Raw genomic sequence first — 57,671 nt, 5'->3', positions numbered from 1 at the left:
GGCGGCGAAGGCGCCGACATCGTGGTGGACAAATCGCCGAGATACTACTATCTGCTCGAGTTCCTCGACGCGCTGTTCCCGCGCTCCAAACGGATTTGGCTGCTGCGCAATCCGCTGGACGTGCTCGCCTCGTACAAGAAGCTCGGCGCGTCGCGCGGCGGCGCCGCGGACCTCGCGGGCCTGCTGACGGGCGCCGCGTTCGATATCAAGGCCGTGGATCTCACGATCGGTCTCCTGCGCTACATGCGGTACTTCGCAGCGCCCGATCCGTACGCCTATCGGCTGCGCTACGAGGAGCTGGTCGCGGATCCCCGCGGAGAGCTGGCGGGCGTGAGCGAGTTCCTCGGCATCGCGTACGAGGAAGGCATGGAGCGGTACGGCGAGCGCATGGGCACGGCGAAGTCCGAGCTGTACTTCAGCATGGGGGTCGGCGATCCGAACGTCGCGGACCACGCAGCGCCGCATACGAACGCCGTCGGCTCTTGGAAGGACGCGCTAACCAAGAAGGAGGCGGAGCTGTACATTACCCTGCTCGGCGCGCGGACCTTCGAGGCGCTCGGCTACGGCGAGGCGCTGGCCGAAGCGGAGCGCTGGACCGGCGCCCGCTTCGAACGCGAGCCGGACGAAGCGCTGCTGACCCAGCGGGAGCGGCAGCTGCTTGATGCGACCGGGTGCCGCTGGGAGCCCGAGTATGCGATGCGGAGCGCGGCAGTCGGCGGCAGCTTGAAGGCGGGCGGCTCGGCGAGCGGCTCCGCGGCGGAGATGCAGGCGGGGCGCGCTGAGTGGATGACGGCGGCACCGGCGACGGTAACATCGGCGACGGCAGCATCTGAGACGACAGCAAACGATGCAAGGCTTGCGAATGGCGTCAACGAAGCGACGTCGGCGATGGCAGGCGAGGCGAAGTTGGCAAGGGCGTCGGACGCTCGCGTGCATCAGCTGCAGATGACCGTCCGCGCGCTGGAAATGCGGCTCGAAGCCGGCATCCGGGAACAGCGGCATCTCCGCGCGCAGCTCGGCGCGATGAAGAGGAAGGCGGATTGGCTGAAGTCGGCGATCCCGTTCGGCAGGCGCCTGTCCCGGTTCGCATCGGCCTACATGGCCGGCGGAGGGAAGAAGTGAGCGCGCTGGCGGGGATCGTCCGGTTCGACGGGCGGGAAGCGGAGGTATCGGACGGCGAAGCGATGATGAACGCCATGTCCCGATACGTCGCGGACGATGTGCGCACCTGGCGCGACGGGCCGGCGTTCCTCGGCTGCCGCATCCGTTGGATCACGCCGGAATCGGTCGGCGAACGGATGCCGGACGGCGATGCCGGCAGCGCGGCGGGCGGGCGGCTGCGAATCGTCGCGGACGCGATCCTCGACAACCGCGCCGACCTGTTCGATCGGCTCGAGATGCCTTCCGGCCGCCGTGCGACGGTGACGGACGGCGAGCTGATCCTGCTCGCTTACCGCAGATGGGGACGGCTCGCGCCGTCGCATCTGATCGGCGACTTCGCGTTCATGATCTGGGACGAGACGCGCAAAGAGCTGTTCGGCGCCCGCGATCTGTTCGGCAGCCGCTCGCTCTATTACCACATCGGCGCCGGGCGACTCGCCTTCGCCACGACGATGGCTCCGCTGCTGGCGCTGCCGGACATCGGCAGCAGGCTGGACGAGGCATGGCTTGCCGAGTTCATGGCGATTCCCGAGATGTTCGAGTCCACCGACGCCGGCGCGACGCCGTATATCGGCATCCGGCAGGTGCCGCCGGGGCACGCGGTCGTCTTCGCGGACGGCCGGGCCCGCATCGAAGCCTACGGCTCGATCGAGCCGGCCGAGCCGCTGCGGCTCCGGTCGGACGGGGAGTACGAGGAAGCGATGCGCGACATCTTCGGCGAAGCCGTCCGCGCCAGGCTTCGCACGCATCGCGAGGTCGCGGCGACGCTGAGCGGCGGACTCGACTCCGGCGCGGTCGCGGGGTTCGCGGCGAGGGCGCTGCAGCGGGAGGGCAAGACGCTCCAGGCTTACAGCAGCGTGCCGCCCAGCGGCTTCGCCGATTGGACGCCGGGCCATGCGGCGGCGGACGAGCGGCCGTATATCGCGGCGACGGTCCGGCATGTCGGCAACATCGAGGCGTCGTACATGGACTTCGAAGGGATCAGCCCGTTGACCGAAGTGGACGAATGGATCGATTTGCTAGAATCGCCCTACAAGTTTTTTGAAAACTCGTATTGGCTGAAAGGCATCCACGAGCGCGCGGGCAGCCGGGGAGCGGGAATCCTGCTCACCGGCGCCCGAGGGAACTTCACCGTCTCGTGGGGCCCGGCACTCGACTATTATGCGCAACTGCTGAAGCGCATGAAGTGGATGCGGCTGTCGCGCGAGCTGCGGATGTTCGGCGCGAACAAAGGTATCGGGCGGCGCAGGCTGCTGTCGACCCTGGGGAAGCTGGCCTTTCCGGCGCTCTCGGGCGGGCGGCGCGGCGGCGACGAGCCGGACCTGCCGGCGATGCTTATCCATCCGGACTTCGCGCAGCGCACGGGCGTATTCGCCAAGCTGCGAGGCGGCGGAAGCGGCGGCGGATTCGGCAGCTCAGGCGGCAGTAGGGGCCGCGGAGGCCCTGGTTCGGCGGATCCGTTCGCGGTACGCAGGGACAAGCTCGCCAGCCTCGCCGCCGCGAACAAGAACGGCGCGACCGCCACCAAGCTGTCGCTGCGGTACGGCGTCTGGGAGCGGGATCCGACCTGCGACCTGCGGGTCGTGCGCTTCTGCCTCTCGGTGCCGGTCGAGCAGTACGTGCGGGACGGTATGGACCGCGCGCTGATCCGCCGGGCGACGAAGTCCGTGCTGCCCGACGAGGTCCGGCTCAATCAGCGGGTCCGGGGCGTCCAGGGCGCGGATTGGATCCACCGGGCGGCGCCCATGTGGCCGCGCCTGCTCGACGAGCTGCGGCGGCTCTGCGACGATTCGGCCGTCGCCGGCTACCTGAACGTCGAGCGGATCCGCGCGGCGGCGGCCGGGATCGGGCGGGAGCCCCGATCGGAGCTCGCTTTTCACCCGGAGATGAGGCTGCTCTTGCGCAGCGTGATCTTGTATAGATTCATCAAACGGCACGCCTGAAGATGGGATACGCGCGCCGCGCCTGCGGGCGCCGGCCCGCCGCTTGAAAGGAGGTGAACGCACAATGGCAAAGCAACAATGGCAAACGCCCGAGCTCGAAACGCTGAACGTCAGCGAGACGATGTACGGCAAAGGCATGACGAACATCGACTTCGTCACGACCGAAGACATGGACATCTACACCCCGAGCTGACTTTGATTTTCGCCCAAAAGCGTCCTTATACAGTCCGTAGCGGACTGTATAGGGACTTCTTTATCCATGCGTCACGGCTTGGCCGCGACGAGAGTCGTACCGCAAGCGCGCACGTCGTTTTACAAATCGAGGATACATCCGCCGTTAGCGGCTCAGGCATGAACTTAAGAGCGATCGTTTCAGGATACATCCGCAGTTAGCGGTCCGAATATGTACGCAATTCCTTTCCCTTTGGCCATATCCGCTTTAGCGGTAGAAATAGACATCCCATTCGAAAAAAAGGAGCGATTACGATGATCGATGCGGCTTTGGCCGAACGAACGGCGACGACGACGGTTTACAGGGCGTTCGGCCTCGACATGGCGAGCGCGATTCCGCTGCCCGAATTGCCGCCGGCAGGCGCCGGTCGCACGGCAGGCGGCGCGGACGTCACGATCGTCACGGCCGATCCGGTTCCGCTCAGGGAGGAGCTCGAAGCGAGCGGCAGCAACTTTTCGCTGACGCGCGAAGGCAGCCGTTTTCTTTTCCTCATTCCCGAGACGGCCGTCTACTGCATCGACGAAGGCCGGCATATCACGGTCGCGCCGCTGCCCGGCGCTGATCCGGAGAAGGTGCGCGTCTACCTGCTCGGCACTTGCTTCGGCGCGCTGCTCTTGCTCCGCGGACTGCTGCCGCTGCATGGCAGCGCGGTCGTCATCGGCGGCAAAGCGTACGCCTTCGTCGGCGATTCGGGCGCGGGCAAGTCGACGCTCGCCGCCGCGCTCGTCGGCAAGGGGCATCGTCTTCTGAGCGACGATGTCGTAGCGGTCACGGCCGGCGCAGACGGCAAGCCGTTGGTCATGCCGGCTTATCCGCAGCAGAAGCTGTGGCGGGAAAGCCTGGACGGACTCGGGATGCATGCCTCTCCGTATCGCACCATCTATAGGGAGACCGAGAAGTTCGCCGTACCGGTCTCTAAGGACTTCGGTTCGGACCCCGTGCCGCTGGCGGGCGTGTTCGAACTCGGGCGGTCGGACGGCGAACGGGTCGGCGTATGCGCGCTGCCGGTGCTCGAGCGGCTTCGCGTCATGCTGCAGCATACGTACCGGCAGGCTTTGGTTCCCCGGCTCGGTCTCGTAGATTGGCATTTCCGGGTTGCATCCGGCATCGCGTCCGGCATCGCGGTCGGCCGGCTGTCTAGGCCGTCCGAAGGATTTACGGCGCGCGAGCTCGCCGAGATCATGATCCAATTCGACAAGGGAGGCATAACGATATGATCGAAGCAGGTTTGAAGGAAGGTCACGATACCGAACAGATCGTCGTAAGGGCAGAGGGCAACATGGCAAGCGACATGAACGGCGAGAAGGTGATGTTCAGCACCCGCTCGGGCAAGTACTACAACCTTGGCGCCGTCGGGGGCCGCATCTGGGATCTTATCGCCGAGCCCATCGACATCGGCCGGTTGGTCGATACGCTTGCCTCGGAATACGAGGTCGAACGGGCGACGTGCGAGCGGGAGGCGCTGGCTTTTCTTCGGCAAATGTACCGGGAGTCGCTGATCGAGGTGCGTCCGTCCTGATGCGCGGCCTCGTAAAGTTCATGGCATGGCCCGCCGCGCGCCGGCGGCTCATGCTGGAGGCCTTCTTGTACCTGGCTTGGGCGCGAATCCTGAAGGCGCTGCCTTTCAACCGGCTCGCGCCGAAGCTCGGCCGGCCGATGACGGAGTCGCCGCATGTGCACGATCTGAACGCCGAGCGCGTGGTTCGCAGCATCTCGGAGGCGGTTCGAGTCATGAGCCGCCATACGTTCTGGGAGAGCCAATGTCTCGTTCAGGCGCTCGCGGCCAAAAAAAATGCTGGAACGGCGGAGCATGGACAGCACGCTGTATCTCGGCACGGCCAAGGACAAGCAAGGCAATCTTATCGCGCATGCCTGGCTCCGCAGCGGCCCGGTCTATCTGACGGGCGCCGGGGAGATGCGTTTGTTCACGACGGTGGCTGTATTCGGCACGGACTATTCGACTGAAAAGATAGAAGGTGCGAGGCATGAATCAAACTTACGAGCTTAATACGACCGCTTTTCCCCAGGAGCTGACCGCGATGCTCGCGGCGATGCGTAGCGATGCCGCGCAGGAGGAGATGGCGCAGCAGGAGAAGGCGCATCAGGAGAAGGCGCAGCAATCGCCTCCGTTGCCGAACATCGATTGGAATCAATTCGTGAAGCTGGTCCGCCATCATCGGGTCTATCCGCAGATCCGCGGGGACCGGGACGGCACCGGCTTGATTCCGTCCGATGTCCTGCAAGCCCTGGGCGGCGATTGCCGGCAAAATACTTGGCGCATGCTTCGGCTGAGCGGCGAATTGGACCGGGTGTGCAGGTCGCTGGGAGAGCGGGGCGTGCGTTCGCTGTCGCTCAAAGGTCCAGCGCTCGCCCGGCAGCTGTACGGGGACATCTCGCTGCGGACGTCCAAGGACCTGGATATCCTGATTCCCGTCGGCGACCTGGAGCAGGCGGAGCGTCTGCTGCTCGAGCTGGGCTACCGGGCCGACGAAGAGATACCGCGCGGACTCGGCGACTGGAGATGGAAAATCCATCATGTCTCCTTTACGAATCCGAATACGGGCATCCAGGTTGAGGTGCATTGGCGTCTGAACGGCGAAAACGGCAAGGAGCCGTCGTTCGAGGCGCTTTGGCGGGACCGGCAAGCGTGCGCGCTGTCGGACGCGATCTTCATGCCGGGCGACGCGCATCTGTTCATGTATCTCGTCACGCACGGCGCGCGTCACGGCTGGTTCCGGCTGCGTTGGCTTGCCGATATCGACCGCATGGTCGGGCGCGGCCTGGACTGGAGCGCGATTATGCCGCTGCTGCGGCGGTATCGCGCGCTCGATCAGGCGGGCCAGGCGCTCGTGCTCGCCTCGGGCCTGCTGCGTACGCCGATTCCGAACGAGATCGGCCGCATGCTCGCCAGAGGACGCGGTCCCGCGCTGGCGGATCGCGCGCTCGGGTTCATCCGCGATACCGTCGTGCTGACGACCGACCCCAGCGCCGGCGAAGTGTCGCGAACGTACAAGCGGTATTTGTTCGAGCTCAAGACGACGCGGCAAAAATGGGGCTACGCGGTCAGCCGGCTGTACCCCAGCTTCAGGGACACCAAAGCGCTGCCGCTGCCGCGCTCTTTGTATTTTCTTTATTTTCCGCTGCGGCCGTTCGTCTGGCTGTGGAGGCAGGTACGTCAGGAGACTTGAGGGCGGGGTGAGGCGATGAACGAACTGCGGTTTTACTTGAATCGGCTGCGAAGCTACGGCGGCATGCGGCTGTACGCCCAGCTCGCCGCGATGGTCGCGCTCGGCCTGTTCGACGGCATCGGCATCTACATGCTCGCGCCGATGCTCGGACTCCTCGGCCTGATCGGAGACGGCGCGGGAGGCACCGGCAGTCTCCCGTTTGCCGGCGAAACGCTGGCCGCGCTGCGCGAGCTGCCTGCGAACCTTGCGCTGCCCGTCCTGCTGGCCGCCTATGTGCTCATCATGACGCTGCAGTCTCTGCTCCAGCGGGCCCAGAGCATCCGCGGCACCCGGCTGCAGCAGGGCTTTATCCGGCATTTGCGCCTCACGCTTTATGCGTCGCTGATGCGGTCCGACTGGATCTTTTTCCTGCGGCGCCGGCGATCCGACTTTCATCACCTGCTCACCTCCGAACTGGCGCGGGTCAGCCAGGCGACGTACCTGTTCCTGCAGCTCGCTTCGTCGGTCGCGTTTACCGTCATCCAGATCGGGATCGCTTTCTGGCTGTCGGCGAAGCTGACGGCGGTTGTGCTCGTTAGCGGCGCCGCGATCGCGGTCGTCATGCGCCGCAAGATTCGGCGCGCCAAGGAGGTCGGCAACCGGACGAGCGAGCTGTCGCAGCAATATTATGCCGGTTTGACCGATCATTTCAACGGCATCAAAGACATAAAGAGCAACCGCTTGGAAGATTCGTATCTAGGCTGGTTCCGCGGACTGACCGGACGGATGGAGGCCAACTTCATCGCCTTCGCGCGGCTGCAGGCGACGACGTCGAGCTTGTACAAGATTTCCTCCGCGGCGCTGATCGCCTTGTTCGTCTACCTGGCCGTCGAGGCGCTGCACGTCGGCGCGGGCGAGCTCCTGCTCATCGTCGTGCTGTTCGCCCGGCTGTGGCCCCGCTTCGCCCAGATCCAATCGAACGCGGAGCAGATTGGCTCCGCGATTCCGGCGTTTCGCAGCCTGCGCGAGCTTGAGCGCGAATGCGCCGATGCCCGCGAATCGGGCGCCGACGAAACCGGCGCACGCGCGGAGGGTCTGGACGTCAAGGCGGGGATCGAGTGCCGGCACGTCTACTTCAAGTACGGGGGCGACGCGGATGCCGAATACGCGCTGCGGGACGTGTGCCTTCGAATTCCGGCGGGCAAGACGACGGCCATCGTCGGCAAGTCGGGCGCAGGCAAGAGCACGCTCGTCGACCTGCTGATGGGCCTGCTCGAGCCCGAGCGCGGATCGGTGCTTATCGACGGCTTGCCGGTAACGGGAGAGCGGCGGCTTGCGTTACGCCATGCGGTAAGCTACGTTGCGCAGGAGCCGTTTTTGTTCCACGAGAGCATCCGGGACAATCTGCTGGCCGTGCGGCCGGACGCAAGGGAGGCGGAGCTGTGGGAGGCGCTGCGTTTCTCGGCCTCGGAGGAATTCGTCAGGCGCTTGCCCGAAGGGCTGGACACGGTCGTCGGCGACCGCGGCGTCCGGTTGTCGGGCGGCGAACGTCAGCGGCTCGTGCTGGCGCGGGCGATCCTCAGGAAGCCGTCGATCCTCGTGCTGGACGAAGCGACAAGCGCGCTCGATACCGACAATGAGGCTCGCATCCAAGAAGCGATCGACCGACTCAAAGGAAAGATGACGATCATCGTGATCGCGCACCGGCTGTCGACGATCCGGGGAGCGGATCAAGTCGTCGTCATAGAGCAGGGAGAGGCTATCGTGCGGGAAGACGGTCGAGTAAGCGCACTGGACGGTACGTCGGCCGAAGGCGTCGTCGAATGGCCGGCAGGCGCAAGATAATCGCTCGCAAAAGGAATTGCGGGCAACTATGGGAGGGATAAGAATGCGAGTGAACGAGACGATCGCGGAAGACGGCGCGGCTGGCACGGCAGAAGGGCGGGGAGATGCGCCGGTCGGCCAGGTAACCTGGCAGCGCTACGGCATCTCGCGCGCTGACCGGGAGCGCAAAAAGGGGCATCCCGGCCGCGTGCTCTGGCTCACGGGGCTGCCGGGATCGGGCAAGTCGACGCTCGCTTTCGCCTTGGAGCGGGAGCTGCATGCCCGCGGCATAGGCTGCTTCGTCTTGGACGGCGACAACGTCCGTCATGGACTTTGCCGCGACCTCGGATTCTCGGAGGCCGACCGGCGGGAAAATCTGCGCAGAGTAGGCGAGGTATCCAAGCTTTTCGTCGAAGCGGGAACCGTGGTGATCGCGGCGCTTGTCTCTCCAAGCGGCGAGGACCGCCGGATGGTCAGGGATTTGTTCGAGGAAGGCGACTTCGCGGAGATCTATGTCCGCTGTTCGCTCGAGGAGTGCGAACGCAGGGATCCGAAGGGGCTGTACAAAAAAGCGCGAAGCGGACAGATCCCAAGCTTCACGGGCATCGGCGCGCCGTACGACGTCCCCGAGCGGCCGGAGCTGACGATCGATACGCAGCAGGCGCCGGCGACCGAATCCGTCGCCGCTTTGATGAAATATCTGGAAGCCCGCGGCGATCTGCTGGGCAGGTTGGCAGAAGCGGGGCAGGTTTAGCCGCAGAAAGGGGAAAGGCATCATGACCTACAAAATCAGCTGGAGGCGTCTCGTAGCGCTTGTCCTCTTGTGCTGCGTGGTCGTGGTTATATTCAAGCTGTCTTCGCAGCCCTACAGCAAGCAGACGATCCAGCCGCTGCTGAATCGTACTTTGTCGTACGAGACGGCCGAGCGACTGCTGCCGGGCGTGGATATCCATTACGACGGTAAGGAGTACCGCCGCGACATCAATCCGTACGGCATGATCGAATTCGCGTTTCGGAAAGGTGCTCATTTATTTGTCTATGGCGTGCTTGCGGCCGTGACCGCGCTTGTACTGCGCCTGTTCCGCCTGCGTCCGTTGTCCACAGCCGCGCTATCGCTGGCGGTCGTCGGGCTCGTCGCGATCCTCGACGAGTGGAACCAGCGCTATTCCGCGGCTCGCACGCCGACGTATCAAGACGTGCTCGTCGATCTGACAGGCGGCGCGATCAGCCTTGCCGTATGCTTCGGCGCGGCCACGCTTTACAGGCAATGGCGACGCAGCCGTACGACAGGTAGACGGTAGAACACGTATTTTCGCCTCAACCAAGAGCGATCCGCCTAACGCGGGTCGCTCTTTTTTTTGCGTTTTCGATCGACCGCCCAGACAAACGCTTTTGTTTCCGTAATTTGTTAAATGTGATATAACAAAGGTATTCATGTCGGTAGGCAAAGGAGGCGCCTGATGAAGCGATACATCTCCATTTTGCTGCTTTTGAGCTTTGTGGCGATCGGCCTTTTCACGTTCACGCCCCAAAGCGCATTCGCCTGTAGCTGCGCCGTTAAAAATGCACAGGAGAGACTGGACGACTCCGCAGCCGTCTTCGTCGGCAAAGTAATTCATAAAGGCTTACCCGGCTTATTTCGATCAGGAGAAACGAGAGAATATGTCTTTGACGTTCAGCGCGCCTGGAAGGGCGTCTCGACGAAACGAATCACGATTCAAGCGCTGGGCGGCGGCTCGGAATCTTGCGGAATCTCGTTCAGCAAAAACCAATCGTATATCGTGTTCGCCCATTACGACGACAAGCGGATCCTTCAGACGAATCTGTGCAGCGGCAATGTAAAGGCATCGGCGGATGAATCCGTGGCGATTCTCGGTACGGCTTCAATGGAGGCCGACGCGTTAAGCGGGGGCGCCTACGGAGGCACCTTGCCTTCGCTAAATCTTTTCTTATATATATCCGCTTTCGTACTTGTCGTCGCAGCATCGATCATGGCCTGGAAAGCCTATCGGCGGAAGCGTCAGTTCCGATAAAGGATCCGTTTGTAAACCAGTTGGAAGCTATGGTATATTTTCCGCAAAACATGTCTGCCGAAAGCATCGGGGACCGCGAAGTCGAATTCGACTTTGGGGTCCCTTTTGCATGTCGGGCGGCGGAAGGAGCTTGCATGGACATTTATCTTTTCAAGCTGGACGAGATGACGCTGGCTCTTCAATTCGAGTTTGACCGCGCGACGATCGATATCATCAAGACTTTGCCGGGCAGAAGATGAGTGCCCCAAGCCTCCCTCTGGACCGTACCTTATACACTTGCTATGGCCGAGAGACTATCGAAGGTATTTCCAGACCGCTTGCGATTGGAGGAACATTTATACGGAGAGTGCTATATTTTTCAAAAAATGAGGCATTCCAAACGAGAACCGTATGAGCAGCAGTTGAGGCAGCAGTTGCAGATAAGAGGCTATAGCGGAAAAACAATACAGGCTTATTGCGGCCATGTCGGGCGTTATATGGATTATTGCGACACCGTGCCTAAGCTTAACCGACAAGAATGTCTTAAAAAATACATGCTGGCGCTTCTGGAGAAAAAGCTTTCTCACGCTTATGTGAACCAAGCGATCAGCGCGATCAAGTTTTACGATCAAAAGGTGTTGCAGATCGAAAACCCGGTTCCCTATATAAGGCCCAAAAAAAGAAAACAAGCTTCCGAACGTCCTTGCGCAAAAGGAAGTGAAAACGCTGCTCGGTGCCTTGACCAATCTGAAGCATCAAGCGCTATTATTTCTTACCTATTCTTCGGGCTTGCGGGTTGGCGAAGTCGTGCGACTCCGAATACAGGACTTTGACTACGAACGAAGAACATTATTAGTTAGACAAGGAAAAGGAAGGAAAGATCGCGTCACGGTTTTGTCGGATCACGCCGTAGAAATCGTCAAACGCTATATCCGCCAAGATGCGCCGGACCAGTGGCTCTTTCCCGGACAAAATAAAACCAGCCACCTGACCGAACGTTCCGCCCAAAAAATATTCGAGCACGCGCTTGCCGTATCCGGCATCAACAAAAAAGGTGAGCATTCATGCCCTGCGCCATTCATTCGCTACGCATCTGCTGGAAGGAGGCATCGACCTTCGATATATTCAAGAACTGCTAGGTCATCAGAGCTCACGTACAACCGAGCGCTACACCCATGTGAGCGTAAAAAATATCCGGCGGATCAAGAGTCCGCTGGATATGGAATAGGCACGATTTTCTACGCATCTTCGCTAATATGACGATCAATCTATATTCGCGAACGACGCAAAACCAGCCGAATTGAAAGATTTAGTCACATTCGTAGATAAGACGTTATATGAAATCTGGAGAGAGCTTAAACCCATCATAAAACATACGGTGAGTTGATAAGATGTTCATCAAGGTAATCTGGTTTCATCAGTTCGTTGAAGAACCAGTACTTCTCTACTCTGAATTAGATTGTGAGAGGTACGAAATAAGGAAAATTGAGTTTTTTAGAAATAATAAAGTTGGATTTGCTTCAGAAGAGATTGAATGCGCTGATACTGCGCTAGGTTCACAGCCAGTTCCGAAATTAACGGAAATAAATAAAAACAATGAATTTTATGGAATAGAGATCTCTAAAGATGAGTTTGAAGTCATCTGGAAAGATACATTGGATAAATTGAAATGAAATAACATATACAACATAAGTGAAAACTTTAACAACAATTAGAATGTATTTCGAAGAAGCTCCAGACTTCATATAACAATGTATTCACGCTTCGGGGCCTTCGGCCCCTCGGTCCGCCAGATGGAATTCGGGGAAGCGGAATCAGGCGGACACACCTGCGAGGCTAAGTCCTGTCGGACCCGGTCGCTTTGCGACCTTAAGCCTCTCGGCGTCGTGAATACGGTAACGTTATACGACAGATCGAAGTCTTTGTTTAAACCCATTCATGAGAAGGACTGGTTTGTATGGTATTAGCATTAAAATCAGCTACAACAAATGATGTTGAAATTATTGCTAAAATGAACTTTCAACTTATTGAAGATGAAGGCAGTACAAACCCCATGAATATTACTCAATTGCAAGATAGAATGTTGAATTGGCTAAGTCATGGATGGGATGCCGATTTGTTAGTCTTCCAGGAAAAGATCGTAGGATATGCAGTATATAAATTTCAAATGAATTCATTTGATGACACAAAAAAAGGAAGTCTACATAAGACAATACTTTATAAAGAGAGAAGAACGAAATAGAGGTTATGGCCTTAAGGGAATAGCTCTTTTAAAACAAGAGCGTTTTACAGAAGTTAAAAGCATGATAATAGATGTCTTAGAATCAAACCCAAGAGGAAAACAATTTTGGGAAAAGGCTGGATTTAGGCCGTACTATACAAACATGAAATGCAGTCAAAATGAATGTAAGTAGCTCAGGGATCCGTCGTATAACAATGTATTCACGCTTCGGGGCCTGCGGCCCCTCGGTCCGCCAGATGGAATTCGGGGAAGCGGAATCAGGCGGACACACCTGCGAGGCTAACTGCGCTGACGCGCAGCCGGACCTTCGGTCCTTAAGCCTCTCGGCGTCGTGAATACGGTAACGTTAGACGAAACTCTTGAAAGCTTGTTAATCAGTCATGCAGGGAGGATAAAACAATTACTTTAAAAGCCAAGATTATATCTATAGCAGCGGTCTCTGGAGGAGGCAAAACTACAATAACTTCAAGATTGAATCAAGAAATAAGCAATTCCAAAGCTATTTATTTCGATGATTATGATCTCAAAGGGCCAAGAGATATCATAGATTGGGTAGAACGAGGAGCGGATTGTAACGAGTGGGACATCCATCAAATAGTAACTGATGTAAACAATATGATAAATTCCAATCAAGTGAAGTACATATTTTTAGATTATCCATTTTCAAGACTCCATAATGATTTGAAATCTATTGACTTGACATTTTTTATAGATACTCCTTTAGATATTGCAATGGCAAGAAGGTTAATTAGAGATTTCAGAGATACGAAAACGGAATTAATAATAGAAGATTTAAAGAATTATTTATATGTAGGAAGAATGGGTTATGAAAGTATGCTAAAAAAGAATAAAACCTGATTCGGACTTAGTTATTGATGGCTCTTTATATATAGATGAAATCATTAGAATAATAATTGAGGAATTAAATAGCCAATGGGAAAGTTGATTCAATGATGTCAAGAGCTTCGTCTAACAATGTATTCACGCTTCGGGACGACTTCGTCGCCCCTCGGTCCGCCAGATGGAATTCGGGGGAAGCGGGACCAGGCGGACACACCTGCGAGGCTAACTGCGCTGGCGCGCAGCCGGTCACTACGTGACCTTAAGCCTCTCGGCGTCGTGAATACGGGAACGTTAGATGATATATCTGCAGATTAATTAAAAGAGAGGGCGAAACTTTGAAGATACGACAAAGTGATGATGAACTAAATAATCATCTGAATGAGCAATTAATTCTATTAGAGTCGTCAATAGATTCTTATGATGCAGGGTTAATTATTGAGGCGAAACGCATGGCCGTTACAATACGATTATTGTTTCATGAAACTAGGAACTCACATTCATTAATGAAACAGTTGAACATGTTAGATCACAAATTTTTAAGTACAGCAGTGCCAAATGATCCCGCTAATTTTCTAAGTTATGCTGGATTGATTGGAGTTGTTTTATTTGAGAATAAGACTTCACAGTGCGTCCCCATGCTTGATGAAGCTCAAGTAAAGAGATGGATATCATTTGATGAATGGTGGAATGAAGTTATCTTTAGAGATTTAAAGAACAAAGGATTTTCAAGAAAGGATATTATAATAAGTGTAGCAAATCAAGATGGTGGGGCTCATGTTGATCCAAGTATTGAAGCAACTTTTGCTGAACTGTCTAGAAATAACTCTTTAAAATGGTTTATTGGATTTCAAGATGAATATAGACCAATAGTGAAGCCAGAACTTCCAGCCATTAGACAAATTGCTCATGAGGTATGGAGAACAATTTTTCCTTATAAAGCAGTTCGTACTCCCTTGATTGGTAGTTCTGAAGGAGTTTTTATTTCAGGGGTAACAGCTAATGTTGGAGGGATTCAGCCGACTAAAAGCGTAGAAAAATATAAACGGAATGAATTGTGTCCGTGTGGGTCAGGAGTAAAATTCAAAAAATGTCACGGCCACAATTTTAGGTAACTCGAAGAAGGCAGATACATCATCTAACAATGTATTCACGCTTCGGGGCCTTCGGCCCCTCGGTCCGCCAGATGGAATTCGGGAAGCAGATTCAGGCGGACACACCTGCGAGGCTAAGTCCTTCGGACCCGGCAGCATTCGCTGCCTTAAGCCTCTCGGCGTCGTGAATACGGAAACGTTATATGTAATCGGGGGGAAATGCATGAAAGAGACTAAAAAAACTGAAATCGATAAAAAAATATCATAAGTTACTTCATTTCCTATGGGCTTCGGGATTGTCTTTGGTATTACCCTTTCTATTATTAAAATTACTTACTAGGGAGCATGAGAAACCATTAAACCAGAGGATAGTATTTGGAGGTATGGAAATTGCTACGACCAATACAACTGAGTCACAAGTAACTGCTACTTGGATTAATTTCACGCTTGAGAGCTACATAGTGTTAAGTATAATAATATTTATTTTGTATTTTTTGGTTCTCATAAGTTTTAGGAAGATGTTCAATCAATAACCAATTTGAATGTAATCTCGAAGTAGCCGCGACAGCATATAACACCATATTCACGGTATATTTGTTTTAAGGTCGAAGAGACATTAAAAATCGAAAACACATCGGAAGAGCATTTTGAAAGTAAATTCAGGAAGGCCCCGACAACATATAACACCGTATTCACGCATCGCAGCCTTGCGGCCGCTCGGTCCGCCCGAGGCATTTCGAGGAAGCGGATTCAGGCGGACAACCCTGCGAGGCTAAGTGGCGGAGCCACCCGGCGACTTCGTCGCCTTAAGCCTCTCGGGTTCGTGAATACAAGAACGTTAGGTGAAACCAGAGCAAGACCTTGTGGTAATAATTTTCTGGATGTAGTTTTCCTTGTTATTTACATTTTAATATGAGGTTGGGTTGAACATGCAATGGATTATCCTAATTGGCGATGAGTCTTTAGATCTCACTTCTATACATAAGATTAAACACTTTGGAGTTAATACAGTCTCGAGTATTTTGGATAATAGATTCGCAGTTGATTACGGTAAAGAACATATCATTTATGATTTTTCTGAAAGCATTATTAATGATTATAAACTTGAAGATATAAAGAAAATTCCATTTCAAAACCCTAGATTCATAATGATGATCTATACTTCGGAAGAACTGATGAAGAAAGTGTTGAGTCAAGACAACTTTATTAGAGGCATTTATGTAGATGATGACCATGGTCAAATAATGCCAATAGAAGAATACCTGCTAACTTTATTAAACACATGAAATGTGATTAGCATATTCGGGAAGGCACTGGCATCACCTAACAATGTATTCACGCATCGGAGCCTGCGGCTCCTTGGTCCGCCAGATGGATTTCGGGGAAGTGGAATCAGGCGGACACACCTGCGAGGCTAAGTCCTGTCGGACCCGGTCGCTTTGCGACCTTAAGCCTCTCGGCGTCGTGAATACGGGAACGTTAGCTGAAATCTCCGATAAGAGTAGATAGATGAGGGATACAATGAAGCATGTGCTTAGACTATTTGGTTACTATAAGTATGAATCTAAACGTCCTCGCTTTTTTTATTATCTTTTTTTAGTTTTGGTTGGATTGTCTGTGTAGGGATGACATTTTTCTGGTTTATTCTTAATAAGATGATTATTTTCAGTGGAATTCTAGCGATTTGTATATTTCCAGTCCTTGCAAGACTAGTTGTATTTATGAATGCCAAACTAAATGGCTGGAAATAGAATAATATTAAGAGTTTGAATTAAGAGCTTGAATCGAGAGCCTGAATTTAAAAGCCTGAATTAAGAGCTTGAAATAAAAACTTGAATTAAGAACTTGAATCAAGAACTTGAATCAAGAACTTGAATTAAGAACAGAAAATCGTTATTGAAGTATCTCGAAGTAGTCGGAGACATCAGCTAACAATGTATTCACGCTTCGGGCCGGATTTCCCGACCCTCGGTCCGCCAGATGGAGATCAGGGAAGCGGGATCAGGCGGACACACCTGCGAGGCTAACTGCGCTGGGGCGCAGCCGGACCTTCGGTCCTTAAGCCTCTCGGCATCGTGAATACGGTAACGTTAGATGAAATTATTGCAGAGTAATTTTAAGGAGCGAAATGGAAAAATTTTATGACAAGATAACTAATTGTCTTACCGCGGCTTTTTTCTGTTCGTTACTGGTAAGTAGCATATTGTATTTCAGTTCAAATTCTATGAAAGTCAGTAACGTTATATTAATGATTTTAGGAATTACAGGACTAATTTGGATCTATAATTTAGTTTTTATACTGCCTTTAAGTTATTTGAAAGATATGATTTTAAAAAAAATAAGTAGTAAGGCTGAAATATATATGTCGTCGATTCTTTTAGGATCTCTTAGTTTTGTAGTAGGTTTGATAGTATTATTTGTCTTATGGCTTGATATTAGATGGATGTTCGTCTTCGTCCTTATACCGGGTACTTTTAGTGGCCTGATTTATCCAATCATTGAAAGATGGGACAAAAACTCTGTGAGCAAAACGGGAAGGCAATAACTTCATCTAACAATGTATTCACGCTTCGGAGCCTTTGGCTCCTCGGTCCGCCAGATGGAATTCGAGGGGAGCGGAATCAGGCGGACACACCTGCGAGGCTAACTGCACTGTCGCGCAGCCGGACCTACGTTCCTTAAGCCTCTCGGCGTCGTGAATACGGAAACGTTATATGTAATACGGGCAAAGCTTATTTTAAGGTCATTCAATGACGATGTTAAGTGCTTTTGATATTTGGTGTATACTGAGAAGTAAAGAAATGGAGGCGATTAAATGAGTCTTGAAGAAAAATTGATCCAAGACTTTTTGTCACTACCCCAAGAAAAACAAATCGAAGTCATTGACTTCGTGGAATTTCTAAAATCGAAAAATAATTCTAAAATCGAGAACGTCATGGATGATATTATTAACGAAAACATAGAAGCGCTTAGGGAGTTGGCAAAATGATAACCATCACTTTTGACCAACTCCTTCATTTTCATCATAAGATTATCGAAAGTACTGGAGGGTCGGCAGGAGTAAGGGAACGAAGTGTATTGGAAAGTGCTCTTGGCAAAGCAGAAATAACATTTGATAGACAAGAGCTTTATCCGGGATTAACAAGAAAGATATCGGTTATTACCTATTCACTTATTAAAAACCATGGTTTTGTTGATGGGAATAAGCGAATTGGAGTTGCAGTTATGCTGTTGTTATTACGGATCAACGGTTTAAAGGTCTCTTATAGCCAAGATGAATTAGTTCAATTAGGTCTGGGAACGGCAGAAGGAAGATACAAAGAACAGGATATAGAAGACTGGATAATCAGACATCAGGTATAGAAACCTTGGTGTCTTTATTTATTTTTTATGAGGATAACTCGAAGAAGGCCGGTACTACATATAACAATGTATTCACGCATCGGGCCCTCTTCGCCGGCCCCCTCGGTCCGCCAGATGGATTTCGAGGAAGCGGGCTCAGGCGGACACACCTGCGAGGCTAACATTGCTGTCGCGCAGCCGGTCACTGCGTGACCTTAAGCCTCTCGGCGTCGTGAATACGGTAATGTTAGATGAAACCACCCAAAAATCCCCCCAATCTCAATTTTCAATTTATTATATTTAATGTATAATGATGGTTGGAAATATCAAACCCTAAAGCATAGGGTGAATTCAGGGAGATTTATATATGAAGAAGATATTAGTATTTCTAATAGCTGTTGTCGTGTTAATTGGAACTTCTTCATCTGCTTATGCACACTCTGGACGAACGGATAAGAATGGCGGACACAATTGCTCTGCAAAATCGAAACAAAAAGGGCTTTGTACAGGATATCACTATCATAATAAGAAAAGATAAATTCATGTTTTGCAATAATAGAAAGTTGAAAGTATATTTTTTAAACCCAGCTTAGTATTCAAGCTGGGTTTAAATGTTATTAATAAAATCTATAGTGTCCTGTCGAGGAAGTGGGTGACATCATCTAACATAATATTCACGCTTCGGGTCGTCTCCGCCGCCCCTCGGTCCGCTAGATGAATTTCGGGGAATTGGGATCAGGCGGGCACAGCTACGAGGCTAAGTCCAGTCGGACCGGGTCACTTCGTGACCTCAAACCTCTCGGCGTCGTGAATACGGGAACGTTAGCAGAAATTAAAGCAAGGGCGGAGGGGAATAATGAAATCAAAAACGATTGGTTACTTTTTAGTCTCCATAATCATATCAATCATTTTATTTTTTCTTTTGGGCTGGATTTTACAACCTTCAGATGATGAGGGAACATTACTAAATATAGGGATTTTAATTTCATTACAAATTTCATTTTTCTCTGGATGGGCAATAAACAAGCTTGATCAAATTCAAAAAAACTTTTAAAAGAAAATGACTTTTAAATTGAGTCAAAAACGAGAAGCGGGAAGTAAAAGTATTCGAGAAGAGAGGAAATCTTCTAACATTATATTCACGCACCGGCGGTCTTCGCCGGCCTTCGGTCTGCCAGACGGATTTCGGTAGAAGCGGGATCAGGCGACACACCAATTTTAATAACACGGAGGAATAACATAATGAACATGGACAACATTTATCTTATTACAGACATTCCAGGTTATACGCCCCAGATTGGTCGACTGCTGTCCATGATGAACTATGCGAGGTATACGACCCTTGAAGCCTCAAAAAATCTAACGACAGAACAGCTGGATTATTTAATGGATTCTGAGAGCAACTCCATCGGTGCGCTGTTGCTTCATTTTGCGGCGGTCGAATTCGCCTATCAATTGGAAACGTTCAAAAAAGAGAGATTTGAACGAGGATGAAATGTTGGTTTGGGGCGCGGCCTTGAACCTTGGAGAAGAAGGACGGCAAGCCATTCGGGGGAATGATCTGAATTATTATGTAGATAAGCTAAATGAAGTGAGAGCAAGGACGTTCGAGTTATTTAAAACGGTCGAAGATGATTGGCTGCATCAGCAAGAGCCATTCTGGTATGGCAAACAAGCGAATCACTATTTTATGTGGTTTCATGTTTTTGAAGACGAAATCAATCACAGAGGCCAAATTCGATTGATTAAGAAGAAAATGAAGACCCATATCACGCCGTAACTTTATCTTGAAAGGCTGTGTGCTATGAAAAGAGTCGATGTCGTTTATTGTTTAATAACGGATCCTTTAAAATCAAAAGTCCTTATCGTTAATAACGCGGGAAATTCAAGCTGGTCGCTTCCCGGTGGTGCCGTCGAACAGGACGAGACGTTAGAGCAAGACGCGATCAGAGAGGTAAAAGAAGAAACCGGCTTGGATGTGAATGTTTTCGGAATCGTTGCAGTCAGTGAATGCAAGTTTAAAAAGTCGGGAAATCATGCGATGTTTTTTATTTTTAGGGCTGAGATCGTCGGTGGACAATTGGAAGTTCAACGACCGGAAGAAATCTTGGAAATTAAATGGGTTGATGTGGAGAAGGCGGATGAATGCATGCCGTTTTATCATGGTGATTTCAAAAGATTGATGAATGGCGTCGAAATAACCTTTACGAATGAAGGGCTCAAATGAAATGATATTGTTACCCGAAAGACTCGGGCCGGGCGAGAAGCCTGCCTACATGCCAGGGCATCGGATAGAATATCCGATCGCTCAATTCAGGTTTGAGAATGGTCTATGGAAAGTTTACTGGAAAGACAGCAAGGAAAAATGGCATTCTATCGATGATATCGAACCGGATACGAACTTTGAAGCGCAATTAAAAGCAGTGGATGAGAACGGGATATTTTGGGTTTGAATGAAAAACACGATGTTAAGTTAGGGGATCATAGATTGAGACCTCTGTCTAAAGCGCTCAAATATAAAATTCGGTTAGGCACAAGATTTACAAAAATGAGCCTGCTGATCGTCGTACTGTTCTTGTCTCTGAACAGTGATTTATATTCATTGCCTGTTGCGGTGGCACTGCTCTTAACCGGGGGTGCTCTAGTCTATATAAGTATAGTTCGATCGAACAAGAAGATCTTTTTTAATTCAAACAGGTCATATCGCGATCGGTAGCTATAGAGAATGGAAGAATTCATTTATTTTATACAATAACATGAGTTTAGTTTATTTGGTTTATTCGTTCTATGATCAAAGAAAAAAGAAAAGAAATGTATATGTGCTATCATCCAGCACAGACGGATAGAAGAAGTAACGGTTTTTTATAATGAAGAGGACAGTCTTGTTCTTGAGTATATGCCTGGCAGACCGCATTTTAATGATAACGAAATTAAAGGATAGAACAAATACCACTACCAATATTTAGGTGTAGTGGTATATTTATTTTACACGTTACTTCACTAATAGCTCCCTGGAGGAGTTTACATGAAAGTATTAGTTGTCTCCGATGAGGAATCAAAGTATTTATGGGATCATTTTGATGTGAAAAAATTTAAAGATATCGAATTAGTGATTTCTTGCGGAGATTTAAAGGCTGAATATTTATCCTTCCTCGTAAGCGTCATCCATGCTCCATTATTTTATATTCATGGCAATCATGATGCTGATTATAAAGTGAATCCTCCTGAAGGCTGTCAGTGCATTGAAGATAAAATCGTTTCTTATAAAGGTTTTCGATTCATGGGACTAGGGGGCAGTCACAGATATAGTCCTGGCGAGCATCAATATTCTGAAAGACAGATGAATTGGAGAATCGCTAAATTAAAGCCTCGTCTTTGGCTAAGCAAAAGCATCGATGTTTTGGTTACGCACGCTCCAGCGTATCGGCTTGGAGATGGTGATGACATATGCCATAAAGGATTTCTTTGTTTTAGAGATTTTATGGATGAGCATGAACCAAAGTTGTTGTTACATGGACATCAGCACTTAAACTATGGGAGAAATGAAAGGATTCATCAATATAAAAATACAAAAGTAATTAACGCTTTTGGTTACTACGTGGTTGAGATTTAATCTCAGACATTTAGCATGAAAAGGAAGGACCAAGGATTGGTTAATCGAAGTGAAAGGTGATAGAAAATGAGTCCGCCAAAACATATCGTTTCCGCAGCTGCTATTTTGATCAACGATAAAAACGAACTCTTGCTCATTAAAGGTCCGAGAAGAGGCTGGGAAATGCCAGGCGGACAAGTGGAAGTCGGCGAGCCTTTAAGTCAGGCTGCCATTCGGGAAACGCAGGAAGAATCGGGAATAGACATCGAAATCATCAAGTTTTGCGGAATCTTTCAGAACGTGGGGAATTCCATCTGTAATACTTTATTTTTAGCCAAGCCTATTAGCGGGGAATTGATTCGAACGGAGGAAAGCCTAGATTCGGGTTTTTTTTCCAATTGAACAAGCGTTGGGAATGGTGACTTGGAAAAATTTTAGAGAAAGAATCGAACGCTGTTTAAAGGCTGAGACGCAGCCCTTTTGTATTGAATTTGCGGATGAGACGAACGTCTGAAATGATTGGCACCTGCCCCCTATGCAAGCTGAAGATGGCAATCTAGATATGGAAGGATTGTTTATGGAAAATAAATTGAACGCTCAAACTTTAACTGCTTTGCTCGAACTTGATAATGAGCTCAAAACGCATTTCGACTCTAGTCTGGAAGATTGCATGGGAATGATGGTCCGGCGTGAAGAAGGTATGAAATACGATTGTACGCCTGACGATGCCAAAGTATTTGCTTTTACGGGCGTTGATGGCGATCATTTTGCTTTCAGTACCGCTAACGGAACAATCTCCGACTTAGAATACGCGCCAATTTTGTTTATCCAACCGATGTGCTTTGAGAATTCAGTCAAGCTTATAGCGAGAAATATTCGAGATTTTTTGTCTCTTTTTCTATCATTAGCTTGAAGAGCGTCTTCAAATTAAAGCCATGGAAAATGGATTTGACTACGTCACGCGTTTAAGGGAAGGAGCGACTTTCCATGACGATGTCTGAATATGATAAAGAATGAATTCACAACCGGCGTTAAATATGCGGCAGCTCGATCTATATCATTATTATGAGGCAAAAAAAGGGTCCGTTCAAAAACTTGTCGGCTCTCACGCTTTTGGAAGCTCGGCGCATCATGACTGACTTAAAGGAAGAAAACACTGTTTTTGCGAGCAAAAGAGCTGAAGACTATTTGCAAATCAGATATGAATTAGAGATGCGGGCCCGGACTTGCTTTATTCAGAAGGGCGGCAAACCTTCGAACAAGTATCCTCATTATATGACGTTGGGGCCGTGCGATTGGCTAAAAGGATGGTACAACGAAGGCAACGCGCTGAAAATACCTTTAGATGCGTTCAATCCGAATACGCTTAGTTTTACTTACGGAGATCTTTTTCCAACGATGAGATTTAAAGATGACAGGCCATACAGAGGGAATGTTTATACGCTTTCCGAAATTCAAATAATCATTGAGCAATACGGTTGGCCCCAGGAATGGAATCATGACGGGACGCAAGGGCCCGAGCGTTATATCGAAGCACAAGTCTGGGATCATGATGTTATTCAGAATTTTCTTCGTTCTTAATCATGAATGATTGCAAAAATGATGGGAGCAGGGATTGCCATCCAAACGGTCATTTATTTCGTAAGACATGCAGAATCGCCTTTTATGGAAGGTATGGAACGAGCGCGCGGTTTGTCCGACAAAGGGAAAATAGAAGCCGCTAAAATCTTAACCCTTTTACATAAGCATGCGATCGATCTTTTTTATTTCTAGCCCGTACGAAAGAGCAATTCAAACGATAAAACCTTTAGCCGATCGGTGTAAAAAAGAGCATTGTTCTCTATGAAGATTTGAGAGAAAGAAAGATAGGAAACATCGGGGATTGCACGTTTAATGAAGCGAAGCGAAAGGTTTACGGCAATTTTAGCTTTGCATTCGAAGACGGGGAATCAAGCCATGCGGCTCAAAAAAAGAGCGGTAAATCAGATCGAACAAATTCTGGTTCAGTACGCCGGAAAAAGGATCGTGCTTGGGACGCACGGAGATATTTTGACTTTGATCTTGAACCATTTTAATAGAGAATATGATTTTGATTTTTGGGCGTCAACGACAATGCCGGATATTTACGAGTCTGTATTTGAAGGGACACAGTTCGTGCAAGTAACAAGAAAATGGGGATAACCTTAGAATTTTCAACTTATTCAGGACGAATGCTGAGTACGGAAATCGGTTTGCGATCGTCGTTAATCAAGGAATGGAGGGAGCTTCATGATTACTCGTTTTCACCATGCACAAATTACGATACCTACAGGTCAAGAAGAAGAGGCAAAGGCATTCTATTGCGGCGTATTAGAACTGAAGGAGTTTAAAAAAACCTGAATCGTTGCTCGGCAGAGGCGGGTTCTGGGTCGAAGTTGGCGATCAACAATTGCATATCGGAACGGAGAACGGGGTGGATCGTCTTTTAACCAAGGCGCATTTAGCCTATGAAGTAGAGGACTTAAACGCAATTGAAGCCGTATTAAGGGAAAACGGGATTGAAATTTTTGAATCGGTGCCGATTGAAGGATTTGAACGATTCGAGTTCAGAGATCCTTTTGGAAACCGAGTAGAGTGCATAAAACCGCTCAATCAGGTGCCTTGAATGAATAAGTTCCAAAATGCGCGAACCGAGGAAATGAACTATCACGAAAAATTTTATGCGGAGCATATGCTCTTTGAACCTGGAACGTGGTTGTCGAAACCCGTGAAAATCGTGATTGACATGCTTGAACGTTTAAACCTTCAAGACATTCGGATGCTCGATTTGGGATGCGGTGTCGGAAGAAACAGCATTCCGCTAGCCCAAAAAACGAAAGCTTTTAACGGTATGATCACCTGCGTTGATTTGCTGCCGTCCGCCATCCATTATTTGCTTGAGAATGCCCGAACGTATCAGGTTCAGCATCAGATTCGAGCAGAGACGGCCGATGCCGAAGGATATGCGATTCAAGACAATTATTTTGATTATATCGTCGCTTGTTCATGCTTGGAGCATGTCTCGTCCGTTGATGCGTTTAAAGCAGTCGTAACACAAATGATCCAAGGGACAAAGGAAAACGGCATTAATGCCATTCTGATGAGTACCGGGGTCCAAGAGTATTGGATAGAGACCGGCGAAACCCAAGATGGGTTGATCGAACTTAATATGAAAACGGACGAGACCTTTGCGCTTTTGAAGGAGCTATATGAAAGTTGGGAAATCGTGATCGAAAGACAGCTCCCGCAAAAAAATCCATGAAAACAAATACGGCAATGAAATCGAGTTCAGAGGCACCTGGATCACATTCGTAGCCCAAAGGCAATGATTCAAGCCCTCTCGACAGAGGAGCGCGAACCTCTATGTACGAATTACCGGCTGCTGGAGATTTATAAGGAGAGCACCGATTAAAAAGCGAAAATGCGGGGACCGAGCATGAAGCAGACCGTTCAAACTGAAAGAAGAATGGGAGGATGTCCATGGCGTTTATATCGGGGACTTCGGATTTAGGCGGCGTACGCATTCATTATCTGGATTCTCTCTACGAATCGGACGCTTCGTTAGTACCCGTCCTCATCTCCCCTGGGCTATCGGAGACGGCGGAGGAATACGAGGACTTTATGGTCGAAATGCTGCCTAGAAGAACGATCGTTCTTTCATTTAGAGGAAGAGGCCTCAGCGATACGCCGCTCGCCGGCTATGATCTGCAGGATCACCTGACGGACATCGAATCCGTTGTTCAGCATTTGCAGCTCGCTCATTTCCACTTATACGGCTATTCGCGCGGCGTCTCTTATGCCCTCGGGTATGCAAGGCAACATCCCGAACGCGTCGTTTCATTGATCGTGAAGGACTATCCCGCCGAACATATAGCGATGACGGCCGAATGGGCCAAGTCGTACATCGACGACTACTTAATCCCCACGAACCGGTTGACATCGAATATTCGCGCGGAGGCCGTGCATGGCATCCAAAAGGGAATCGACCGCCATTCAACTTGGATTTTCGTACGAAAAACCCGTGCTTGTCATGAGAGGAATGCTGACGGATGCGTTGATACCCGACGAAGAACTGCTGGCTTTTAAACGACATTTCCGCGATCTACGAATCGAACAATTCAACGAGAGCGGCCACAACATTCGCGGATCGGAAAAGGAAAAGTTGGATCGGACGATTAAAGACTTCATTGATGAGTCCGATAGGGGAGGGAAGGTGAGTTGACGTTCAGCGGGTCGGCGGCATTCGCCCAGGTCATCGTGATGACGGCATCGGTTCTGATCGTTTATTTCCTCTATCGCCTTGTGAAAAGAAAAGGATGAATTCCGTCTGAAACAAAAAATTGCGTTAGGAATTGTTCATCTTCTTCTCATTCTAAAGGCGCCATTTTTAATTTTATAATGCCTGAGATCGGTTAAATAGAGGTTGTGAACGAATCAAACACAACTTTATCGATCAGGAGGCTGGGGATAATGACTAATCATCTGAACAACAGCGAGTCTCGGCATGTCGTAGGCGTTTTTGATTCGGAGCAAGCGGTTATCTCTGCGATTGAGGACTTGAAGGCGCTCGGCTACAGCTCGGATCAGATCTCGGTCGTCAGTAAAAATAAAAAGGAACTAAAAGACATCCACGAAGAGACGGGCACGAAGGCGCCTCAAGGCATCGCGACCGGTGCTGCCACGGGCGGCGTGATCGGCGGCGTGACGGGACTGCTCGCAGGCCTTGGACTGTTGGCCGTGCCGGGCATCGGTCCGCTATTGGCTGCCGGTCCGATCGCGGCGACGCTCTCCGGCGCGGCGGTCGGCGCCGGAGCGGGCGGTCTCGTGGGCGGCTTGATCGGCCTCGGCATTCCGAAAGAAGAGGCGGAGCGGTACAACGAGTATGTCAACGATCACAAGCTGCTCGTGATCGTGGATGCAGACATGTCTCGCCAAAGCCGCGTATACGATATATTCCGCCGCTATGGTTCGCTCAACGCAGATACCTACGCGAACCTGGATGGCGAATCCCGCGACGATCTGGTGAGCGCCGCATCGGGCCCATCGACTTCGTCCGCCGCGGACGTTAAGGACGCGAAGGACCTGAAGGAAGCCGATACGCTCAGACTGCATGAGGAGCGGCTCAACGTGGACAAGGAGCGCGTCCGTACCGGCGAGGTGTCCGTGCATAAGGACGTCATCGAGGAACGGCAAACGATCGAGGTTCCCGTCCAGCGCGAAGAAGTCGTCATAGAACGCCACGCGGTTCAGGGCGAGACGACGGACGGCGCGGCGATCGGGAAAGACGAGACGATTCGCATTCCGGTCAGCGAGGAGCGCGTGGAAGTGACCAAGCGGCCGGTCGCGACCGAAGAGATCTCGATCGGCAAGCGGGTCGTGCAGGATACCGAGCATGTATCCGAGACCGTGCGCAAGGAACGGGCGGAGCTGGATCGCTCCGGCCACCCAGCCGTAGAAAATGAAGATCTGTTCAGCACGCCGAATACGCGGCGATAATCAGCGGGAGCGGCATGCGCGAACGCATCGAAAAGCCGAGGCTTGAGGGCCTCGGCTCTTTGGCGCGCAATACGGCTTAGTGCCGCAGCTTTCGGACGCCGAGCAGCAGCGCCAAGAGCACCGCTAGACGCTTAGGGGAAGGCAGCGCCGAGCCGAAGCGGTTGAACGTCCGGGTCATCATCTGCAGCGCCGCCGACCGCTGCTTGGCATGAGCGAGCGCGATCGAATATTCCAGCACGGTCTGCTGATATTTTTTCACGAGCAGCCGGCGCTGCTCCGAAGTCAGACGTTCGCCGAATAGATGAATCATGTAGGCGAGCCCCTCGAACTTGCTCTTCACGTTTTCCAGCCGCTTCGCGGTCTGCTGCCCGGAATGGACTCGGCAAGAACCCAGATAATCGGTTAGAAAATAGCCGCTGAGCCCTCGTGCGCCAAGCGCCAGCATCAGCATATAGTCCGGTACCAGACCGCCGCTCGGTTGGAAAAATCCGACACGTTCGAGCTCGCCTCTTCGGAATAAGCTGACCTGCAGCGAAAAAACGCAAGCATTGTTGATAAGCGTGCGGGACAGCACATCCTCGTAGGGCCGGCTGCTCATCGCGGATCTCCCGCAATACTCGGCAAAATCCCGGCTCTGCTGAATGAGCCTTCGCCCCGAATCATCCATGAAATAATGGTTGCTCGACACGAACGCGCATGCCGGATGAGAGAGCAGCGCCGCCTCAGCCGACGCTAAAAATTGCGGCTCCCAGACGTCGTCGTCGTCGAGCATCGCCACGAAGTCGCCGGAAGTCGCGCGAAATGCCTGTTGCCTGTTTTTCAGTTGGCCGATCCGAACGTCGTCCGAAATGCTGGCGATATGCTTGAATGCGATCTTCGGGTACATCGCCCGAACCTCTTTAACGGTCTCGAAGGTGCGCCCGTCCCTGCCGTCTTCGCTGACGACGATCTCGTCGGGCACGCGGGTTTGCGCGCAGATGGACAACAGCGTCTCTTTTAAATAATGCGCACGCTTGTGCGTAGGTACGGCTACACTGATCTTCACGGACATCGTCGGACGCTCCTTGAATATGATACGATATGTATCATCATAACACGCGCTATCTCATCTGCCAATGCACCCCTTCCGAGGCCTGCAGGAGAACGCCGAGCCGACGGTGTAATATACTGCCGTTGTCTATAATCCGTTCAAGTAAGTGGTCGCGACCAACAATGCAAAGGGGACGAAGCGGGTAATTCCTCTGCTTCGTCCCCTTTGGTTGTTTAGGCTTCGCTTCAGCTTTTTGTTATTAGCCCAAATCCTGCGCTCCTAGCTTCGCCGCCAGCTCCGCTTCCTTCCTGCGGAGGGCCGCCGAAGCCGGCCTGAAGTAGCCGAAGGCCGAGGCTGCGACAAGCGCCGCGACGGCGACGCCGGCCGCGCCGATCCAACTGACCGCGGCGAGCGACGACTGCTCGACGATGACGCCGCCGATCCCGGCGCCGGCAGCCATGGCCAGCTGCAGCACGGAGCTGTTCAGGCTCAGCATGATGCTGGAGGCTTCCGGCGCCAGCGTGATGAGATGGTACTGCTGCGTCGGGCCCGAAGACCAAGCCGCGAACGCCCAGAGCATGAGCAGCGGAATGACGAAAGCGGGCGAATGAGCCAGCAGCGAGAGGAGGACGAGGATGATCGCGTGAAGCGCCATGCCGCCTACGAGCGTGCGGCGGAAGCCCCACTTGTCGGTGCTGAAGCCGCCGAGCTTGGAGCCGATCAGGCTCGCGACGCCGAGCGCGAACAAGCCGACGCTGACCCACCGTTCGCTCAGTCCGGTAATGTCGAGCAGGAACGGAGAGATATACGTGTAGGTGATGGAATAGCCGCCGATCCAGAACAGCGTGATGAGCAGCGCGACGGCGATCTTCGGATTCGCCAGCAGCCGGACCTGGTCGCGCAGCGGAATCGGGCGTTCGCTCTCCGTCCGCGGAATCGTATAGGCGACCAGCGCGATGCCGAGCACCCCGAGGAGTCCGATGGCACCGAAGACCAGCTGCCAGTTATAAAGCGAGGAGATGAGTCTTCCCAGCGGGACGCCGACGATCAGCGCGGTGCTGAAGCCCATGACGAGCGTGGCGATCGCGCTGCCTTGCTTTTCAGGCGCGGCGAGCTTGGCGGCGACCGTGAGCGCCGTCACGACGAACACCCCGCTGCTGAGCGCCAGGATGACGCGGGACGCGATCAGGAAGCCGTAGCCGGTAAAGGCGAGCGCGGCGAAATTGCCGACCACGAACACGGCGAGCGAATAGATCATAAGGCGTTTGCGGTCGACCTTGGCCGTCGCGGCCATCAAGAAGGGCGTGCCGAAGGCATAGGCCAGCGAATAAACGGTGATCAATTGCCCGGCTGCCGCGAGCGAGACGCCGATATCGGCGGCGACTTGGTCCAGGATGCCCGCGATGATGAATTCAGACGTGCCGACGAGGAAACTTACGATGGCCAACATATAGATTTTCCAAGCGTTACTCATGCTACCCAGCTCCCTTAAGTTTTTATATTTCTAAATTTATCGAAATAAAAGGCGAAAAGCATCCTGCCGTGCCGGATCCCGGCTAACCCAGCAGGTAGGGCGCGTACTTGCGCGCGATGTCCTTGTTGACGCTGTAGTAAATGTAGGTGCCGTCCTTGCGGAGCTGGAGCAGGCCGCTCTCCGTCAACTGCTTCAGGTGATGCGACAGCGTGGAGCCTGCGACCGATTCGAGCTTGCTGCTGATGTCCGAGCAACAAAGCGTCTTTTCTTCCGTGAGCAGCATCGCGATCTTGATGCGGGTCGGTTCGCCGAGTGCTTTGTATACTTTCACCGCTTGTTTGACTTCCTCGTTGTCCTGGACCATCGCTTGCTCACCGCCTTATCCATCGTAATTTCTAAAATTATAGAAATAAGGTACCATGCCGGACTTCATTTGTAAAGCGCCCGATTTAAGAAAAACGGATTGACGCCCCTCAAGTAAACGGTACGGCAACATGCTGTACCGGCGGCACGCCGCCAACCTGACGCCTTTTGAACAGCTGTCGATGTTTCTCGACCGTCAGTCCGAGCCTTACGATATCGTCCGTTTGTTCGAAGCCGCTGTTTTAGACGGCAGCCCTGGAAACAGGTAAAATAAGTTGCAGAAAGATGAAACCATGCAGCTAATAAGAATCGAGGCGATCCGGCGTGCAGCAGCAGAAGTGGTGGAAGGAAACCGTCGTGTACCAGATTTACCCGAGAAGCTTCCAGGACAGCGACGGCGACGGCATCGGCGACCTGCCGGGGATCATCTCCCGGCTCGATTATTTGGCGGAGCTCGGCATCGGCGCGATCTGGCTGTCGCCGGTGTGCAAGTCCCCGCAGGACGACAACGGCTACGACATCTCGGACTATCGGGACATCGATCCGATGTTCGGTACGCTCGCCGACATGGAACGGCTGATCCGGGAGGCCGGCCGGCGAGGGATCAGGATCGTCATGGATCTCGTGCTCAATCATTCCTCCGACGAGCATCCCTGGTTCGTCGAGGCGAAGAAGAGCAGGGACAATCCTTATCACGACTACTACGTATGGCGCGACGGAGAACCGGGATCGCCGCCTAACGGTCTGGGCAGCATCTTCGGCGGCTCGGCCTGGCAGTGGATGCCGGAGCTCGGACAATATTACCTGCACTTATTTTCCGTCAAGCAGCCGGATCTGAATTGGGAAAATCCCCGCGTGCGCGAAGAGATCTACGACATGATCAATTGGTGGATCGACAAGGGTGTCGGCGGCTTCCGCCTGGACGTCATCGATCTGATCGCCAAGGAGCCGGACCGCATGATCACGGGCAACGGGCCCAAGCTGCACGACTACATCCGCGAGCTAAGCGAGAAGACGTTCGGACGCGCGGACTTGCTCACGGTCGGGGAGACTTGGGGAGCGACGCCGGAAATCGCGAAGCTGTACAGCAATCCGGACGGCAGCGAGCTGTCGATGGTGTTCCAATTCGAGCATATCGGACTCGACGAGAAGGAAGGCTGGAGCAAGTGGGATTTGGCGCCGCTCGATTTTCTGAAGCTCAAGGCCGTGCTGTCCAAGTGGCAGACGGAGCTGAAGGGCGAAGCCTGGAACAGCCTGTTCTGGAACAACCACGACCTGCCTCGCATCGTCTCCCGTTGGGGCAACGACGGGGCGTACCGGGTACGGTCCGCCAAGATGCTGGCTACGCTGCTTCATGGCATGCAAGGAACGCCTTACGTGTATCAAGGCGAGGAGCTCGGCATGACCAACGTGCGCTATCCGATCGAGGATTACAGAGACATCGAGCTGCTCCATCTATATAAGGAACGGACTGAGCGGGGCTATCCGCACGAAGAAGTGATGGCTTCGATCTATGCGAAAGGGCGGGACAACGCGCGGACGCCGATGCAGTGGGACGCGTCGCCGCAGGCGGGCTTCACTGCTGGAGAACCGTGGATCAAGGTGAATCCCAACTTTGCGGAAATCAACGCCGATGCACAGCGGGGCGACCCGGACTCGATATTCAGTCATTATCGGCAGCTGATCGCGCTCCGCAAGGCGCACAAGGTGTTCGTCTACGGCGATTACGAGCTGCTGCTGCCCGAGCATCGCGACGTATTCGCGTATACGCGCAAGCTGGATGGAGAGACGCTGCTCGTGCTGTGCAATTTTTACGGCGCGGACGTCTCGTTCGAGCTGCCGGAGGCGCTGACCGGCGACATGCGCCTGCTGATCGCCAACTATGCGGACGAACCGCAGCGCGGGACGCTGCGTCCATACGAGGCGCGGATGTATTTGGCTCAAAGCTGATCGCGCGCCGCGATATGGCGGATAAAGGAATGTCCTACTCTCTTCGGACATACAGTGAGGAGGAGAGGGGGTGCTGCGTATGGTGATTCAGATCAGCGTTGCGGTCGCCGCGATCGCTTTTGCCGGACTAGCCGCGTATTTGATATTAACGCTGCGCAAGGGCATGACGACGCTTGCGGAGACGAACAAGACGCTCGCCGAGGTGAGGAACGCCGTCCATGGCTTGACCCAGGAGGCTTCCGGGCTCATTCGGAACGCCAATCAGGTGACCCGCGACGTCAAAGGGAAGATGGAGACGATCGATCCGCTGTTCGAATCCGCGCACGATGTCGGAGAGGTCATTCAGACGGTGACCGACTCGGTCAAAAAAGCCGCGGGCATTCGGACTGCGCCGGAGCGGATCGCTGCCGGAGCGTCGACGCCCCAGCTTCGCGTCAAAGTCAAGTAAGCGTCAACAGTCCATAGAGTCAAATGGGCCGTCTCCTTCCGGGAGACGGCATTTTGCGCGGTCGATCGATGCGAAACGGACAATCGGGCCAGCCCGAAGAGAAGTTTTTGAGCAAAAAATAAAACCTTTCGCCGCCGAAGGCGTATGTATTTTCATTGCCGAATCGACTCACGAATTGGAAAAGGTGATGAATATTGGATAACGGAATGAAGGTCGTCCTGCTGCAGAAGCTTCCGGGCGGCCAATTGCGCAAGATCGACGAGCGGCAGTGGACGCAGGGCATGATGAACGCGCTCCACCACGTCAACTATTTGACCGTCGGCGCGGAGGAATACGAGACGATCGAAGGCAGGCTGAACGTCGAGCAGGGCGTCGTCGAACTGCTGCTCGTCCCCGTTCGCAAAGCAACGCAATCCATCTCATTGTAAAGGGGGGCGCGAAAATGAACGCATCATCCGATGAACGAAGGACCGGTCAAGCCGACGCTCGTTCCCAAGCAGGCGCTTCTCGCCCAAGCGCATTGGGGGATCGCAAGGGGCCCAAGGTGCTGTCCACTGCGCTCGGCATCGCCTTGCTCGCGGGTAGCGCGCTGCCGCCCGTCGCCTCGGCCGCGCCGACCGCAACGTCAGCGTCCCCGGCGCCAACGCAATCATCGGCCGCCGCGCCTTCTCCCGCGCTGACCGAATGGTCGACCGAAGCGGTCAAGGCTTATTACGATCCCGCGCTCGACTGGAATCTGCCGGATCTCGATGAGCCTTCCGAGGAAGCCTCAACCACGTCGGGGGCGTCCGGCGGCGGAGGCGGAGGCGGCATGTCGGGCGGCGGAAAAGGATCCGGCAGCGGAGGCCTCTCCGGCGGCGAGGGCGCGACGGTCGTTCACTCGAGCTTCGGTTGGGACGACCTCATGCTGTACCATCTGATCTGGGGCCGCGGCGGCAGCTACTCGTCCGGCGCCTGGGGCGCGTCCCATCCGGCGTACAACGCCGCGACCGGCGCGTCCTATAAGCGTCCGAACTACGACGCGAACCGCTTCCAGAACCGGCCGACGACGGGTTCGACCGTGCGGCCCGTGACCTCCTCGGACAGCGGCGGCATCACCCGGCGGTCCACCTCCGCCTCGAAGGGCAGCATCGGCGGCACCTCGAGCGGATTTTCCTCCTCGGGCAAGTCGAGCGGCGGAGGATTCGGCGGATGAGCCTGCTTCGCGTACTCGATCGCCGTCCGCTCGACCGCGCAGCCGCCGTCAAGGCACTCGCCGACCGGGGCTTCGGCTGGGCAGACCTGGACGGCGAGCCTTACTGGCTGGACGAGGTCGTAGCCATGGACCCGTATCTGTACTTTGAATTGAAGAGCGCCGCCGCCGGGTTGTGGCGGGTGTTCGACCGCGCGGTCCGCTATGCGCACGGACGCCGCGAGCTGTATGCGCTGTGCGGCATTCCGTCGCTGCTATGGAACATGCTCGACGCGCTGCCGCTGCCGCCCGAGGGCGAGATCAGCCGGTACGCCCGGTTCGACTTCGCCGTCACGCCGGAGGGCGGGATTCGCCTGCTCGAGCTGAACGCGGATACGCCGACGGGCTACGCCGAAGCGGCCGCCGCGACGCCTTGGCTGTGCAGCCAAGCCGGGCTTCAATCGCCGAACGAAGGCATGGCGGTGCTCCTTAAGCGGGCATGGTCCAAAGAGCGGCCCGATACGGTCGCATGCGCCGCATACGGCGCGCATGCCGAGGACTCGGGCACGATCGACTTGCTCGCCGCGCATAGCGGACTCGCGCCAGAACGGGTCGACCTGCTCGAGCTGTCCGTCGACGAAGGCATCGTCAAGGACGGCGGCGGGCGAGAGATCAGCCGTCTGTTCGCCCTTTATCCGAAGGAGTGGATGGCGCTCGACGAAGGCGGCGAAGCGCTGGCCTATGCGATCGAGCGCGGCCATCTCGCGCTGTTCAACTCGCCGCATGCGATTCTGCTCCAATCGAAAGGATTGCAGGCGCTCATCTGGGGGCTGTACGAGCTGGATCTGCTCTACGACGACCAGGAGCGTTCGTGGATTCGACGCTACATGCTGCCGACCTATACGAAGCCGCTGTTCGACGGAGCCTACGTATCCAAGTCGATGTTCGGCAGGGAGGGCGGCTCCGTGAAGCTGTACGACGACGCCGGCGGCGTCGAGGAAGAGGACCGCGAGGGCTTCGATACGAGCGTCTTTTTCCCCGTCGTCTACCAGCATCGCGCGGACCTGCCCGCGATGCGGTTCGGCGGGCGCCAGCTTCACCTGCTAACCGGTTTGTTCGTGCTGGACGGCCAGCCTTGCGGCCTGCTCGGCAGAGCCGGCGGCAGAATCACGGGCAACGCAAGCCATTTCGTACCGATCGGGGTGAACGGTCATGTATAGCAGACGGCCAACGACGCCGGCCGGTCAGGCGATCGCCGTCGTCATCGGCGTCTTCCTTTTTTATCACGCTCGTCGCGCAGTGCGCGGACAACGGATCGAACGGAGGCAGCGTGTTCAGCATCACTTCCGACGCGGGCGATTCGTACGGCTATACGGAATATACGCCGTCGGGCAGCGGGACTTCCGTGACGGCGGACGGCAGGACGATCTCGACCGTACCGTGGGACTACCGCGTCGTAGCGGGGACGGTCGGCGATCTGATCGGCGGAGATATGACGATCGAGCCCGACAACCAGCAGATGGCCAACGACAAGAACTATGCGACCGGCGACCAGGTATGGGTGCTTCAGCATATGAGCGCCACGCTGACCGAGGACGCGCAGGGACGCGCGCAAACCGTGCTCTCGACCTGGCGGCCGATCAAGTCCTACAAGGCGGAGTCCGATGCCGAGGCGGACCTGAACCGGCTCAAGGTGAAGCTCAAGACGAAGGCCGATCTGGTCGGCGTCTACAAGACGACGCTTGGCGACAAAACGCGGGAATTCGCCGTCGTTGAGCTGCCCTCGGGACAGAAGGTCAAGCAGCCGATCGACGAAGAGCGCTATGCACAGTTCAAGACGGCCAAGCAGACGGATATCTTTCTGGAGGAAGTGCACGATTATGCCGCATACGATCTGGTGTACAGCAAATTCAGGGGGTGGGCATCATCGTAGTCGTTAATCTCATCGTCAGCATCGTTATCATCGTGGCGCTCCAGTGGATCGGCATGCTCGTTTTCAGCTGGATGACGCCCTTTAACGATCTGGAGGAGCTGCGCAAAGGCAATGTCGCCGTCGGTCTGGCGCTCTCCGGCAAGTTTCTCGGGACCGCGCTGCTGCTCGGGGTGGCCGCCTATACGAACAGCTCGATCTGGCATCTCGCGCTTTGGTTCGCGGTCGGGTACGCCTGCCTGCTGCTCGCCTACTGGGTATTCGAATGGGTGACGCCGAAGCTGACGCTGTCCGTCGAATTGCAGAAGGGAAATGTCGCGGTGGGGCTCCTGCTCGCGGCCGTGTACGTCGGCACTGCGTTTGCGGTCAGCAGCTTGATTATTTAAAGGTTCCGCTTCGATTTGAGAGTCCTTTTCCCATGGGGAGAAGGACTCTTTTTCCGGCCGCAGTCCCGGATAGAACGATTTGATGATTTTCCCCTTCCGATCCTACGATTTGGTGTTTATGCGCGCGCGAGCCAAAGCGATTGTCCTCCGGGTGTTATAATGAGGTCACTACTCGGCGCAAAGGGGTCGCTCATCATGCGGGGCTTGCTGTCACATCTCGTTCCCCATAAGCTCAAGTATCGGCTGTTCGCCGCGTTCGTGCTAGTCATTTTGCTCCCGTTCAGCATTTTGAACATATACAATTACCAGAAGATCGAGTCGCTCGTACAGAAGAAGGTCAGCGAGCAGAGCCACGAGCAGCTGGACAATCTGCACCGCTCCCTCGAAGATCAGCTCAGCATCGCGTTCAAGACGCTGATTTTCCTTGAGCAGGACACGGAGGTGCGGCAGATTCTACAGGAGCCGGACCGGCTCTCCGACCTGGACAACAAGGATCTGATGGAGGACAAGTTCAAAGGCTTGAACAACAGCTTTTTTCTTTACAATCCGTCCGTGTACTTCACGCTGCTCGACGATCACGGCCATGTCTATACGTCCTATCAGCCGAGAAGGCCGCTCGACTACGACTCGATCGCTTCTAACGCATCGTTTGCCGCCATGCGGGAGACGAAGGCTTCTTACCTCTGGGTGCCCGACGACGAAAATTACGTGTCCCGCGATATCTCGAAGAGCCCGATGCTGCTGTCGCTTTACGCCGAACTGCGGGACCGAAGCAACCGGACGTACGGGCTGGCCAGGATCAGCATCGACTTTTCCTTCTGGTTCCAATCCATGCTGCAAAAGTCGGAGAGCGACCAGGCCTACTTTATCATGACGAGAAAAGGAGAGACGATCGCCAGATCCATCCCCGGCTCGGAGCTGTCGGAGGAGGCGGTCGAAGCCGTCTCGCGCGCGCCGGACAACGGATTCTGGACCGACAAGCGCGGCGACGCGCTGGTCAACTACAGCTACCTGTCGTCGCTGGACTGGTATCTGGTCGACCGCATCCCGCTGCAGGTGCTGTTTAACGGGATCGAGAGCCTGAAGCAGCAGTATTTCGTCACTTTTTATATCATCACCGCGGTGTTCGTCGCCGTCGCTTTTATGCTCGCCTACACGTTCACGCGCCCTCTCTCCCGCATGCAATCGAAGATGAGGGAGGCCGTGCGCAAGGATCTGCGGATTCGGCTGCCCGAAAAAAACTACAAGGGCGAGATTCTCGAGCTGACCCGCACCTTCAACACGATGATGGTCGACATGAACGGGCTCATTCAGCGCCTGCGGGCGGAGGAGCGGCAGAAGGACGCCGTGCATTTCCAGATGCTGCTCGCCCAGATGAACCCGCACTTCCTGCTCAATACGCTCAACACGCTCAAGTGGATCGGCCTGCGCGGCGGCAGCGAAGAGACGGTCGAGATCTGCCTGTCCCTCGGCAAGCTGTTGGAGACGAGCCTGAACTCGGACGTGGATCTGATCTACTTAAAGGACGAGATCGAGCTGACCCGCGCGTTTCTGTACATTCAGCAGGTGCGGTACGGCAACCGCTTCGAGATCGAATTCAGCTACGACGAGGCGCTCGTCTACGCGCTCGTCCCCAAGCTGAGTCTTCAGCCGCTCGTCGACAACGCGATCCGGCACGGCATCGCCAACATGCTGGAGGGCGGTCGCATTCTGATCCGCATGGACCGGGATGCCGAATACCCGGACAGGCTGGCGCTCGAGGTGGAGGACAACGGCGTCGGGCTCGAGCAGTCGAAGCAAAGCCGCGAGGAAGGGCGCAAGCGGCCGGGGATCGGGCTGGACAACGTCCGGGAGCGTCTGCGACTGCTATTTAAGGAAAAGGGAGAGCTCGACATCGTATCGCTTCCGCGCGGCACGTTGTGCCGGATGCGCTTGCCGCTGCTGCTGTCCCAGCCTTACGAGAGCGGACGGCATGCCATCGACCCTCAAGACGAGAAGGAGGCATAAGCGATGTACAAGGTGCTGCTGGTCGAAGACGAGACGTTCGTCCGGGAATCGGTCAAGGAGATCATCCGCTGGGAGGAAATGGGCTTCACGCTGGCCGGCGAAGCGAGCAACGGCGTCGAAGCGCTGGAGATCATCAAGCGGGATCCGCCAGATCTCGTCCTGTGCGACATCGTCATGCCGCAGATGGACGGCCTCGCGCTGCTGAAGGAGACGCGAGGCGCCGGCATCGGCTGCAAGTTCGTCATGCTGACCTGTATCGGCGACTTCGAGGCGATGCGCCAGGCGATGGAGTACGGCGCGTCCAACTATATACTCAAGCTGTCGATGAGCGTCAAGGATTTGCGGGAGACGCTGGCCAAGGTGAGCCGGGAGCTCTCGGGCGGCTCGGCGACCGCAGCGGCCCGGCCAGGCGCGACGCTTCAACCATCGGCATCGTATCCGCCGTCGTCATCGCTTCAGTCCTCGGCTTCGCGGCCTCCGCTCGCGGAGAGAGAGCGGATCACGCATCCCGAGGTGAACAAGATCATTCAATACATCGAGCAGCATTACGATCAGGACATCACGCTGGGATCGCTGTCCCGCTACGTCATGATGGGAGAAAACTACGTCAGCGCGCTTTTCAAAAAGAAAACCGGGGAGACGCTGATCCACTATCTGCACCGCACGCGCGTGGACAAGGCGATCGAGCTGCTGATGAATACCGACCTGCCGGTCAACCGGATCGGTCAGCGGGTCGGTTTCATGAACGACAACTACTTTATCAAGATTTTCAAGCGCATGACCGGGACGACGCCGAGCCAATACCGGAACCATAGAACGATTTGATCGTCTTAGATCGGCAGTACAGCCGCCGGATTGTGTATATCTGTTCCATCGAGATCATGAATCTGTTACTTATGGACCGCCTTGCCGTCCTGCTATCCTTGATTTGCACACAACAATACCGGTACATTCGGGGAGGGCGTCTCTGGTGAGAAAAAAAGGCTGGCTGGCAGGCATCGCTTCGCTGGCGCTCGTAACGGGCGCATTGGCAGGCTGCGGCAACAACGAAAACGGCGGGAACGCGAGTCCCGCGGCAAGCGGCAAATCGGAAGCGTCTTCATCGGCATCGGCCGGCTCGAAGCCGAGCGGCGGCACGGTGAAACTGAAGATGTGGGGCGGGGTGCCTCCGGAGTCCGGACCGCAGGAGGTCATGGACAACTGGAACAAGTCGCATCCGGACATCCAGGTCGAATACGTGCGCTACGTCAATGACGACGAAGGCAACCTCAAGCTCGACACGGCGATGATGACCGGACAAGACGTCGACCTCTACGTCAACTATACGCTGTCCCAGACGGCCAAGCGGGTCGAATCCGGCTTTGCGGCGGACCTCAGTCAATATACCGATTATAATATCGACGAAAAGATGGGCGCCGACGCCGCAGGCTGGAAGATCGACGGCAAATTTTACGGCGTACCGACGACAAAAAGCTCTTTCTTCGTGGCGCTGAACAAGGACGCGCTGGACGCGGCCGGTCTCGCGGTGCCGAAGGACTGGACCTGGGACGAGATGCGCGAATACGCCAAGAAGCTCAAAAAAGGGCGACGGTTACGGCTTTATTCAGAACACCGAGCCGTACGTCGATCCGATTGACGCCGTCCTGTCGAAGGACGGCTACACGAAGGCCGACGGCACGTCGAACCTGGATCACCCGCTCGTCCGCAAGTGGCTCGAATCGCTGAACGGCATGATGAAGGACGACAAGACGACGCCGCCGCTCGGCGAGCAGCTCACGAGCAAGATGCCGGTCGAGCAGATGTTCCTGAGCGGCGAGGTGCCGATGCTGAATATCGGCGCCTGGCTGCTCCGCAGCTCGAACAACTTCACCGATTATCCGCGCGATTTCAAGATCGCGTTCGCGCCGGTGCCTCATCTTCAGGACGAGCCCGAAGGCTTCATGACGCGCGGCGGCATCGGCGACTACATCTCGATCAATGCGAAGTCCAAAAACCAGGCGGCCGCCTGGGAATTTCTGAAGTGGTACGCGGACGGCGGCATGGCGCCGATGGCCGCGGGCGGACGACTGCCGGCGTCCAAGGACGCCGACCAGAACGCGGCGCTTGCGAGCATGCTCGGCGACAAAGCCGACACGTACGACAAGGACTCGCTTATGTACGTCGTTTTCGACAACAAGACGCCGACCTTCGTCCGTTCGGTGCCGCAGGAGGTCATGGACCTTCGCTCGCAAGAATACGAGAAGTACTTCCTCGGCGCGCAGGACCTTGATGCGACGATCGCCGCGATGGTGAGCCGGCACAACGAGTTTTTGAAGAAGGCCAAATAAGCTTTAGACCGGGATTGCCGTCCGAGACGGCAATCCTTTTCGTTGTGCATACGAATCGCGCCGTCGCGGGTAAAGAAGGGCATATGGATCAAAAACGGGCGATTCGTCCCGCAAGCGCTTCGTATGCGGGCGAATCCCGTCACAGGAGGTGCGGCCGTCATGAAGAAGACGCGTACGCTGGCGATCAGCGATATCCACGGCTGCGCGGAGCAGTTAAAGCGGCTGCTCGTCAGGTGCGGCTTCGACGCGCGCAGCGACCAGCTCGTCCTGTTGGGCGATTACGTAGACCGCGGCCCTAAAAGCAGGCAAGCCGTCGCCCTCGTGCGGCGCCTGGTCAGAGAGTCCGGCGCGATCGCGCTGCAGGGCAATCACGACCGGCGCTTCGTCCGGGTGATCCAGGGGCGGGTGCATCCCGAGGAGCTTCGCAAATTTTTCGAAAAGGGAGGCGCGGAGGCGATCGGCAGTTATCTGGGCGCAGAAAATACGTCGAAAATCGTACCCGAGCGAGTCGGCGAATATCGCGCGCGCATTCTGTCCTGCTGCGGGGAGCATATCCGATTTCTGGAGCATCTGCAGTATTATCACGAGGACGACCGCTTCATCTACGTGCATGCCGGCCTGAACCCGGACATCCCGGATTGGCGGCGGCAGAGCGTCATGGATTACCTGTTTATCCGCGAAGCGTTCTACAAGCATCCGGTGAAGGCCGGCAAGACGGTCGTATTCGGCCATACGAAGGCGATCGAGCTGCACGACACGGCGGACGTGTGGTTCGGCGGCGACAAGATCGGCATCGACGGCGGATGCTCGTACGGCTACCAGCTGAACGCGCTGGAGATCGTGGACGGCGCCGTCACCCATGTCTATGTCGAGCCTGCGGCAAGGACAAGCGAGCCGGCTGTCGGCCGTCGCGCGCCATGATTGTGAAGCGCCCGGACCGCTACGGTCCGGGCGCTTCACGTCGCTTTAGCCAAAAAAAGTCGTTAAAACGACAAATCCGTCGCATCCCCCGCTTGCGATTCCGTATCGCCCCGGTCATAATATGGCGGTGATCGCCGGCATTTTTTCAAGCCTGCACAGACAAGGGGGGAGTCCGTTGGTTCGATCGCTCAGCTTCCAGCTGCTGTCCGGCTTTATTTTGTTCGCGGCGCTCCTGATCGTGCTGCTCATCGCGGGCAACAACTATGCGATTCAGGTCGTGCGCTCCCAGGTATCCGACGCGAACCGCGGACTGCTGGACATGTACACGGCCGAGATGGAGCGGCAGTTCGAAGAAGTGAACAATTACTTGTACGGGCTCGTCATCCAGGATCCCGACGTTCAGACGATGCTGCTGGACAACGATCCGGGCGAATATTACTTCGCCAAGCAGCGGATGATCGGCAAGTTTAACGTACAGATGAATATTATGCGCGCGGTAGGTGCTTTTATCGTATACCGGAAGCCCGGCGACGATCTGATCGACATTACGCGCAGCCCGATCCCGGCGGCCGCGTTCGACGGTACGGTCAGACGGCTGACGCGCGAAGGCGATCTCGATACGCGCACCTGGTTCCCCGTCGAAGTGGAGGGGCGTTTTTATTTTCTGCGGCTGGTCGGATTGAACGAGCAGATCTACGTCGGCTCCGTCATCGGCGCCGATACGCTGACTGCGGCGATGCCGATGTGGTCAGAGAGCCGGCCGCAAGGGCTCAATCTGCTCGGCGAAGACGGCGCGCTGCTGGCCGGTACGGGCATGCCGGCAGCCAGTACGCAAGCGGTCGCGAAGAGCACGGCTTCGAAGGGGACGTTCCGCACGGTGCGCGACCCGGCGACGGGCGCTTCGCTGCTCGCGGTAGGACGGAAGCTGGAGACGGCGCGGGCGACGGTATATTATACGATCCCGGAGAACCGCCTCCTCGCGAACCTGCCGAATTTCCGGCGCCTGATCAATTGGATCCCGTGGGTGACGCTGCTGCTCATCGCGGTGTATCTGGCCTTCATGCAGCAGGTGCTGCTGAAGCCGATGAGACGGCTGGTGCGGGGGATGCAGCGCATCAAAAAGGGGAACTGGGACACCCGGCTGCCCGTCGCTTCCTCGTCGCTGGAATTCGCGCAGCTCAATACGACGTTTAATCAGATGGCATCGGAGATCAACGAGCTGAAGCTCGACGTGTACGAAAAGCAGCTGCTGGCGCAGGAGGCGCGGTTCAAGCAGCTGCAGACGCAGATCAATCCGCATTTTTTCATGAACGCGCTTAATATCGCGTACAGTCTCGCGGGCTTGGAAGAGTACCAGCTTGCGCAGAAGCTTCTTCAGCATATCGTCGACTACCTTCGGTTCATTACGCGCAACGCTGCGGAGTGGGTGACGCTCGAGCAGGAGTTTTCGCATATCGGCAACTATTTGGAAATCCAGCATATGCGCTTTCCGCACCGGATGCGCTATTCGGTCCAGATCGATCCGGGACTGTCGGGGACGCCGATCCCGCCGCTTATCGTTCAGCCGCTCGCCGAGAACGCCATGATACACGGCTTTGCGATGGAGCAGGGCGTCTTTCGCGTCGACCTCCGGGCGGCGGCGCTCCCGGGTGGCGGTATCGAGGTGACGGTGACCGACAACGGTCCGGGTTTCACCGAAGAGCTGCTCCTGGCTTGGAGCGGACCGGCGGGTATACCCGAGCGTCACATCGGGCTGCGCAATATCATCGAACGGCTGTCTATCAAGTACAAGGGCGAGGCCTCGCTGTCCTTCGGCAACGGGCCCGAAGGCGGGGCGGTCGTCCGGCTCTCGCTGCCGCCTGCCGCGCCGCCTGCGCTTGCGTCCGGCGACGATGGAGAGAAGGAGGAAAATCCGCGATGAAGATGGAATTGTTAATCGTCGACGACGAGATCTACGCGGTCAAAGCGATTCGACGCAATATCGATTGGCAGTCGCTCGGCTTCGAAGCCGTCCACGAAGCGTATTCGGTGTCGGAGGCCAAGACGATCATTGAAGCGAACGACATCCAGCTGATGATCTGCGATATCGAAATGCCGGGCGCGAACGGCATCGATCTGCTAGCGTGGGTCAGCGAGCGCCATCCCGCCATCGAGACGATCTTCTTGACTTGTCACTCGGACTTCGATTATGCCAAGCAAGGACTGCGCCTCGGCTTGTTCGAATATTTGCTCAAGCCGATCGCTTACGACGAGCTGCGCCGGGTGACGGAGCAGGCGGTGGCCAAGCTCGAGGCGGACAGACAGTCGAGAACGTTCAACGACGCCTACCTGAAGTACCGTCGCCTGTGGGAGGAGCAGAAGCCCGCGATGCTGGAGCGATTCTGGCAGGACTTGCTGGAGGAGCGGATCTATTCTTCGGAGGAAGCCGCCCAATCGCTCGAGTCGTCCTACGGCATCGCGCTGGCGGAAGAAGACGCGATCCTGCCGGTGCTGATCGGCGTGGAAGAATGGCGCAAGCCGCTCAGCGTCAAGGACGAGGAAATCATGAGCTACGCGCTGCGCAACGCCGCCGATGAGCTGCTGCTGGCAGGAGGCGAAGGCTGCGTGTCCCGCGACCGGGCGGGCCGGTGCTTCATCCTCTTCTATCGTCCGCGCTTCGAGGAGGGCGAGCTGGAGTCGCGGTGCAGAGCCTTTATCGACGCCTGCGACCGGTTTTTCTTCTGCAGCGTCTCCTGCTATATCGGCGAAGCCGCCGTTCTTGAAGGGCTGCCGGCCGCCTATCAGGCGCTTACCCGGCGCTGCCGGGACAATCTGACCCTGCCCCAGGCGGTCATCCGGCTGGACAGCCCGGAGCCGCGCGCGGACGGCGAGCGCCGACCGCTGCCGCCGGTCGACGACTGGCGCGTCATGCTGGAGACCGGCAAGACGGACGAGCTTGCGAAGCGGATCGAAGCGTACGTCGAAGGACTGTCGCGCGAGGCGCTGCTGTCGACGGAGCTGCTGCAAATGCTCTATCACGCGATCGCCGATCTGGTCTATCGCGTGCTGCACAAGCAGGGACTGTCCGCTTACAGCCTGTTCCGCGCCGAAGAGAGCGAGATGGCGCGCGTGACGAGCAGCCTGCCGCAGTTCCGCGCCTGGGCGTCGCGCCTCGTCTCGGCGTGCGGGGCGATGATCCGCGAGCATGGCGGCGACCATTCGGCCGTCGTCGACAAGATCAAACGGTACATCGAGGCGCACGCGGAGCAAGAGTTCACGCGAGAGGATATCGCGGCTCATGTCTACCTCAACGCCGACTACGTGTCGCGGATGTTCCGCAAGGAAACGGGCCAGTCGCTGCAGGATTACATCATCGGCCGCAAGCTGGACCGCGCCAAGGAATTGCTGTCCTCGACCAACATCAAGATCAGCGAGGTCGGCGAGCAGGTCGGCTACACCAATATTCCGTACTTTACCAGTCTGTTCAAGCGCATGACGGGCGTCACGCCGCTCGAATACCGCAAGAAATATCAAATCCAGGATTGATCGGAGGACAAAGCGATATGAGCGGAGAAAAGCAAGCGCACGAAAGCGTCGCAAGCGGCGCCTCGACGGTGGATCATATCCCGCTGATCTGGGAACGTCCCGCATCCGGAGCAAGCCGGGATCTGGTCGTGTGGCTGCCGGGATTGACGGGGAGAAAAGAACATGTGCGCGAGGATTTGCGGAAATTCGCGGACGCCGGGTTCACGGCCGTCTCCTACGATCCATACGAGCACGGAGACCGCATGCGCGAGAGCATGGAAGCGTTCCGCGGCAAGCTAGGCTCGAACAAGCGTCGCTACTTCTGGCCGATGATCGCACTTACGGCCGAGGAATATCCGCGCATCATCGACTGGGCTTTCGAGCGGTTCGGCCTCGATGGCGCCGTCCTCGCGGGCGGGATCTCGATGGGCGGCGACATCGCGGTGACCGCGGCGGGCATCGACCGCCGCATCCGGGCGGTGGCGGCGTGCATCTCCACGCCGGACTGGCTTCGCCCGGGCTCGGACGAAGCGCCGAGCGAGCCCGACGCGTATGCATGGAATTGCTACCGGCGGTGCAATCCGCTGACGAATGCCGCGCTGTACGCCCATACGCCGGCGATCCGCTTCCTGAACGGCGCGCAGGACGGACATGTGCCGCCCGACGGCGCCCGGCGGTTCCGCGAGTCGCTGGCGGAGACGTATGCGGCGAGCCCGGAGCGCTTTGTCGTCACCGAGTACGAGGGCGTGGGCCACGCGTATACGGAGACGATGCTGGAGGACGCGCTGTCCTGGTTCAAAGCGCATCGCAGCGAAGGATAACCAGACTTTCGCGCGTGACGGTCGAAGTCACCTCATGCTATGCAGACGGCAAATCCTGCATTTGCAGGCATTGCGGCGAAAAAACGGCGCGGGCGACGATCGGCAAGCCATCGGCCAACGCATCAGTCAACCGATCGGCCAAACCATCAGATTCAGTGTCGGATTTCCGCCAAACCCCAACACCGTCAGGGAGAGATCTGCGATCTCCCTTGGCGGTTTTTTTATGTTTTCCGCAGGATGTCGGAATATCGACATTCCGGTCGTCTCCCTCGATTGTCGGCATCCGGCGGATTCTTATAATTAAGACTATAACCAGCCAGAAACGAGGTAGAAGCTATGAGCCGATCGCAAGCCGCGGCCGCGAGGCGTTCGCTGTGGAAGGACGCACGCCGGCATCGCTTCCTGTTCCTGCTGCTGCTGCCGGGCACGCTGTATCTGATCCTCAACAACTATTTGCCGATGTTCGGACTGATCATCGCGTTCAAAAACGTGAATTTCACCGACGGCATCCTGCGCAGCCCCTGGAGCGGCTTCGACAACTTCAAGTTTCTGTTCAGCACGACGGACGCCTGGGTCATCACGCGCAATACGGTGCTTTACAACTTGCTCTTTATCGCCGTCGGCCTCGTGCTCTCGATCGCCTTCGCGGTACTGCTGAACGAAGTGCGCAACCGGGTGTTCCGTTCTTTTTTCCAGAGCGCGATGTTTTTCCCGTACTTCCTGTCGTTCGTCATCGTCGGTTATCTCGTGTTCGCGCTGCTCAGCATCGAGCACGGCTTCGTCAACAATCATATTCTCGCGCCGCTCGGCATGGAGCCGATCGACTGGTACAACGATCCGAAGTACTGGCCGTACATCCTCACGATCACGAATCTGTGGAAAAACATCGGTTACGGCACCGTCATCTACCTGGCCGCGATCATCGGCGTCGAGTCGAGCTACTACGAGGCAGCATTGATCGACGGGGCGAGCAAGTGGAGACAGTTCGGCAGCATTACGCTGCCGTCCATTATGCCGGTCGTCGTCGTGCTCACGCTGCTCAACATCGGCCGGATTTTCTACGCGGACTTCGGCCTGTTCTACAACGTGCCGCTGCACACGGGCCTGCTGTACCCGACGACGCTCGTCATCGACACGTACGTCTACGACATTATGGTCACCCGCAACGATATCGGCATGTCGACCGCGGTCGGCTTGTACCAGGCGGCGGTAGGCTTCGTGCTCGTGTTCCTGTCCAACTGGTTCGTGCGAAGAGTCAACAAGGAAAACGCGCTGTTCTAAGCGGAGGAGGATCCCGATGGAAAACGCAATCAAGCTCCGCCAGGAGGAGAAGGCGGCCGAACGGCCGCGCAAGGCGTACCAGCCGAATGCGGTGTCGCGGCCTGCGCATGCGGCGATCAACGTCCTGTTCGTCCTGTACACGCTGTTCTGCCTGCTGCCGATCCTGCTTGTCGTCATCGTCTCGTTCACCGACGAGCAGACCGTGCTGCTAAGCGGCTACAATTATTTTCCGTCCAAGCTCAGCCTGGACGCTTACCGGTTCCTGTTCGCAGATCCGCTGCCGATCGTGAGGGCGTACGGCGTCACGATCGGCGCCACCGTCGCCGGCACGGTGGTCGGACTGCTCGTCACCGCGGCTTTTGCCTATCCGATCTCGCGCCGCGATTTTCGCTTCCGCAACGTGTTCTCGTTCTTTGCCTTCTTCACGATGCTATTCAACGGAGGACTTGTTCCTTGGTATATCGTTTACTCAAAGTATATGGACATCGGCAACACGATTTTGGCGTTGATTCTTCCGAACCTGCTGATGAGCGCTTTCTACATTTTGATGATGCGGACGTTTTTCGCGACGACGATCCCCGCCGAGATCTACGAATCGGCCGAGATCGACGGGGCGGGCGAGCTGCTCGTATTTTTCCGGATCGTCATTCCGTTGTCGCTGCCGGTCATGGCCACGGTCGGTCTGTTCTATACGCTCCAATACTGGAACGACTGGTACAACAGCATGATTTTTATCAACAACGACCGCATCATCAGCCTGCAATACTTGATGCAGCGGACGCTGCTGAACATCCAGTACATTCTGAACAACTCGCATGCCGCGGCCACGGCCCGAATCGACTTCCCGAGCGAGACCGTTCGCATGGCGATGGCGGTCATCGGCATCGGCCCGATCGTGTTCGCGTATCCGTTTTTCCAGCGATACTTCGTCTCCGGCCTGACCGTAGGCGCCGTGAAGGGCTAAGCCCGGGGCAGCCCGGTTAGCATACAGCAAGGGGCATCAAGCGCTATACTACCTATATATGGAGGGGTTTACGAATGACTTTGATCCGTTACCGCAAAACCGCGCCCGCCGCAGCAGCGCTGCTCGCAATCGCCCTGACGGCTTCCGCATGCGGAGGGAACAACAACAACGGCAATAAGGACGCAGGGGCGTCCGCATCCCCCGCATCGTCCGGCTCGGCTTCGTCGGCCGCAGCTTCGGGGGAGCGCCGCAGCCCAGCTCGATCCTTATACGATCAGCATTTACGTGCCCGGCAGCATGACGCCGGACGTGCCGGCCGTCGAGTCGGCGATCGACGACTATCTGAAGGACAAGATCAACGTGAACGTCAAGCTGAACTTCGTCGATTGGGGCAACTACCAGAACAAGACGAACCTGATGATCACCTCCGGCGAAAAATTCGATCTGATGTACACGGCCAACTGGCTCGGCTACGCGAACTCGGCGGCGAAGGGCATGTTCGCGCCGATCGACGATCTGCTGGCGCAATACGGTCCGGATATTGCAGACAATCTCGCGCCCGTCTATCTCGAAGGCGCGAAGGTGAACGGCAAGCTGTACGGCCTGCCTTCTAACAAAGAGTACGCGGCGACGCAGGCGCTGCTCGTGCGCAAGGACCTGATGGACAAGTACGGCTTCAAGGCCGAGGACATCAAGAGCTACCACGACTTCACCAACTGGTTTAAGACGATTAAAGAGAACGAGCCGTCGATCGTGCCGTTCGCGGGCATCGGCGATATGGAATCGGTCATTAACAGCCAGTTCGAGCAGATCAACGGGGACTACTTCGGGGTGCTGAGCAAGCAGGCGAACGATCTGAAGGTGATCAATCCGTTCGAGGACCCGAGCTTCACCGAGGTGCTGCAGCAGGCACGCGACTGGTATCAGGCCGGCTACATTGTGAAGGACGCAGCCACGACGCAGGTGACCCGCGACGAATTCATGAAAAACGGCAAAGTGTTTTCCTTCATGGTCGGCTCCAAGCCGGGCATCGACAAGGAGAAGAGCCTGACGACCGGCGTCGACCTCGTCCAGGTCGATATGGATAAGCCGTATACGACGACGGGCGACGTGACCGGCGCGATCCTCGCCATCTCCAAGACGTCCAAGGACCCGGCGCGCGTCATGATGTTCCTGAACCTGCTCTATTCCGACAAGACGCTGCTTAACATGATCGACTGGGGCATCGAAGGCAAGCACTACGTCAAGAAGAGCGACAACATCATCGACTTCCCTGAGGGCATTACCTCCGCGAACGTCGCCTACAGCGCGCAAGGCGACCAATGGATTTTCGGCAACCAGTTCAACAGCTACCTGTTCGCGAACGAGGATCCGAAGAAGTGGGACAACTTCAAGGCGTTCAACGACGCGGCCACGATTTCCAAGGCGCTCGGCTTCGTGTTCGACCCGACGCCGGTCCAGAACGAGATCAGCGCCTGCCTGAATACGTACAACCAATACAGCAAGGGACTGTTCACCGGCACGCTCGATCTGAACAAGTATCTGCCCGAGCTGACCAAGAAGCTGAAGGCGAACGGCATGGACAAGATCATCGCGGAAAAGCAAAAGCAGCTTGACGCATGGGCGCAGGCGCAGGGCAAGGCATAAATAGACTTCGGACCGGCGCGATCGGTCGGATATGCCAGAGAGAAAAGGGGCGGCCTTCGGGCCGCCTTTATCATGCGCGGCATGCCGCGGATTCAAGATCAGTTAAATGGATGGGGGATAAACATGGATTACGAAAAAGAGATTCGGGCTGTGGTTCAGGCACGCGTCGGCAAGATGATGGAGCTGTGTGCTAGCGCGGAGAAGGCATTCTCCAATCCGTTTTGGGATTGCGCGGTGACGGCCGTCTTCCGGCATGCGGCCACGGGCGAGACGTTGCGGATCGAAGGCTTCCATGACGGCATAGACGAGGCGGGCAAGCAGGTATGGAAGGTACGCTGGATGCCGGCGCAAGCGGGGGCGTGGATCTGCGAGCTGGCGGCAAGGCCGGCCGCACCGGGTCTGTCGCTCGCCGTGCCGATCGAGGTGGCCGAAGCGGAGGGAGCGGTGCGCGGATTTTTGCGGACGGTGCCGGAGCGAAGCTGGAGCTTCCGCTACGACAGCGGGGAGCCGATGTTCCTGCTCGGCGATACGATCTACAACTTGTTCGGCGGGCATTATTGCGGCGTCGAACTGGCGCCGATCCTGGACCGCAGACAGGCGCAGGGCGTCAATTATATTCGAGCGCGGGCGCAGGTGAGCCCCTATCATCCGAAGCTGCGCAACGTGTGGCAGACGCGGGATTGCTGGCCTTGGGGCGGGAGCGCGCAGTGGCCGGACTTTAAAGAGCTGAATACGGATTACTTCAAGGCGGTCGACGAAGTGATGGAAATGCTGGCCGAGCGGGAGATGGGCGTCGAACTGGTGCTGGAGGCGTGGATGCTGGAGTTTCCGTTCAACGATCGCGGGAAGTTTCTGCCGGAGCACGAGGAGCTGTGGATTCGCTATCTCGTGGCGCGCTACGCCGCATATCCGTCTTTGTATATCTGGTGCCCGGCGAACGAATACGACTTTTATCCCGGCACGGCGGAGTACCATCCCGAAGCGGACCGGTGGTTCCGCAGGCTCGCCAGGCTGATCAAGGAGGCAGATCCTTACAAGCATCCGGTCGGCGTCCATCAGTGGAGCCACAAGCTGCCGCTGCACGAGCGATTCGGGGATTGCGAGGAATTGGACGTGTATCTGATCCAGACGGACTGGTTCAAGGAATTCGAGGTGCGCGGAAGCATGTCGCCGATGTGCCTGTGGATGGAACGGCAGCTGCGCTTCCATGCGCCGACGAAGGCCAAGGCCGCGCTCTGCAGCGAGTTCGGCTATGAAAAAGCCGAGGGCTGCTTCACGCTGGAGGGCCATCAGCTGTTCGACCACCATCATACGAGGCGCGGGCAATGGCGGGCGGGCTTCTCCGGCTATCCGGTCGTGCACGGCTTCGACAACACCTGGGGCGCTTATCTTACCGTGGAGACGGACGCCGTCGGTGCCGCTTACCTGCCGATCTACCGCCGCTTCATGACGGAAGACGTGAATTTCGACGCGATGGTTCCCGCGCCCGAGCTTCTGATTGAAGTCCAGGGGACGGAAGAGGAAGGGACGGCGCCGCTCTGCGTGGCGGACGATGCGCTTGGCGTGGTGGCCGTGTACTTTCCTGCCGCGGGCGGCTGCAAGCTGGCGCTGCCTGATGGAGGAGAGGCAGCGTATGCGTATGCGTATGCGTGGCTGAACCCGCGCAGCGGCGAGCGGTTGCCGGCAGAGCCGAGCTGCGGCGGAGGGGGCGTCGGCGGGACGCGATTCGAGACGCCGCCGCCTGCGCCGGGCGATTCGGCTGCGGACAGCAACTGGGTGCTGTACACGAAGCGGCAAGGTTGGGCAGGCGCGGTTTCGAATAGAACATTTTGATGTTTTCCGCTTCTCGAAGCCGCCCCAGGGCGGCTTTTTTTTGCATGGATATGTGCGATGAAGACGATGGTTTTGTTCCTTATGGGATCGGCGCGCGGTTGGTAGACTGGAGCTATTCATTCGAGAAGCGAGGTTAACGCGCATGTACAACAACTGGATGAGAAGGCAGCGGCTGCTCGGCTACGTGTTCATCGGCCCCAGCATGCTCGGGGTGCTGGTGTTTTTCCTGATCCCGGCCGTCTATTCGTTCGGCCTCATGTTCACGAATTACAAGTTCATGAACCCGAACGTCGACTTCGTGGGCGCAGACAACATCGTCCGCATGCTGCACGACGACCTGTTCTATCTCTCGCTGCGCAACACGGTCGTTTTCCTGCTCGCGGTGCCGGTGTCGATCGCGCTCGGCTTCGTCGTCGCGGTCATTTTAAACCAGAAGATTTATTTAAAAAAAGCTGCTTCGCGGCCTGTACTTCATGCCTTACATCACGAGCGGCGTCGCGGTCGCGTTCGTCTGGATGCTGCTCTTTCAGCCCAAGCAGGGGCCGATCAACGGCTTCCTGCGCAGTGTCGGCATCGAGCATCCGCCGGGCTGGCTGTCGACGACGACGTCCTCGATGTACGCGATCGACATCATCTGGGTATGGTTTTTGCTCGGCTACAACATGATCATCTACCTGGCCGCGCTGCAGGAGGTATCGTCCGAGCTGCTCGAGGCCGCGAAGATCGACGGCGCCCGCCCGACGCAGATCCTGCGCAAAATCATCTGGCCGCTCGTCAGCCCCACAACGTTCTTGCTGCTGATTACGGGCCTCATCATGACGATTAAAACGTTCGGCATCATCCAGGCGACGACGCAGGGCGGACCGGGCAACAGCACGACGATCCTCTCGCTTTACGTTTACCAGAACGCGTTCCGTTACTACGACATGGGCTACGCCGCCACGATCTCCTGGGCGTTGTTCGCGATCATTCTGCTCATCACCCTCCTGCAGTGGCTGGGTCAAAAAAAGATGGGTGCACTATTAAGCGGCCAAGGAGGGCATCTAGGATGGAGCTTAAACGCAGTTTGACGTCCGGCGCGGCCGGAAGGGTGCTCGTCACGGTCATCATGCTGGCGCTCGCGATCGTCATGATCATTCCTTTCCTGTGGATGATCAGCACGTCGCTCAAGACGCCCGCCGAAGTATTCAAGTATCCGATCGAATGGATCCCGTCGCATCCGACGTGGGCGCATCATCACAAGGTATGGACCGGTCCGAAGAGCTTCGGCACGTATTATCTCAATTCGCTCAAAATCTCGATCATCGGCATGGTCGGCGCCACGTTCTTGTCGGCGTTCGCGGCTTACGGCTTCGCCCGAATCGAGTTCAAAGGGCGCAACGCGCTGTTCATGATCTACCTGTCGATGATGATGGTGCCGCCGCAGGTGCTGTTCGTGCCGAAGTTCATCATGTTCGAGTGGGCCGGCATCTACAATACGCATTTGGCGCTCATCCTGCCGGGACTGTTCACGATATTCGGCGTGTTCATGCTGCGCCAGTTTTTCCTGTCCATCCCGCATGAGATTTCCGAGTCGGCGTTCCTCGACGGAGCGGGGCACTTCCGCATCTTTTTCCGGCTCGTTCTGCCGCTGGCCAAGCCTGCGCTCGCGACGCTCGCCATCATCGACTTCTCCTGGCAGTGGAACGACTACGAGAACGCGCTCGTGTTCTTGATCGACGAGAAGCTGTATACGGTTCCGCTGGGCCTGCAAAACTTCATCTTGGAAAACACGGTCGACTATAACGGCATGATGGCCGCGGCGTCGGCCGGCATCCTCCCGATGATCGCCGTCTTCGTCATCGGCCAGCGATTCATCATTCAAGGCTTGACCAACTCCGCGGTAAAAGGGTGATTCGGCGATATGCGCATGGAAACGATAATGAGCGATATTACGGTCGTCGGCGGGGGGGCTGTCGGGGATCTGCGCCGCCATCGCGGCGGCGAGGCTTGGGCGCAAAGTCGCGCTCGTGCACAACCGGCCCGTGCTCGGCGGCAATTCGAGCAGCGAGGTGCGCGTGTGGGTGTGCGGCGCGACCGCGCACGGCACAAACCGGTACGCCCGGGAGACGGGCATCATGGGCGAACTGTTCGTCGAGAACCAGTATCGCAACCCGGAGGGGAACCCCTATCTGTGGGACCTGGTGCTGCTGGAGGCGGTGCGGGCGGAGGAGAATATCACGCTGCTGCTGAATACCGACGTGCACGAGGTGGAAGCGGACGGCGACGAGGGGGGAGCGGATCATCCGCTCGGTCACCGGCTGGATGATGGGCTCGGAGCGGAAGATACGGTTCGAGAGTCCGATTTACCTCGACTGCACGGGGGACGGGCTGATCGGGTTCCTGGCGGGCGCGCGGTACCGGATCGGCCGGGAGGCGCGAAGCGAGTTTAATGAAGAGTGGGCGCCTGAGGTTGCGGACGACATCACGCTGGGCAGCACGCTCCTCTTCTACACGAAGGACGCGGGCCGACCGGTCCGGTTCGTGCCGCCGAGCTTCGCCAAGGACATCGCGCAGACGCCGATCCCGATTCGGCGGGTGATCAAGAGCGGCGACTCGGGCTGCCATTATTGGTGGATCGAATGGGGCGGCGAGCTGGATACGGTCCATGACAACGAGCGGATTCGCGACGAGCTGTGGTCTGTCATTTACGGCATCTGGGATTATATTAAAAACTCGGGGCAGTTCGACGCGGAGACGATGACGCTCGAGTGGGTCGGATCGATGCCGGGGAAAAGGGAATACAGACGCTTCGTCGGCGATTATGTGCTGAACCAGAACGACATTATCGCGCAGGAGCCGTTCGCCGACCGGATCGGCTTCGGGGGCTGGTCGATCGACCTGCATCCGCCGCAAGGGATGTACGCCGAGGAGAGCGGCTCCAAGCATATGCACGCGGATGGCGTCTATCACATTCCGTACCGCTCGTTATACTCGGTCAACGTGCGTAATCTGCTGTTCGCGGGCCGCAATGTCAGCGCCTCGCACGTGGCGTTCGGTACGACGCGGGTCATGGCGACCTGCGCGGTCATGGGCGAAGCGGCGGGAACCGCGGCGGCGCTGTGCGCGGAGAAGGGCGCGACACCGCGCGACATCTATGCGTCGCATCTCGAGGCGCTTCAGCAGACGCTGCTGCGTCAGGACGCGGCGATCGTGGGACTCGCCTGCGCCGATCCGGACGATCTGGCGCCGCAGGCCGCTGCCGGCGCTTCGTCGTCGCGGAAGCGGATCGCGGTCGAAGAGGCCGCGACCGTCTATCCGCTCGTACGCGATGCGGGCATCCTGTTTCCGGTGAATCCGTCGATGCAGGGGCTTGAGCTGCTCGTGTCGGCGGAAGCGGATACGGAGATGACGGTCGAGCTGTGGGATACCGGCCGGGCGGAAAACTACGTGCCGGCGGGGCTGATCGGGACGTCTCGCGCTGCCGTGCCGCAAGGGGGGGCTGCAGTGGGCGGCGTTCGAGCTGCCGTGGACACCGTCGCGGCCGCAGAACGCTTTCGTTATCGTGCGGCGCAACGCGGCGGTCCGGCTGCATCAAGCCGCCGAGCCGTTCACGGGCGTGCTTGCGTTCGAGCATGGCGCGACCCCGAACGCGGCGTCGACGCTCGAGGACCACGACGAGACGCAGCCCGTCGTCGCGTGGAGCATGAAAAAGCTCGTCAGGCGTCCGTTCTGCTTCCGCGTGCTCGGCGATACGGCCGCTTACGCGCCAGGCCTGGCCGTCGGGGGCTACAAGCGGCCGTACGGCGGTCCGAACCTCTGGGCGTCCGAGCCGCTGGACGGCGGCGAAGCCTGGCTCGCGCTCGCGTGGGAGCAGCCGGTCGCCATACGCGAGGTGAGCCTCACCTGGAACGACGACGTAAACGAGGACCTGATCAACCTGCATCACCACCGCACGCCGTTCGAGGTGATCCCCGAGCTGGCGGAGGCATACCGCGTCGAAGCGCGGACCGAAGGCGAATGGACGGTCGTCGCGGCCGTGTCCGGGAACCGGCGCCGCGCCAACCGCATTCAACTGCCGGCGTCGATGACGGCGGAAGCGGTGCGCGTCGTCGTCGAACGCACGAACGGCGCGGCCTGCGCGGAGCTGGTGGAGATTCGCGTTTTCGCGTAATATAGCAAAAAAAGCATCGACGCGAGTGCCGGGATTAGCGGCTCTCGCGTCGATTTTTTTAGAATGGCGATAGGCCAGAACCCGTTTGAAGGTCCGATCGCCTGCACTTTGTCAGGTGAATTTTCCCCGTCAACCCTGTATATCCGGTAACCGCGCCGATGGGATACCGCACAGTCAAATTAGACGCGACGACATATACAGTAAGGATTCGATCGCATCCATCCAAAGGGGGGGTTCGCGTGAAACGCGCCGTAGGGTATCAAATATCGCCCCGATTGATTCGAGAAGCGTTCAAGCAATCCAAGAAAGCCAAGGTCGTCGGCGTAGACGGTCAAACGATCGGCGACTACCAGCGGAATTTAACGAAGCATTTGCGCGAACAACGCGATCAATTGACCTCCGGGACGTACCGGCCTTCTCCGGTCCGAAGAGTGTTCATCCCGAAGCGCAAAGGCGGATTGCGAGCGATCGGCATTCCCACGGTCAAGGATTTTATCGTACAAACGATGCTGAAGAACGAATTGTACCCGCGGCTGGACGGTCTGTTCCATCCGAACTCATACGGCCACAAGCAAAAGGTGCAGGCGCGCGACGAAGCCATCCGGGTCGCCGGCAAGCGTTGCCTGCGATACGACTGGACTGTCGTATTGGACATCCAGAACTTCGGGGACAGCGTGGATCATCGGCTGCTGATGAATATGCTCAAGCGGCATATCCGGAACAAGTGGGTGCTGCTGTACACGCAGCGCACGATCAAAGCGCCAGAACAAACGAAATCCGGGACCTTGATCCAAAAAGAAGAAAGGACTCGCGCAGGGCAACAAATTAAATTTTTTGCTCGGCAACTTTTATTTGCACGGCATTTTCGATGCATGGATGCAAAAAGAATCATCCCCATGTGCCGTTCGAACGGTACACCGACGATATCGTCTGCCATTGCAGAAGCGAAGCGGAAGCCAAGGCGTTGTTAAAGCAGATCCGCCGTCGGTTGAAGGCGCACGGGCTGATCGCTCATCCCGATAAAACGAAAATCGCGTACTGCAAGGACGGAACGCGCAAAGGCAGCTATCCGAACGTGTCGTTCGAGTACTTAGGCTCGTCGTTTCGATCCCGTCGCGTGAAAACCGCCTCCGGCAAAATGACGGCCCGATTCGCGCCGGCATGATCTCAAAATTTGCGTTTCAAGGTAAAGCACGTTCGCGGGAGCGTGCTTTTTTTCCTTTTAATTGAAACTGCAGGCTTGCCAAGCGAGCAAAAAAAGCGGTAATTTATAAGCAGAAAATGTTAGTGATCACTAACTATCAGGAGAGGGTGGACAAGCTTATCGCGCACGACCGGACCGACAGCAGAGAAAAACTCATGCAGGCAGCCATCGACCTGATGGCCGACAGGGGCTTCAAGGGGGTATCGACCAAAGAAATCGCGGCCGCTGCCGGCGTCAGCGAGATGACGTTGTTCCGGCGTTTCGGGACGAAGCTGACGCTGCTCGAGCAGGCGGTGGAGCGGTATCATTATGCCGAGGAGATGACGAACGCGTTCGAGGAGAAAATCGTCTGGGACCTGGGCGCGGATCTGAGGTCGATCGGCCAGGTTTATCATGAGATCATGGCGCGCAACCGTAAACTGTACTTGATCGTGCTGAAGGACGATGCCCTCGCCGGAGTGCGGGAGAAGGCGCAGCGGCATCCGAAAAAGATGCTCGAGCTGCTGACGGACTACTTGAACGAAATGCGGCTGAAAGGCAAGATTGTCGTAACGGATACGCAAATGCGGGCGATGACGTTTATGTGGATGCATTTCGGCGCGTTCGTCTCTCGCTTGTACGGGGGAGCTCCGCTGTCCGAAGCGTCCATGGAGGACGTCATCGAATCGAGCGCGGACTTGTTCGAGCGGGCGTTAGCGCCGCAACATGACGAGTGGAGGAGCGACGGGAATATGAATAAGACCTCGGGACGCGAAGCGGGGAGCGCGGTCGGTAGGACGAAGGATGCCGGCTATCAGATCGGCGTACGCAGGACGGTACCGGCCACGGTGGAGGCAGCCTGGCGATTTTTGACCGGCAAGGAGGGCCTGCGAGCCTGGCTCGGCGAAGCCGAAAGCGCCGTCGTTCGCGAGGGGGAGAGCTTCGCGACGCGGGAAGGAGACTCGGGAAGATTCACGATCGTCAAGCCCTTGTCCCACATGCGGCTGCAATGGATGAAAAGCGATTGGGAAGCGCCGTCGACGCTGCAGATCAGGCTGCTCCCGGCCAAGCAAGGAACCACGATCAGCATCCATCAGGAGAAGCTGTCCGGTCCGGCCGCGCGCGAGGAGATGAAGGCGCACTGGGAAGGCGTACAGAAAGCGATTCGAATGGGCTTGGAGGGCGGACCGGGATACGCGCCGAACTAAATGCCGATCTAAATGCCGATCTAAATGCCGATCAGGGTATATGGCGACCATCGAACGATGGTCTCTATATGCGCTTGATCGGCGTTTTTTTATGCGTTTCGCGTCCC

The 57,671-nt window shown here is 55.9% G+C and carries 59 protein-coding genes and 7 pseudogenes (1 of these 66 only partly in view); 62 read left to right on the top strand and 4 right to left on the bottom strand.

The features are described from left to right. From OMP38_RS11690 to OMP38_RS11520, 36 genes and pseudogenes are all read left to right on the top strand, one after another. On the top strand, positions 1–1,122 hold the 3' portion of the coding sequence (locus tag OMP38_RS11690; RefSeq protein ID WP_277565334.1) for a sulfotransferase family protein. 276 nt of this gene lie to the left of the window's left edge; only the last 1,122 of its 1,398 coding nucleotides appear in the window; the start codon falls outside the window, past its left edge; it ends in the stop codon at positions 1,120–1,122. Next, on the top strand, positions 1,041–3,104 hold the full coding sequence (locus OMP38_RS11685) for an asparagine synthase-related protein (protein WP_277565333.1): 2,064 nt from the start codon (positions 1,041–1,043) through the stop codon (positions 3,102–3,104). Before OMP38_RS11690 ends, OMP38_RS11685 begins: the two co-directional genes overlap by 82 nt. Before the next feature lie 64 nt (positions 3,105–3,168). After that, the gene (locus OMP38_RS11680) at positions 3,169–3,297 is read left to right on the top strand and encodes a paeninodin family lasso peptide (protein ID WP_110468926.1); all 129 of its coding nucleotides are present in this window, start codon (positions 3,169–3,171) and stop codon (positions 3,295–3,297) included. A 293-nt stretch (positions 3,298–3,590) separates the two neighbouring features. Next, on the top strand, positions 3,591–4,553 hold the full coding sequence (locus OMP38_RS11675; protein ID WP_277565332.1) for an HPr kinase/phosphorylase: 963 nt from the start codon (positions 3,591–3,593) through the stop codon (positions 4,551–4,553). Then, the gene (locus OMP38_RS11670) at positions 4,550–4,855 is read left to right on the top strand and encodes a lasso peptide biosynthesis PqqD family chaperone (protein ID WP_277565331.1); all 306 of its coding nucleotides are present in this window, start codon (positions 4,550–4,552) and stop codon (positions 4,853–4,855) included. The genes OMP38_RS11675 and OMP38_RS11670 overlap by 4 nt, the downstream gene beginning before the upstream one ends. Next, a pseudogene (locus OMP38_RS11665) lies at positions 4,855–5,344 on the top strand (lasso peptide biosynthesis B2 protein). The gene OMP38_RS11670 and the pseudogene OMP38_RS11665 overlap by 1 nt, the downstream one beginning before the upstream one ends. After that, entirely contained in the window at positions 5,322–6,524 is a 1,203-nt protein-coding gene (locus OMP38_RS11660; protein WP_277565330.1) for a nucleotidyltransferase domain-containing protein, read from the top strand. Before OMP38_RS11665 ends, OMP38_RS11660 begins: the two are co-directional and overlap by 23 nt. A 15-nt stretch (positions 6,525–6,539) precedes the next feature. Then, positions 6,540–8,348 carry an ABC transporter ATP-binding protein gene (locus OMP38_RS11655; RefSeq protein ID WP_277565329.1) on the top strand — a complete coding sequence of 603 codons (1,809 nt, stop codon included), beginning with the start codon at positions 6,540–6,542 and terminating at the stop codon, positions 8,346–8,348. A 43-nt stretch (positions 8,349–8,391) separates the two neighbouring features. Further along, on the top strand, positions 8,392–9,081 hold the full coding sequence (gene cysC, locus OMP38_RS11650) for an adenylyl-sulfate kinase (protein ID WP_277565328.1): 690 nt from the start codon (positions 8,392–8,394) through the stop codon (positions 9,079–9,081). A 22-nt stretch (positions 9,082–9,103) separates the two neighbouring features. Next, positions 9,104–9,628, top strand: coding sequence for a VanZ family protein (locus OMP38_RS11645; protein WP_277565327.1), 525 nt, complete (start codon positions 9,104–9,106; stop codon positions 9,626–9,628). Between the two features lie 159 nt (positions 9,629–9,787). Next, positions 9,788–10,360, top strand: a complete 573-nt coding sequence (locus OMP38_RS11640) for a hypothetical protein (RefSeq protein WP_277565326.1) — start codon at positions 9,788–9,790, stop codon at positions 10,358–10,360. Positions 10,361–10,683: 323 nt separating this feature from the next. Continuing rightward, positions 10,684–11,172, top strand: a complete 489-nt coding sequence (locus tag OMP38_RS11635; RefSeq protein ID WP_277565325.1) for a phage integrase N-terminal SAM-like domain-containing protein — start codon at positions 10,684–10,686, stop codon at positions 11,170–11,172. Next, positions 11,057–11,329, top strand: a pseudogene (locus OMP38_RS11630) (tyrosine-type recombinase/integrase); the annotation flags it as partial. The gene OMP38_RS11635 and the pseudogene OMP38_RS11630, both read left to right, overlap by 116 nt. A gap of 64 nt (positions 11,330–11,393) precedes the next feature. Further along, positions 11,394–11,567, top strand: coding sequence for a tyrosine-type recombinase/integrase (locus tag OMP38_RS11625; protein ID WP_277565324.1), 174 nt, complete (start codon positions 11,394–11,396; stop codon positions 11,565–11,567). Positions 11,568–11,730: 163 nt separating this feature from the next. Continuing rightward, positions 11,731–12,012, top strand: a complete 282-nt coding sequence (locus OMP38_RS11620) for a DUF6881 domain-containing protein (RefSeq protein ID WP_277565323.1) — start codon at positions 11,731–11,733, stop codon at positions 12,010–12,012. Between the two features lie 284 nt (positions 12,013–12,296). Beyond that, positions 12,297–12,581 (top strand): hypothetical protein, encoded by a 285-nt coding sequence (locus OMP38_RS11615; RefSeq protein WP_277565322.1) that lies wholly within the window; start codon positions 12,297–12,299, stop codon positions 12,579–12,581. Next, on the top strand, positions 12,520–12,753 hold the full coding sequence (locus OMP38_RS35780; protein ID WP_420869638.1) for a GNAT family N-acetyltransferase: 234 nt from the start codon (positions 12,520–12,522) through the stop codon (positions 12,751–12,753). The genes OMP38_RS11615 and OMP38_RS35780 overlap by 62 nt, the downstream gene beginning before the upstream one ends. Before the next feature lie 227 nt (positions 12,754–12,980). Next, positions 12,981–13,527 (top strand): annotated as a pseudogene (locus OMP38_RS11610) (nucleoside/nucleotide kinase family protein). A gap of 232 nt (positions 13,528–13,759) precedes the next feature. After that, positions 13,760–14,536, top strand: a complete 777-nt coding sequence (locus OMP38_RS11605; protein ID WP_277565321.1) for an SEC-C domain-containing protein — start codon at positions 13,760–13,762, stop codon at positions 14,534–14,536. 908 nt (positions 14,537–15,444) lie between these two features. Then, positions 15,445–15,801 (top strand): hypothetical protein, encoded by a 357-nt coding sequence (locus tag OMP38_RS11600; protein ID WP_277565320.1) that lies wholly within the window; start codon positions 15,445–15,447, stop codon positions 15,799–15,801. A 1,529-nt stretch (positions 15,802–17,330) separates the two neighbouring features. Further along, entirely contained in the window at positions 17,331–17,504 is a 174-nt protein-coding gene (locus OMP38_RS11595; RefSeq protein ID WP_277528271.1) for a hypothetical protein, read from the top strand. Continuing rightward, the gene (locus OMP38_RS11590; RefSeq protein WP_277565319.1) at positions 17,501–17,878 is read left to right on the top strand and encodes a type II toxin-antitoxin system death-on-curing family toxin; all 378 of its coding nucleotides are present in this window, start codon (positions 17,501–17,503) and stop codon (positions 17,876–17,878) included. The genes OMP38_RS11595 and OMP38_RS11590 overlap by 4 nt, the downstream gene beginning before the upstream one ends. A gap of 346 nt (positions 17,879–18,224) precedes the next feature. Continuing rightward, on the top strand, positions 18,225–18,395 hold the full coding sequence (locus tag OMP38_RS11585) for a YHYH domain-containing protein (protein WP_277565318.1): 171 nt from the start codon (positions 18,225–18,227) through the stop codon (positions 18,393–18,395). 318 nt (positions 18,396–18,713) lie between these two features. Continuing rightward, positions 18,714–18,911 (top strand): hypothetical protein, encoded by a 198-nt coding sequence (locus OMP38_RS11580; RefSeq protein ID WP_277565317.1) that lies wholly within the window; start codon positions 18,714–18,716, stop codon positions 18,909–18,911. 194 nt (positions 18,912–19,105) lie between these two features. After that, positions 19,106–19,637 (top strand): annotated as a pseudogene (locus OMP38_RS11575) (DinB family protein). 24 nt (positions 19,638–19,661) lie between these two features. After that, positions 19,662–20,084 carry an NUDIX hydrolase gene (locus tag OMP38_RS11570; RefSeq protein WP_277565316.1) on the top strand — a complete coding sequence of 141 codons (423 nt, stop codon included), beginning with the start codon at positions 19,662–19,664 and terminating at the stop codon, positions 20,082–20,084. Positions 20,085–20,133: 49 nt separating this feature from the next. Beyond that, positions 20,134–20,310 carry a DUF3024 domain-containing protein gene (locus OMP38_RS11565; RefSeq protein ID WP_277565315.1) on the top strand — a complete coding sequence of 59 codons (177 nt, stop codon included), beginning with the start codon at positions 20,134–20,136 and terminating at the stop codon, positions 20,308–20,310. A 572-nt stretch (positions 20,311–20,882) separates the two neighbouring features. Further along, a complete protein-coding gene (locus OMP38_RS11560) occupies positions 20,883–21,470 on the top strand; it encodes a metallophosphoesterase family protein (RefSeq protein ID WP_277565314.1) in 588 nt (195 codons plus the stop codon). A 66-nt stretch (positions 21,471–21,536) separates the two neighbouring features. Next, positions 21,537–21,963: pseudogene (locus OMP38_RS11555) on the top strand (NUDIX hydrolase). A 63-nt stretch (positions 21,964–22,026) separates the two neighbouring features. Further along, on the top strand, positions 22,027–22,362 hold the full coding sequence (locus tag OMP38_RS11550) for a hypothetical protein (RefSeq protein ID WP_277565313.1): 336 nt from the start codon (positions 22,027–22,029) through the stop codon (positions 22,360–22,362). A 218-nt stretch (positions 22,363–22,580) separates the two neighbouring features. Then, positions 22,581–23,030, top strand: a complete 450-nt coding sequence (locus OMP38_RS11545) for a hypothetical protein (protein WP_277565312.1) — start codon at positions 22,581–22,583, stop codon at positions 23,028–23,030. A gap of 312 nt (positions 23,031–23,342) precedes the next feature. Next, entirely contained in the window at positions 23,343–23,630 is a 288-nt protein-coding gene (locus OMP38_RS11540; protein ID WP_277565311.1) for a histidine phosphatase family protein, read from the top strand. A gap of 87 nt (positions 23,631–23,717) precedes the next feature. Continuing rightward, a pseudogene (locus OMP38_RS11535) lies at positions 23,718–24,093 on the top strand (VOC family protein). Further along, positions 24,094–24,729 carry a class I SAM-dependent methyltransferase gene (locus OMP38_RS11530; RefSeq protein WP_277565310.1) on the top strand — a complete coding sequence of 212 codons (636 nt, stop codon included), beginning with the start codon at positions 24,094–24,096 and terminating at the stop codon, positions 24,727–24,729. It abuts the pseudogene before it with no gap. A 218-nt stretch (positions 24,730–24,947) separates the two neighbouring features. Then, complete coding sequence (locus tag OMP38_RS11525; protein WP_277565309.1) at positions 24,948–25,553, top strand: alpha/beta fold hydrolase; 606 nt, start codon at positions 24,948–24,950, stop codon at positions 25,551–25,553. A 384-nt stretch (positions 25,554–25,937) separates the two neighbouring features. Beyond that, positions 25,938–26,963, top strand: a complete 1,026-nt coding sequence (locus tag OMP38_RS11520) for a YsnF/AvaK domain-containing protein (RefSeq protein ID WP_277565308.1) — start codon at positions 25,938–25,940, stop codon at positions 26,961–26,963. A 76-nt stretch (positions 26,964–27,039) separates the two neighbouring features. Here the strand turns inward: OMP38_RS11520 and OMP38_RS11515 are convergent, their stop codons facing one another. The 3 genes from OMP38_RS11515 to OMP38_RS11505 form a co-directional block, all read right to left on the bottom strand. After that, positions 27,040–28,014, bottom strand: a complete 975-nt coding sequence (locus OMP38_RS11515) for a glycosyltransferase family 2 protein (RefSeq protein ID WP_277565307.1) — start codon at positions 28,012–28,014, stop codon at positions 27,040–27,042. Positions 28,015–28,252: 238 nt separating this feature from the next. Continuing rightward, positions 28,253–29,467: an MFS transporter gene (locus tag OMP38_RS11510; protein WP_277565306.1), complete on the bottom strand. Its 1,215-nt coding sequence runs from the start codon at positions 29,465–29,467 to the stop codon at positions 28,253–28,255. Positions 29,468–29,549: 82 nt separating this feature from the next. After that, on the bottom strand, positions 29,550–29,831 hold the full coding sequence (locus OMP38_RS11505; RefSeq protein ID WP_277565305.1) for an ArsR/SmtB family transcription factor: 282 nt from the start codon (positions 29,829–29,831) through the stop codon (positions 29,550–29,552). Between the two features lie 323 nt (positions 29,832–30,154). Here OMP38_RS11505 and OMP38_RS11500 point away from each other — a divergent pair, with 323 nt between their 5' ends. From OMP38_RS11500 to OMP38_RS11430, 15 genes are all read left to right on the top strand, one after another. Further along, complete coding sequence (locus tag OMP38_RS11500) at positions 30,155–31,780, top strand: glycoside hydrolase family 13 protein (protein ID WP_277565304.1); 1,626 nt, start codon at positions 30,155–30,157, stop codon at positions 31,778–31,780. A 79-nt stretch (positions 31,781–31,859) separates the two neighbouring features. Next, on the top strand, positions 31,860–32,228 hold the full coding sequence (locus OMP38_RS11495; protein WP_277566788.1) for a DUF948 domain-containing protein: 369 nt from the start codon (positions 31,860–31,862) through the stop codon (positions 32,226–32,228). A 194-nt stretch (positions 32,229–32,422) separates the two neighbouring features. Beyond that, positions 32,423–32,656: a hypothetical protein gene (locus tag OMP38_RS11490; protein ID WP_277565303.1), complete on the top strand. Its 234-nt coding sequence runs from the start codon at positions 32,423–32,425 to the stop codon at positions 32,654–32,656. Between the two features lie 14 nt (positions 32,657–32,670). Next, positions 32,671–33,423, top strand: coding sequence for a hypothetical protein (locus OMP38_RS11485; protein ID WP_277565302.1), 753 nt, complete (start codon positions 32,671–32,673; stop codon positions 33,421–33,423). After that, entirely contained in the window at positions 33,420–34,619 is a 1,200-nt protein-coding gene (locus tag OMP38_RS11480) for a glutathionylspermidine synthase family protein (protein WP_277565301.1), read from the top strand. Before OMP38_RS11485 ends, OMP38_RS11480 begins: the two co-directional genes overlap by 4 nt. A 110-nt stretch (positions 34,620–34,729) precedes the next feature. After that, positions 34,730–35,332: a hypothetical protein gene (locus tag OMP38_RS11475; RefSeq protein ID WP_277565300.1), complete on the top strand. Its 603-nt coding sequence runs from the start codon at positions 34,730–34,732 to the stop codon at positions 35,330–35,332. After that, complete coding sequence (locus OMP38_RS11470; protein WP_277566787.1) at positions 35,323–35,715, top strand: DUF350 domain-containing protein; 393 nt, start codon at positions 35,323–35,325, stop codon at positions 35,713–35,715. The genes OMP38_RS11475 and OMP38_RS11470 overlap by 10 nt, the downstream gene beginning before the upstream one ends. Before the next feature lie 195 nt (positions 35,716–35,910). Then, positions 35,911–37,722, top strand: a complete 1,812-nt coding sequence (locus OMP38_RS11465; protein WP_277565299.1) for a sensor histidine kinase — start codon at positions 35,911–35,913, stop codon at positions 37,720–37,722. A 3-nt stretch (positions 37,723–37,725) separates the two neighbouring features. Then, the gene (locus OMP38_RS11460; RefSeq protein ID WP_277565298.1) at positions 37,726–38,547 is read left to right on the top strand and encodes a response regulator; all 822 of its coding nucleotides are present in this window, start codon (positions 37,726–37,728) and stop codon (positions 38,545–38,547) included. A 145-nt stretch (positions 38,548–38,692) separates the two neighbouring features. Beyond that, positions 38,693–39,358, top strand: a complete 666-nt coding sequence (locus tag OMP38_RS11455) for an ABC transporter substrate-binding protein (RefSeq protein ID WP_277565297.1) — start codon at positions 38,693–38,695, stop codon at positions 39,356–39,358. Further along, positions 39,324–40,049 carry an extracellular solute-binding protein gene (locus tag OMP38_RS11450; RefSeq protein ID WP_338130562.1) on the top strand — a complete coding sequence of 242 codons (726 nt, stop codon included), beginning with the start codon at positions 39,324–39,326 and terminating at the stop codon, positions 40,047–40,049. Before OMP38_RS11455 ends, OMP38_RS11450 begins: the two co-directional genes overlap by 35 nt. A 159-nt stretch (positions 40,050–40,208) precedes the next feature. After that, entirely contained in the window at positions 40,209–40,970 is a 762-nt protein-coding gene (locus OMP38_RS11445) for a metallophosphoesterase (protein ID WP_277565296.1), read from the top strand. 175 nt (positions 40,971–41,145) lie between these two features. Beyond that, on the top strand, positions 41,146–42,891 hold the full coding sequence (locus OMP38_RS11440; protein WP_277565295.1) for a sensor histidine kinase: 1,746 nt from the start codon (positions 41,146–41,148) through the stop codon (positions 42,889–42,891). After that, entirely contained in the window at positions 42,888–44,495 is a 1,608-nt protein-coding gene (locus OMP38_RS11435; RefSeq protein ID WP_277565294.1) for a response regulator, read from the top strand. The genes OMP38_RS11440 and OMP38_RS11435 overlap by 4 nt, the downstream gene beginning before the upstream one ends. Positions 44,496–44,512: 17 nt before the next feature. Next, a complete protein-coding gene (locus tag OMP38_RS11430; RefSeq protein WP_277565293.1) occupies positions 44,513–45,295 on the top strand; it encodes a dienelactone hydrolase family protein in 783 nt (260 codons plus the stop codon). A 37-nt stretch (positions 45,296–45,332) separates the two neighbouring features. Here OMP38_RS11430 and OMP38_RS11425 read toward each other — a convergent pair whose 3' ends face one another. Continuing rightward, on the bottom strand, positions 45,333–45,578 hold the full coding sequence (locus tag OMP38_RS11425; RefSeq protein ID WP_277565292.1) for a hypothetical protein: 246 nt from the start codon (positions 45,576–45,578) through the stop codon (positions 45,333–45,335). A gap of 53 nt (positions 45,579–45,631) precedes the next feature. On the opposite strand from OMP38_RS11425, the gene OMP38_RS11420 reads away from it, so the two are divergent. The 11 genes and pseudogenes from OMP38_RS11420 to OMP38_RS34635 all read left to right on the top strand — a co-directional run bounded on the left by OMP38_RS11420 (position 45,632) and on the right by OMP38_RS34635 (position 57,564). Next, entirely contained in the window at positions 45,632–46,576 is a 945-nt protein-coding gene (locus OMP38_RS11420; protein WP_277565291.1) for an ABC transporter permease, read from the top strand. Between the two features lie 16 nt (positions 46,577–46,592). Continuing rightward, positions 46,593–47,540, top strand: coding sequence for a carbohydrate ABC transporter permease (locus OMP38_RS11415; RefSeq protein ID WP_277565290.1), 948 nt, complete (start codon positions 46,593–46,595; stop codon positions 47,538–47,540). Between the two features lie 285 nt (positions 47,541–47,825). Then, positions 47,826–49,187 carry an ABC transporter substrate-binding protein gene (locus OMP38_RS11410; protein WP_277565289.1) on the top strand — a complete coding sequence of 454 codons (1,362 nt, stop codon included), beginning with the start codon at positions 47,826–47,828 and terminating at the stop codon, positions 49,185–49,187. Positions 49,188–49,310: 123 nt separating this feature from the next. Further along, positions 49,311–51,020, top strand: coding sequence for an apiosidase-like domain-containing protein (locus OMP38_RS11405; RefSeq protein ID WP_277565288.1), 1,710 nt, complete (start codon positions 49,311–49,313; stop codon positions 51,018–51,020). 473 nt (positions 51,021–51,493) lie between these two features. Continuing rightward, positions 51,494–52,090, top strand: coding sequence for a carbohydrate ABC transporter permease (locus OMP38_RS11400; RefSeq protein ID WP_277565287.1), 597 nt, complete (start codon positions 51,494–51,496; stop codon positions 52,088–52,090). Further along, positions 52,069–52,914, top strand: coding sequence for a carbohydrate ABC transporter permease (locus tag OMP38_RS11395; RefSeq protein WP_277565286.1), 846 nt, complete (start codon positions 52,069–52,071; stop codon positions 52,912–52,914). The genes OMP38_RS11400 and OMP38_RS11395 overlap by 22 nt, the downstream gene beginning before the upstream one ends. A 34-nt stretch (positions 52,915–52,948) precedes the next feature. Continuing rightward, positions 52,949–53,227, top strand: a pseudogene (locus OMP38_RS11390) (FAD-dependent oxidoreductase); the annotation flags it as partial. 97 nt (positions 53,228–53,324) lie between these two features. Next, on the top strand, positions 53,325–55,178 hold the full coding sequence (locus OMP38_RS11385) for an FAD-dependent oxidoreductase (protein ID WP_277565285.1): 1,854 nt from the start codon (positions 53,325–53,327) through the stop codon (positions 55,176–55,178). Positions 55,179–55,412: 234 nt separating this feature from the next. Then, complete coding sequence (locus OMP38_RS11380) at positions 55,413–56,144, top strand: reverse transcriptase family protein (protein WP_277565284.1); 732 nt, start codon at positions 55,413–55,415, stop codon at positions 56,142–56,144. After that, complete coding sequence (locus OMP38_RS11375; RefSeq protein ID WP_277565283.1) at positions 56,042–56,338, top strand: reverse transcriptase domain-containing protein; 297 nt, start codon at positions 56,042–56,044, stop codon at positions 56,336–56,338. Before OMP38_RS11380 ends, OMP38_RS11375 begins: the two co-directional genes overlap by 103 nt. Positions 56,339–56,484: 146 nt before the next feature. After that, positions 56,485–57,564: a TetR family transcriptional regulator gene (locus tag OMP38_RS34635; protein WP_338130503.1), complete on the top strand. Its 1,080-nt coding sequence runs from the start codon at positions 56,485–56,487 to the stop codon at positions 57,562–57,564. Positions 57,565–57,671: the final 107 nt, after the last annotated feature.

It is taken from the genome of Cohnella ginsengisoli, assembly GCF_029525555.1.
Lineage (GTDB): Bacteria > Bacillota > Bacilli > Paenibacillales > Paenibacillaceae > Cohnella > Cohnella ginsengisoli.
The sequence above is the reverse complement of the archived record's forward strand: the minus strand, read 5'-3'. Positions and strand labels throughout refer to the sequence as shown.

Bases quoted from the DNA above. Each gene is read 5' to 3' on its own strand.
- OMP38_RS11415 (WP_277565290.1), top strand. From the start codon at position 46,593: ATGGAAAACGCAATCAAGCTCCGCCAGGAGGAGAAGGCGGCCGAACGG.
- OMP38_RS11645 (WP_277565327.1), top strand. From the start codon at position 9,104: ATGACCTACAAAATCAGCTGGAGGCGTCTCGTAGCGCTTGTCCTCTTG.
- OMP38_RS11385 (WP_277565285.1), top strand. From the start codon at position 53,325: ATGATGGGCTCGGAGCGGAAGATACGGTTCGAGAGTCCGATTTACCTC.
- OMP38_RS11565 (WP_277565315.1), top strand. From the start codon at position 20,134: ATGCCAGGGCATCGGATAGAATATCCGATCGCTCAATTCAGGTTTGAG.
- OMP38_RS11595 (WP_277528271.1), top strand. From the start codon at position 17,331: ATGAGTCTTGAAGAAAAATTGATCCAAGACTTTTTGTCACTACCCCAA.
- OMP38_RS11640 (WP_277565326.1), top strand. From the start codon at position 9,788: ATGAAGCGATACATCTCCATTTTGCTGCTTTTGAGCTTTGTGGCGATC.
- OMP38_RS11600 (WP_277565320.1), top strand. From the start codon at position 15,445: ATGCAATGGATTATCCTAATTGGCGATGAGTCTTTAGATCTCACTTCT.
- OMP38_RS11675 (WP_277565332.1), top strand. From the start codon at position 3,591: ATGATCGATGCGGCTTTGGCCGAACGAACGGCGACGACGACGGTTTAC.
- OMP38_RS11520 (WP_277565308.1), top strand. From the start codon at position 25,938: ATGACTAATCATCTGAACAACAGCGAGTCTCGGCATGTCGTAGGCGTT.
- OMP38_RS11570 (WP_277565316.1), top strand. From the start codon at position 19,662: ATGAAAAGAGTCGATGTCGTTTATTGTTTAATAACGGATCCTTTAAAA.
- OMP38_RS11655 (WP_277565329.1), top strand. From the start codon at position 6,540: ATGAACGAACTGCGGTTTTACTTGAATCGGCTGCGAAGCTACGGCGGC.
- OMP38_RS11460 (WP_277565298.1), top strand. From the start codon at position 37,726: ATGTACAAGGTGCTGCTGGTCGAAGACGAGACGTTCGTCCGGGAATCG.
- OMP38_RS11495 (WP_277566788.1), top strand. From the start codon at position 31,860: ATGGTGATTCAGATCAGCGTTGCGGTCGCCGCGATCGCTTTTGCCGGA.
- OMP38_RS11515 (WP_277565307.1), bottom strand. From the start codon at position 28,014: ATGTCCGTGAAGATCAGTGTAGCCGTACCTACGCACAAGCGTGCGCAT.
- OMP38_RS11670 (WP_277565331.1), top strand. From the start codon at position 4,550: ATGATCGAAGCAGGTTTGAAGGAAGGTCACGATACCGAACAGATCGTC.
- OMP38_RS11525 (WP_277565309.1), top strand. From the start codon at position 24,948: ATGGCGTTTATATCGGGGACTTCGGATTTAGGCGGCGTACGCATTCAT.
- OMP38_RS35780 (WP_420869638.1), top strand. From the start codon at position 12,520: ATGACACAAAAAAAGGAAGTCTACATAAGACAATACTTTATAAAGAGA.
- OMP38_RS11585 (WP_277565318.1), top strand. From the start codon at position 18,225: ATGAAGAAGATATTAGTATTTCTAATAGCTGTTGTCGTGTTAATTGGA.
- OMP38_RS11480 (WP_277565301.1), top strand. From the start codon at position 33,420: ATGAGCCTGCTTCGCGTACTCGATCGCCGTCCGCTCGACCGCGCAGCC.
- OMP38_RS11395 (WP_277565286.1), top strand. From the start codon at position 52,069: ATGGAGCTTAAACGCAGTTTGACGTCCGGCGCGGCCGGAAGGGTGCTC.
- OMP38_RS11435 (WP_277565294.1), top strand. From the start codon at position 42,888: ATGAAGATGGAATTGTTAATCGTCGACGACGAGATCTACGCGGTCAAA.
- OMP38_RS11430 (WP_277565293.1), top strand. From the start codon at position 44,513: ATGAGCGGAGAAAAGCAAGCGCACGAAAGCGTCGCAAGCGGCGCCTCG.
- OMP38_RS11590 (WP_277565319.1), top strand. From the start codon at position 17,501: ATGATAACCATCACTTTTGACCAACTCCTTCATTTTCATCATAAGATT.
- OMP38_RS11445 (WP_277565296.1), top strand. From the start codon at position 40,209: ATGAAGAAGACGCGTACGCTGGCGATCAGCGATATCCACGGCTGCGCG.
- OMP38_RS11400 (WP_277565287.1), top strand. From the start codon at position 51,494: ATGCCTTACATCACGAGCGGCGTCGCGGTCGCGTTCGTCTGGATGCTG.
- OMP38_RS11465 (WP_277565299.1), top strand. From the start codon at position 35,911: ATGCGGGGCTTGCTGTCACATCTCGTTCCCCATAAGCTCAAGTATCGG.
- OMP38_RS11505 (WP_277565305.1), bottom strand. From the start codon at position 29,831: ATGGTCCAGGACAACGAGGAAGTCAAACAAGCGGTGAAAGTATACAAA.
- OMP38_RS11485 (WP_277565302.1), top strand. From the start codon at position 32,671: ATGAACGCATCATCCGATGAACGAAGGACCGGTCAAGCCGACGCTCGT.
- OMP38_RS11510 (WP_277565306.1), bottom strand. From the start codon at position 29,467: ATGAGTAACGCTTGGAAAATCTATATGTTGGCCATCGTAAGTTTCCTC.
- OMP38_RS11545 (WP_277565312.1), top strand. From the start codon at position 22,581: ATGACTGACTTAAAGGAAGAAAACACTGTTTTTGCGAGCAAAAGAGCT.
- OMP38_RS11420 (WP_277565291.1), top strand. From the start codon at position 45,632: ATGAGCCGATCGCAAGCCGCGGCCGCGAGGCGTTCGCTGTGGAAGGAC.
- OMP38_RS11680 (WP_110468926.1), top strand. From the start codon at position 3,169: ATGGCAAAGCAACAATGGCAAACGCCCGAGCTCGAAACGCTGAACGTC.
- OMP38_RS11405 (WP_277565288.1), top strand. From the start codon at position 49,311: ATGGATTACGAAAAAGAGATTCGGGCTGTGGTTCAGGCACGCGTCGGC.
- cysC (WP_277565328.1), top strand. From the start codon at position 8,392: ATGCGAGTGAACGAGACGATCGCGGAAGACGGCGCGGCTGGCACGGCA.
- OMP38_RS11540 (WP_277565311.1), top strand. From the start codon at position 23,343: ATGAAGCGAAGCGAAAGGTTTACGGCAATTTTAGCTTTGCATTCGAAG.
- OMP38_RS11530 (WP_277565310.1), top strand. From the start codon at position 24,094: ATGAATAAGTTCCAAAATGCGCGAACCGAGGAAATGAACTATCACGAA.
- OMP38_RS11375 (WP_277565283.1), top strand. From the start codon at position 56,042: ATGCATGGATGCAAAAAGAATCATCCCCATGTGCCGTTCGAACGGTAC.
- OMP38_RS11550 (WP_277565313.1), top strand. From the start codon at position 22,027: ATGGAAAATAAATTGAACGCTCAAACTTTAACTGCTTTGCTCGAACTT.
- OMP38_RS11425 (WP_277565292.1), bottom strand. From the start codon at position 45,578: ATGCCGACAATCGAGGGAGACGACCGGAATGTCGATATTCCGACATCC.
- OMP38_RS11660 (WP_277565330.1), top strand. From the start codon at position 5,322: ATGAATCAAACTTACGAGCTTAATACGACCGCTTTTCCCCAGGAGCTG.
- OMP38_RS11560 (WP_277565314.1), top strand. From the start codon at position 20,883: ATGAAAGTATTAGTTGTCTCCGATGAGGAATCAAAGTATTTATGGGAT.
- OMP38_RS11615 (WP_277565322.1), top strand. From the start codon at position 12,297: ATGGTATTAGCATTAAAATCAGCTACAACAAATGATGTTGAAATTATT.
- OMP38_RS11620 (WP_277565323.1), top strand. From the start codon at position 11,731: ATGTTCATCAAGGTAATCTGGTTTCATCAGTTCGTTGAAGAACCAGTA.
- OMP38_RS11580 (WP_277565317.1), top strand. From the start codon at position 18,714: ATGAAATCAAAAACGATTGGTTACTTTTTAGTCTCCATAATCATATCA.